Raw genomic sequence first — 57,671 nt, 5'->3', positions numbered from 1 at the left:
CTCTGCCCCTGCACCAACTGCGGCATGGCGCCTTTATCACGCCAAGTCGCCCTCGGCAAACTGAAAGCGTTGAGTGCAGGTGCAGAAATTGTGCGTCAGGAACTCGCAGGTTTGTAGGTTGGGTCGCGCCGCACAGGCAGCCATGCCCAACATCTTGGAATCAAACTATATTGTTGGGCATGGCTGCCCAACCTGCTTTATACGCACTATTAATCAGCCCAGTAGTTAAAATGCTTGTGCACCGCTTTTTACAGGAGCTCGATTAAATCGCAAGTCACCACCAAACGTTTGGGTTGTTGGATGGACGGCGCTGGTGAGCGGTGAATAATGCCTCGCCCCTCATTACCCTCCCACAACTCGCCTTTGAATAAAGCCACATCACCCGCTGCCATGCGTTGGATGTGCTTTTCGCTTGTGGTGATTGCACCGGGTGTATTGATTTGGCTGGCAAACGCAGTGCCCAGGGCTGTGCGATTGGATAATTGATCGGGCAGCCATTCAGTGGCCAAACCGTAATAGGTGGTGATTAAGCGAATGGCGACATTATCGGTATGGAAACGCGGACACATAGCGTGTTCGAGCGTATTGATACGCAGGCCGAGAATTTTTGCATCAAACAAACAGCAACACATATCCAGCACTTGATGGATATCTGCATAAAACGCAGCAGCACTGACACGGGAATTTTGCTCGTTAATCAGTGCCGGCGGAAATACGCGCTGAATTTCTTCCATCAGCTGCTCGGGCGAGCCCGATAATTTCAGCGCAATGGTTTTGGATTTGCGCAGCAACTCATCCACATAACACTCAACCTCTTGTTGCAATTGGCGCTGCCAAATCGCAATGCTGATGGCGTCTTCATAGATGCGCGCGAGTACAGCGGGATCTTGATCGATTGCCCAATCGGTAGTGTTCATGGTGGTGTTTACGAATGCAGTCATCGCCCACTCCTGTGTTCATTCAGGCTATAAATATTTTATCCAGCTATAGTTTGAACGGCGCTTGTATGTTGCAAACACCGATGTTGGACAATACAACAGTAGCGTCAACACCACGCCGATTAACCAAATACTGTAAATAGAATCCACACCAAAATAACTACCCTGATTTGCACCAAACCAGGCAAACAACAGGCTGTAAATAATCAGCAACACATACAAATGCAGCAGGTAGAAAAACAAGGGGGCCGCGCCAAATTGGGATAGTACACTGACAAAACCAGCCGCGTTAAATCGCTCCAACCACACCAAAGCCAAGGCCATAACGCCCAGCGTAAGCAATAAGAAATCTAACGAGGGTGGATACTTGGTGAAATTAAAAAACGACATGAGCGAGTGCACAGGCGATGCAAATGTTTGCCATGGCAAGGTTTCACCATAGAGATTGAAACCACGCAAAACCAGGAGTAATAGCAAACTGCAAATCCCTGCGCTTATCAACCAGGTTGTGCGCTGCGCAGCAGGCATTTGCTTGTCAAACATTGGGCCCACACAATAACCTAGCAGAATCACACCAATCCAAGGCAATAACGGGTAGCTGACTTTTATGGCAATCCAATCGGTTTGTATCCAATAGTTGCGGTCATGCAAAATGGTCCACAGTGAATAGCCCCATTCATCCACTGAAAATTGAATGGGCGTGAGCAGATTGTGTAGCGCGATTATGCCAACAGCGAGAAGCCACTGGGCGATGCGCGGCATTTTTACCAGAAGCGCCAAGGCCAACATACTTAAACCAATTGCCCAGATCACTTGCAAATAAATCGTGTTGAAATTTCCCATCCAGGAAAAGGTGACTAGCGTGAATTCCAGCACGATCAATAACAGCCCGCGCTTAAGCAAAAAAATACTAACGCTTTCTGCACGCGCCGATTGTTGATACAACCAAGCCGACAAGCCAGTGAGAAAAACAAATATAGGCGCGCAAAAATGCGCGGCCAAACGGCTAGCAAATAATGCAGGTTCTGTGGATTCCACATCCATGGGATCACTCACCTGACGATGCAAAAAAAATCGCTCGCGCACATGGTCAAGCAACATGATCAACATCACCAGACCGCGCAGCGCATCAATGCTTTTAATGCGCTGCGAATCAGCGGTTTTTAATTCAATAACCGGCGTTGTCATCGCGATTAAAACTCAAACTTGACGCTTGCACGCACCGCGCGCGGCTCGCCCGGCAAAGTCCACAGCGGTGAGTAGGAGTTATACACATAGACTTCATCGAACAGGTTATCCACCACTAACTCGGCACTCACACCGCGTGTGATATCCATATCACCAAAGAGCGACACCAGCGTGTAAGACGGCAAACGGTAATCCGGATTCACTGTATCGCCCAAACGTGAGCTGATGTAACGCGTGCGAACACCCACGGATGCATTGCGTTGCGCAATTGAAAAAGATTGTTTGAGCGAGAGCATCAAGCTGTGATCAGGCACATTCACCAGCGGGCTGCCCTCTGGCACCAGTACACCCCAATCAATATTAACGCTGTCGGTAAGCGAGCGAGTATCCAAATACGCATAAGAAAGAATCATGCTCAGATCATCGGTAATATTTCCGGTCGCATCCAATTCGAAACCGGTCGAGCCCGCTTTGCCAAGTGCAGCAGAAAATCCGGCATTGACCGGATCGGTCGTTAGCATATTGGTTTTTTCTGCATCAAAAACCGCAGCGGTAATTTGCCAATCTTGCCAAAAAAGTTTTGCTCCCAACTCAACCGACTTGCTCTCTTCCGGATCAAAAGCGCTGCCATAGGCATCGGTTCCACTTTGCGGCACAAAGCCTTCTGAATAGCTTGTGTAGATATTCAGCCAGGGTGCCGCTAAAAATACCAACCCCGCACGCGGTGATACACGCGAATCCTTAGCGGTATTAAATTTGTCGGCGATTTGTTCATGAATTTTTTGTTCGTAATCATCCACCCTCGCACCGAGCAAAGCGCGCCAGCGAGTTGATAACTCCACCTGATCTTGTAGATAAATACCCACTGCCTTTTGTGTTTCCTGATTAGCATACAGTGGGTTCACAGTACCCGGCTGTGCAACACCATATTGCGGGTTATAGATATCCAATGCATAGCTGCCTTTAGGTCCACGATAGCGGCCAAGGAGCGTAAATAAATCATAATCATAAGCATCGACACCCAACATCAGATTGTGCGTGAGCAAACCTGTGGCAAGGCTGCCGCTCACTTCAGCGCGCACACTTAAATCCTCCGAGTCGTAATCGCGATAGCGGCGTTGGCGAGTGAGCAGGCCAGTGCCGTCATACAATGATTGGCGCCCGCGCGCCAATTCTGCATCGGATGAAAAACCATTTAATTCCGATTCGCGATAGCCAATACCCGATGTAAATGTCCAATCATTCGCAAGGGTTTGTTGATAAGTGAGTTGATGGCCGTTGGCCGAAATGCGTGTAAGCCCATCGCCCGGTTCACCCAGGTAGCGACTGCGCGGCACGGTTTCAAAATCATTATTCAATACAACATAACCGCGATCAAATAATTGATCTTGTTTGAGATACTCGGCCTCATACAACAGTGATGCGTTGTTATCAAACAGGTATTTGAGCGAAGGTGTGACTACTTGTTTATCGCTTTCCACATAATCGCGATAACTTTTAAAATCCTGCACGGCGCCATTAATACGCAACGCGAGTTTGTCGCTCACACCATTGGTGTAATCGCCCTCCAAACGGTATTGATCAAAACTACCGCCGGTCATTTTTACATAACCTTCTTGAGTAAACTCTGGCTTGCGCGTGATGATATTAATGGTTCCGCCGGGTTCACTGCGCCCATAAAGTGCGGAACCGGGGCCTTTTAATATTTCCACTTGTTCGATATTAGAGGTATCGCGATGACCACTGAAACCGCGCCCGGCGTTAAAGCCATTAATTAAATAATTCGAGGGCATATTTTCGTTGCCGGGAAAACCGCGCAGCGAAAAACTGTCCCACAATCCACCACCATCATTCTGGCGCGAGATGCTGGCGGAATAATCGAGCACATCCTGAAAACGGTTAATCGCTCTATCGGCAAACACAGATTGATCGATCACCTGAATGGCTTGCGGTAATTCAGCTGATGGCACATTACCGCGATAGGCCTGGTGACTGGTTACCAAAACCTCTTCAATTTCTTCGGGCGCGGCGGCAAACAATGCTTGCGACATAAAAAGCATTGGCGCAGAGATGCCGCAGGCAAGGGCAATAAGTGACTGTTTAGCAAAAATCGGACGAACAAATAACAACATCAACGTGATTCCACAATAATCAAAAGTTAGCCAAGGGGCGTAAATTCAGTTCTGCTTCCAGTACATGTGTCAGTGCGCGTGACCTTGCGTCCAGGTAGGAAATGGATCGGGTAATGTTTTCCAATACTCCTGGCCTTTTAATACTTCATCTTCGCTGAGCAAACATTTATCAAGCTGCGCGGTAACAAATTCTTTATCCAGATTTTGACCGATAAATACCAGCTCCTGACGCATATCGCCGAAGGGTTCTACCCATTTATCCATAATATAATTCACATGTTCTTCATCCTCTGGCCAACGCTCTTTGGGAATGGCCTTCCAGAACATGCCGGCGGCGCCGTGTTGCGCAATGCCGCCTGCCTGGCTCCACTGACCAGCCCACTGGGGGCGCGATGCCAACCAAAAAAATCCTTTTGAACGAAGTAACTTCCCTTTTACGGCTGGACTTGAGAAAAACGCATAAATTTTTTCCGGATGAAACGGGCGGCGCGCATGGTAAGAAAAACTGCTGATACCGTACTCTTCAGTTTCAGGTGTATGCTCGCCGCGCATTTCTTTTAACCACCCGGGCGCTTGCTGGGCTTTTTCAAAATTAAATTTTCCGGTGTTGAGCACCTTGTCGAGCGGTACATTGCCTCGCTCAACGGGAATAATTTCAGCATCGGGATTCAGTTTGGTTAAAATTGCATAGAGCTCTGCAAGTTTTTCTTTTGAAATTAAATCGGTTTTGCTGATTAACAATACATCGCAAAATTCAATTTGATCGACAAGTAAATCTGCCACGTTGCGTTCGTCATCTTCACCGAGGCTTTCGCCGGTTTCTTGCAGAGAGAGCGCATCGTAATAATCATTCAGAAAATTCACGGCATCGACAACGGTAACCATGGTGTCCAAGCGTGCGACTTGCGAGAGGCTCTGGCCGTCTTCATCTTCAAAGGTAAAGGTTTCTGCAATCGGCAAGGGCTCGGAAATACCGGTGGATTCAATCACTAAATAATCAAAACGCCCTTCTTTTGCCATGCGGTTTACTTCGACCAGCAAATCTTCACGCAATGTGCAGCAGATGCAGCCATTGCTCATCTCCACCAGTTTTTCTTCCGCACGATTTAATTCCACCTGATTTTGGATCAACGATGAGTCGATATTCACTTCGCTCATATCGTTCACGATAACCGCAACACGGCGGTTTTCGCGATTATTCAGAATGTGGTTTAACAGTGTGGTTTTACCGGCACCCAAAAAACCGGATAAGACGGTAACGGGCAGAAGAGTAGAGAAAAGTGGATTCATGACGGTTGCCTGATGTTTTTCAGTGTTGATTACGTTTGTTGTTAATTTGATGGATTGTTAATTAACTACGCTGCTTGGAAAAATTGCGTTCCAACTCTTCCTGGCGCGTTTTTTCTTCGGTGCTGTACTCAGTGGTCGGGCGAGCGAGTAAGCGCTCCAATCCGATCTCAACGCCCGAGGCTTCGCAGTAGCCGTAATCCTTACGTTCAATGCGATCCAGTGCTTTATCGATTTTGCGTAACAAAAAATATTCACGCTCTGCAATGCGCATCCGCTGACGGTTTTCCTCTTCCAACAATGCACGATCCAGCTCATCCGCCTCGGTCGATGGCGCCGCAATCTCTTGCTTGATGGTCTCTATGTGTTCGCTGGTTGCCTGTTTTAGCTCCAGTAATACCTGCCGAAAGAACGCCAGCTGCACATCATTCATGTAGTCAGCGGCAGGCATTTGCAGCAACTCGGCGGCGGTATGCGGCACGATGGGCGTAGAAGTCTTGGGTTTAGCCATAAATATCCTCTGGAACAGACACATTGAGATGTTATAATGTAACACAATAGACCACAAGGACAATTCTTAAATCGATAAAAACCAGCAGGAGCTAGGCCAAATGCAAGACGACCACTCCACAGCCGACTGGCAAAGCAAGGCGAGCCAAGCCGGCTCTGGCGCCGATATTTCTATGACGCCGAAACGGCTGGAGGTCTATACCACACTGCTTAGGGCTGGGCAGGCGCTATCGGCCTATGAACTTATTGACCAGGTTAACTTGAATTTTTCGCGGCAGCTTACGCCCATATCGATTTACCGGATGCTGGAGTTTTTAGAGCAGAAACATTTGGTGCGGAAACTGAAGTCAGCGGGGAAATATATAGCGATCAACCAGACCACTCAGGCCACCGACCAGCAAGTGTTACAGTTTTTGATTTGCCGCGAGTGCGGCAATGTGAAGGAGCTGGGGATAGACCAGCGCATATTGGTTGAGCTGAAGGCCTGCATCGACTCGTCCGGCTTTCAATTAAAAAATTGGGAGCTGGAGTTGGATTGTGTCTGCACCAACTGTTCAACACATGGTGGTGCAGACACACGCAAATAAATCACTTCAACACACGGCTCGAACTTGCGGGGTGCCAAGGCTCGGGCACATAGCGCGTACGCGCGAGAGCTTTGTAATAATCCAGATCGTGTTTCGGTTTTTCGTATCCCGCAGGAATTGGTTTGCCCGAAAAGGTTTGAAAATAAAGCACACAGGAATCGCGCCAAATAACCGCGTCGCGTTCCTGCACTTGTAATAGTGCTTTGACTTGAGCAAATCGCTCTGCATCCACATAGCCTTCCAACTTATCCCACTCGCGTTGCATGTGGCGCACTTGTTCAACACCTTCATAATATTTGTGCACCAGCTCGTCCCATAAAATGCGGCCAGATTTCATTTTGTGATCCCAACTCACATGATGGAACCACAGCATCATATCTTCCGGCACTGCATTTATATCACCATACATTTTCGCCAACGGTGCGGGGTATTGTGCAATAGCATTGGAGCCGGTTTTAGTGCGATCAAAACCAATGCCGTCTTTTGCGGCGCGGTGATAATAAATTGCGGTCCAATCAGGACGCTCTAGATTTGAAGTCCAAGGCGCTGGGCCGTAGTGGTCGCCTTGCGAATACAAATGCGTAAGCCCTAACGGCGAGCGATAATTCACTCCTGCTTCACGCGAGATCATCATCATATCTTTAACAGGATCGATAAATTTTTGCTCGTTAGAAAAGGTCATGCGCAACCATTCTTCTGCGGCAGCTTCGGCGGAGATGTCGTGATCCCAAGCCATACGCCCAAAGGCATACCAGCTGGATTGCACAAACGGATGCCCCGTCCAATTGCGGTCAGTACCGGGGTTAATTACTGCCGCCATACCGGTGCGCTTGGTGTTAAATACTTTTCCTTCCAAAATATTGCCGATGGTTGAGCCTTCACCTTTTACATAGGTTTCGGTGCGCAACGATTCTTCAAACAATGGGCCTTGATAAGCAAGGTGTGTGGCAAAACCAAAATATTCTTGTGTGACCTGGAATTCCATCATCATGTTGGTTTTTTCCATCGCGGAAAATAATGCGGAATAAGGTTCGCGCGGTTGGAAATCGATGGGGCCATTTTTGACTTGCAGGATGACGTTATCCGCAAATTTTCCATCGAGCGGTTTAAATTCATCGTAAGACCCGCGAAAGCGGTCGCCGATATCCGGGCTGTAAACAAACGCACGCCAAAACACTACACCGCCATAAGGTTTCAATGCAGCGGCGAGCATATTTGCACCGTCGGCGTGATTGCGGCCGTAATCCTGCGGGCCTGGCTGACCTTCGGAATTGGCTTTTACCAAATAGCCGCCAAAATCCGGAATATATTCATAAACTTTTTTGGTGCGGTCTTTCCACCATTGTTGCACGCGTGGATCGAGCGGGTCCGCTAAATCCAAATCGCCAAAGGCGCGCGGCGAATTGTAATTGATCGATAAATAAACCTTGATGCCGTAAGGGCGAAATACGTCAGCAAGCGCCGCAATTTTTTGCAAAAACTGGTCGCTCAATACACGCGGATCCGCATTTACATTATTGAGTACTGTGCCATTGATCCCGAGCGATGCATTGATGCGCGCATAATCAATATAACGCTGGGATTTATGCTCAGGCAACGTGCCCCAATCCCATAGCGACAACCCAGCGTAACCGCGCTCAACTACACGGTTTAAATTATCCCAATGATTGATGACGCGATGCTGTAATTTGGGAGCGCTGGCGATGGAAATGTTAGCGAGCGATTGCTGGGTTTGAATCAAACGCAGCAAATGAAAACTGCCGTAAAGCACACCCACATCCGAATTTGCGGCGATAACGGTGACCGGGCGTTTATTGATGCGCGTCTGCTCAATTAAATAGCCTTCATCACCCAATACAGCCAAACGATCACCTAACTGCAGCGACGCAATAAGCGGAGAAGTGGCAGGCGTACCCACTACCAATGACTGTTTGGACAATTTTTTATTAGTGATGGCGACAGGTTTATCCAACAAACCACTTAAACCGCGTTGTAGCTCGGCGGCTGCTACACTCAAACCGGGTGTAACACCTTCAACCAGAATCTGGTTGAACTGCTGCTGATAGGTTTTGCGCAATGTATTGTCTGCCACTTGCTGATAACGCAACCACATGTCATAGCCATCTTCAGCATTGCTGACTTGCGCAGCTCCGGCAAGAAAAAACACCCACAAAATGAATAGATTGGTAAAGAATCGTCTGGACACCTGTATCTCCACATGGATTATTCTTAAATAACTGCTATCTTATAGTCACAACAAATATAACACTGGTATACAAGAACACAACTTAATAAATGTAAAGGATCGCCCCAGTGCAATAACACTAAAATCATCCTTAACACTCTTTATTTCGGTCAAAAAATGATAAAAATTATTTCTTTATGCCTTATTTTTCTGGCTAGTATCCATGCCTTTGCAGCTGAGCAAACCATCCGCGTAAACGATTTCAGTGACCCCAACGCCGCTTATGCCATCAAAATGCTCAAGCTGGCGATTGATCATAGTGATAACCCCAACTACAAAATAGAAGTGATCAAAGAAGATTTCACCCAGGCACGCGTTAATGAAGAAGTGCGCTCCGGTGGCTTGCTGGATTTGTGTTGGGCATCGTCTGATGCAGAAATTGAATCACAGCTGCGTCCAATTCGCATCCCACTCTTTAAAGGTCTCTTGGGTTACCGCATTTTTATTATCAATAAAAATAATCAAGCCAAATTTGATCAAGTCAAAACCCTGGATGATTTAAAAAAACTCACTATTGGCCAAGGCCGTACCTGGGCGGACGGTCGCATACTGGAGGCCAATGGTTTTAACGTTATCAAAACCAATAAATACCCCAGTCTATTTTACATGGTTGAAGGCGGCCGCTTTGATGGATTCCCGCGCGGTGTACACGAACCTTTTGGTGAGCTTGAAGCGCGCCCCACCATGGACTTGACCGTTGAAAAAAATTTGATGGTCTACTACCAAATGCCATTTTATTTATTTGTATCGCCCAGCAACCAAACACTGGCCAAAGATTTGGAGACTGGTTTTGAGCGTGCGATTGCCAATGGCGAGTTCGATAAAGTCTTTTACGGCGATAAATCCATTCAGGATGTGCTGCAAAAAGCCAATATGAAAAATCGCAAACTATTTAAATTGGAAAATCCACTCCTATCGAAAGAGACACCCATTGAACGCAAAGAGCTCTGGTTTGATCCGCAATCGATACCCGATAACACCAGTCAGACTTCAAACAACAACGCTAATACCAATCGAATTACCAGCATCGAATAATCAACTGATATAAGAGGAAAAGATATGAATATTTCACGCAGAGGGCTGCTAGCCATGAGCGGTGCTACAGCAGCACTGATTGCCAGCGCTAAATTACAGGCAGCGGAAAAAGCAGCGGCGGCAACAGGTTTGAAAGAAGCCTACAAAGACGACTTTTTAATTGGCGCAGCATTGAGCGCATCGATTATTAAAAAACAAGATCCAAAATTAGTCGCGCTGATTACCAAGGAATTTAATTCAATCACGCCCGAAAACTGCCAAAAGTGGGGCGAGATCCGCAACGAAGATGGCAGTTGGAAATGGGAAGACAGCGATGCAATTATCAATTTTGGCAGCAAACATAATATGCACATGGTTGGCCATACATTAGGCTGGCACAGCCAAATTCCTGAAAGCGTATTTAAAAATAAAGATGGCAGTTATATTTCCAAAGAAGCCTTGGCAAAAAAACAACAGGAACATATCACCACCCTAGTTGACCGCTACAAAGGCAAGATTGCCGCATGGGATGTTGTCAATGAAGCCATGGGCGATGACAACAAAATGCGCACCAGCCACTGGTACAACATTATGGGCGATGATTTTCTCGTCAACGCATTTAATCTTGCCCACGAAACTGATCCCAAAGCGCACTTGATGTACAACGATTACAACAATGAGCAAGAGGGAAAACGCAACGCCACTATTGAGATGCTAAAACGTTTGCAAAAACGCAATGCACCTATTCACGGTTTGGGCATGCAAGCGCACGTCGGCCTTGCATCAGATATGAAAAATTTTGAAGACAGCATTATTGCCTATTCAGAATTAGGCTTGCGTATTCACCTGACTGAATTGGATATCGATGTATTGCCGTCAGTGTGGAATTTGCCCGTTGCAGAAATTTCTACCCGCTTTGAATACAAACCAGAACGCGACCCTTACATCAAAGGTTTACCAAAAGAGATTGATGAACAATTGGCAAAAGCCTACGAAACCCTGTTCAAGATTTTAATCAAACACAAAGATAAAGTAGATCGTGTGACCTTTTGGGGTGTGAGTGATGACGCCAGCTGGTTAAATGGCTTCCCTATTCCTGGCCGCACCAACTATCCACTGCTGTTTGATCGCAACCAGCAACCCAAAAGTGCTTACTTCCGCTTGCTCGATCTTAAGAAATAACTGACTGTCTCGTGCGGATTGTTGTAACCAGCGTTGTGCTGTAGGCTTGCGCCAACACCACCAAGGCTTACAACAATCCGCATGAATAAAACACCCCACGCCAAACATCTCCCCCCGGTTTTTCGCTGGTCATTTTTAGGCCCGCGCTACTGGCCCACGTGGATACTGTTAGGATTTTTGCAGTTGATCGCCCATCTCCCGATGCAGATTAATGTTGCACTGGGGCGCGGTTTGGGCTGGCTACTCTTTCATCTTGTCCCCAGCCGTAAACGCATCGCCGATACCAATCTTAGCCTCTGTCTTCCTGAATTGAATCACGCCGAACGCGAACAGATGGTGCGCCGTATTATTCAATCCTGCGGCATCAGTTTTTTTGAAAGTGCGATGTCATTGTGGGGACCAGCAAAGCGTTTGTGTTCATCTCACAGCATTAAGGGATTGGAATATTTGCAAGCGGCACAAGCAGCGGGCAAAGGGGTTTTGCTTGTTGGTTGCCATATGACGACTATAGATATCTGCGGCCGCATGCTCGCATCGCATATAAAATTTGACATTCTTTATCGTCAAGATCCCAATCCCCTGCTCGCCTATATGCTGGTGAAAGCCAGAGAAAGTTTTAATGGCGAATCCATTATCAGTGTGGAAACGCGCAAGCTGGTGCGCAACCTGCGCGCGGGTCATATTGTGTGGTATGCACCGGATCAGGATTACGGAATCAAGCACAGTATTTTTGCGCCGTTTTTTGGAATTCCCGCTGCGACAGTTCCCGGTACAGGCCGTTTCGCAAAATTAGGGGATGCTCAGGTTATGGCATTTATGCACTACCGCGAAGCTAATGGTCACTACCGCATTGAGATAAGCGCACCGCTGGAAAACTTCCCGAGTGGTGATGATTTGGTTGATAGCACACGCGTGAACCAGATGATTGAGAATATGATCCGCAAACAACCGGATCAGTATTTATGGGTGCATAGACGGTTTAAAACGCGACCGGAGGGAGAGAAAAGCGTTTACGCAAAACAGAAAAAATAAGGTTATGCCCAAGCCCTGCCTGAGCATAACTTTATCGAACATCCTCTTACCAATTCATTTTTTGCTTGATAAACGCCGTCAACTTTTCTGCATTGGCTTTGTGTTGTGCAATGCGTGGGTGGCCACCAAAACCCGTGTAATCAAAGAAAATGGTATCCAGTTTTGTGTCTTTATTTTCTTTTCTCATCCGCTCAACAGCAGCATTAACATAACCTGGCCATTTTGGATTAGCGGTGGCATCCATACTACCAAGCGCACAAATAATGGGGACGTTCGGATATTTAGCGCGAATGCTGCGGACAAAGTCGATATAGGCCTGCACCCGCTGAGCATCGCTTGGAATAGGTTGCAAACGTTTTTCGCGATCGATCAACCAGCTGTCGTTTTGCAATAAATTGATCACCACCACATCCGGTGTCCACTGCGTAAAATCCCACTGGGTTTTGTTATCACCCACCGCGCTTAATTGGTCGTAAAACTGCGGCATGATAAACGGAAACCAGCTGATCATAATGCCGATGCCGCTTTGCGATATAGTGTGTAATTCCGCGTTGAGGTTGCGCGCGGTGATTGCACCGTAAGCCCAATAATTATTTTTTTCATTTAGCAGATGATCAACACCATTGTCGGCACCTTCATTGCCTGCACCAGAGGTAATCGAATCGCCATAAATCTCAATACGGCGTGTTGGGCGCGCAGGTGGTGCCAGCAGTTTTGCACCAGCATCCAGCACCAACCCTTTAAATGCTGTAGCGCCCTCTTCACCCTCTGTACGCTTGTAAATTTCCACGCTGTGATTACCCGGTTTTAACGCCGTAGAGATCACATACATCTGCTCACCTTGTTTGGCCTCCAACACATAAGGGTGCTGGGTTTCACCATCAATAAAAACATTGAAATAGTTTTTGCCGAACTGGTCATCCAATTTCACCGCAAGTGAAGTACCGGTGAAATTAGCTTTAATGCTAGTGCCTGCCCAGGAAATCGATGGGGATTTTTTGTCGGCAAAGTCGATCCGGCCAGTATACAAATACTGCTGGTTATCGGCGCTAATCGTCTGTACTGGCTCTGCCCACGCAAAGCTGGAACAGCACAGGGCACCAAGCAGAAAGCTGTGAAATAATTTCATGGGATATCTCGCGTCAGGATTTGAGTTTGATCTGGCTGTAATTCTTGCTATGGCTGACCATAATAATCGGCACCAGTCGCAAATGCTACCAAGGCGATACAAAGAAGCGTAAATCCACAGACAGATGCAGCACCACAATTTATTTATGAAAACCAACCTGCGCTAAGCAGAAAACTATGCTATTGATATTTTTAACAATGAAATCAAAGCAGTCAGATTCAACCGCCTTAAAGCAGTGCAGTTGTTAGATGGGTTGGATATTGAGTTGGTGGATTAGTTTTCCTCTGTTAATTATTCAGTGTCAAATCTTTCTCATTATTTATTCTCACATTTTCTTATATATTGATAGGAGCATCAACATCAGTCCAAAGGAAGGGGATTAAGTTTATCGTTTATATTTCAGCTACTTTTGGGCAATTTCCGTAAAACAATACGCGACCAAAAAACATTTTCTTTAAAGCTATAAATACTGGGTTGATTTTGCGTGCAGAAAATACATTCAAAGCCAAAGTGCTTGAACTGTTCAATGGTTTGCAGTGCATCGGTAGGGAAAACTCTGATACCCATACCAGCAGGCCCGTTTCGCAGAGAAATTGCACATAGCCCCTGTTGTTTAGTCAATACCGAAAGCCGGGCAATCGCGGCAGCTCTTTCCGACTCATCAAGATGATGCCAAACACCTTCTACAAGAATGAAATCAAATTGCACCTTTTCATCTAATGTAACCAAGTGCGGCAGGCTGTCATCTCGCCACTCAATAGGATGCTGTGAGTAAGTTGCACGTGCTGCTGCTAAAAAATCCGGCATAGGTTCAATTGCCTTAACTCTATACCCAAGCCGTGCCAGCGCCGCAGAATTTTGCCCTGCACCAGCCCCCACATCCAAAATGTCAGCTGGTTCTTTAGGTAAAAAACTTAAGTAGTCTTTGCAACTCTGATAAAAATCGAGTGACTGACTGGCTTCGATAAATATTGAAATAAAATGCTCGTAACCTTGTGTTCCGTTAGTCATGGATAAATACTTTAAATATCATTATTTTTCTACCGTGGAAAGATCGGATTTTGTAATAATCTTATTCTCATCCGAAAGTTCATCACAAGTGAACGAGCTGCACCCCGCCAACATCATCAGAATGCTAACTACTTGTATAAAATTGGATAACCCTTTGAGTAACATAAAATTTCCAATCAGCTTTTAAAAAAACCCAAATCCAAATCATTAAATCGCGCTAAATTCGGAAATACATCGGCAAAATTTCCCGCAGGCAGACCATACCAACTGGCGAGGGTTGCGGCGTATTGATCCATGCTGTTGGTGGGGATAATACGACCTTCGCCGATATCGTCTTTACCGCCAATAATTAATTCAGGAAATTGGCCGTACACATTACCGCCATTCACCGCGCCGCCCATTACCATTTGATGGCTGCCCCAACCGTGGTCGGTGCCATCACCATTGCTGGTGAGAGTGCGGCCAAAATCAGAGGTGGTAAACGTAGTAACTTGGTCGGCGATACCTAGTTCAATCGTGGCTTTGTAAAATGCATCCAGCGCTGCACTTAATTGCGCGAGTAAAATATCGTGGCGGCGCAATTGATCTCCGTGGGTATCAAAATCGCCCATGCCGATAAAAAAGGTTTGGCGGGTGACTTGCAAGCTGCTGCGCGCCGAGAGCATTTGCGCCACCATTTTTAAATTGGCGGCAAGTGGATTGCCTGTGGGGAAAACAGTTTGCAAGGGTGCCTGTGCATCCAGTGCTGTTTTGACATCACCCGCCAGATCCCAAGCGAGGGTTTGGGTGCGGGCGTATTCGCGCTGGAAAATATTTTCTTGCTGTTGCGCTAATAACGCTTGATAAATTTGGATGCGGCTTAGCTCGCGGGCATCGCTGGTTTTTTTATTGAAATTCTCCAGCTCTTTAATACCTGCCGCATCGATGGAATAAGGCACTACGTTGTTGCCGCTCTGCCAGATATTGGAGCCGCTGAGTGAAATATTCATCGAAAGTTTTTTATTGATATTCATCGACTGCATGGCATCGGCCGCGCGCCCTGCCCAACCGTTGCGGCGGGTACTGGATTGTAAACTCTGCAAAAAGGTTTGCTGGTCATTGTGCGAAAACAATTGTGGCGGCAATAGGGATTTATTACCTTGATAATTAGCTTTGCTGACCGGCTCAACCAAGGCGCCCACGTTGGTTAACAGTGCCAACTTGCCTGAGTTAAATAATTGTTGTGCATGGGACATATTAGGGTGAAAACCCAGTGCTACGCCTGCACCATTCTGATTGGACAATGGTAATAAGGTATTTTTTTCTATCGCCAGCGTTTGGCGCGAGGTCTTATAGGCAGCGTATTCTGCATCACTCGTCGGGACCAGCATATTAAACGCGTCGTTACCGCCAAACAGAAAAATACATACCAACGCTTTGTACGAATCGTTGGGTTGCACTAATGCATTGGCGAGCTGAAAACCTGCAGTCGTTGTGTAAGCGGCACTGGTACCGAGTGCGATACCGGCAGCTTGCTTTAAAAAATGACGACGATTGTGCGTAATATTTTTCATAGGATTATCTCTGCGCCGCGTATTCAGGTGAGGCCACAACCAGGAACATAGCTTCGTAAACCAGCATGTCGCGCGCCCACATTTGCCCGGTCTCATCCCACGTGGGATCGACCTTATTGGCATTGAGATGATTCAAAATAAGCTCGTACATCTGCTCGCTCATTTGCCCCGCCATCAAAATCAAATTTAAATGATCCAACAGTTCCGCCGGATTTTTACTGAGTTCACGCTCACGATCCAAATGCAGGCGCGGCGAAAACACATCCCAGTTGCCATCAATGGTTGGCTCTAACCAATCGTGGGGCGTGTCGCGCCAGAAGATAGCACTGCTCAAGGTGGAGGCCTTGGACATAATCATACTTTCGGTGAGAATCTGGAATTCGGGTGAATTCATATTGGCATTTTTTAGTTCACCCGGGTGTTGGTATTCCGGGCGATAAAAATTGAATACCGAGAATGATCCGTAAGGACGCTGCCCCATTAAACGGCCTGAACCATAAAAGCGAAGGCGCGGTGGCGTCACCGTATTATTTTCCAATTTGGTGGGTGTACCTGTGCCTTTAAAAGCGCGCCACAAGTGTGTGGTTTTTAATAAAGGTTCGCGCAACTTCCCAAAAGTTGACGGGGAATTTTTATAACCATTTTGCGCCTCGTCATCCAATATAATCGCGCGCACTACGGCTTTCATATCGCCTTTGACACCCTGCCCATTATCGTTAAAAACAGTGGCAACACGGGTCACATACGCGGGTGATGGATTACTGGTTACCAACCGCTGGATTAATTGCTTGCCAATAAAAGGGGCTACGTTGGGATGGGTAAAAATAATATCCAGCGCGGCATCTATATCCTGCTCCGGCGTTTTGTCCGCAGGGATAGGTTTATCACCAAACAACATCTTTGCATTAAAATCGTGATAATTATCGAATGATTTCATCGGCAGGATTTCGCTAGCGCCGCTCTCGGTCCACTCCCACCAATTTTTTATCGTCGCCATATTCCAACCGGTAAACACGCGCGCCAACTCTTTCACCGTGGTTTGATCGTAGGTGGGAATGGGGTTGCCTTGTGCATCTAACTTGACGCTGCCATCGAGATTCAAGTGCACCAAGCCAATCGTGAATAATTGCATCAATTCACGCGCGTAATTTTCGTCGGGGCGAATATTGCGGTTGGAATCCGCTTTTTCATTGCGCACCATGCTCAGGTATTCACCCATCATGGGATTGAGCGTAACGGCTTTTAGCAGATCGCGATAATTCCCGAATGCGTGCTGGGCGAGAATATCCTGATAATTTGCGATTCCGCGCGTATCGTTGTACAACACATCAGACACATTGGAAATAACTAAAATCTGGCTGAGTGAATAGGCGATACGCTGGCGCAATTGGTCCTCACCCCAGAGTGCAACTTCCCACCAGATATCGCTGCGCTGCAAATCGCGCAGATAACCTTCATCGCTATCATCTTGTTCCGGCTGTACAACAAAACCAATTTGTTCAAAGCGCTGATCAAGTAATAGCAGGTGTTTGGTCTGGGGTTTACTAAATTGTTCATCCAACCACGCGGTTTTGCCAATGCGAACGATACGATCAATATCTTTGGCAGTCGGTCCAAAAGTAGTCTGCGCCAAAAAGCGCGCAGCCTCTTTAGCACTGGTGTAATTTGGACTGTCTTTGATTGGCAAAGCGGGATCAGGTGTTAAATCCGGCGTTGGAATTTTTGCGATTGCTGCGCTTGATGCTATTGATGAGCGACTGGATGCGATTGATGCAAGGCTGGATGCCGGGGCGAGACTGGAAGCGGATGTGCTGGACGCAATAGCAACAGCCGATGAACCAGTAGGATTCATAGTTCCCCCACCCCCACCACCACCACCACAGGCAATCATTAACACTGATGCACTGATCACTACAGTGCGCAGCAAACCGAGCATAACTACTTCGGAACGTTTTTTCATAACAGCCCTATATCGAATAAGAATTATTGGATCGACATCTTTGGGAAAACTGCATTGCAACTACGGATGTTTATTCTGCGCCTGAAATGCAAGCAACTGATCCGGTTTATCAGTGAATACTGCATCAACACCGAGCGCCATCATGGCTTTCCAATCATCTTCATGGTTGACGGTGTATACCCAATTTTTTAAACCGCGTTTTTGGGCATCCTGAATTAATTCCGGGGTGAGAAAACTCAAATGGGTATTAAACGAATAGGCGTTGAGTGGTGCGCAGCAAGCAGCGTAATCCAGCGGGATGCCCTCAATTAATACGCCACGTTTTATTTGCGGCATCTGCTGAAGACATTCAAATAATTGCTGATGATCAAAACTCGAAATGGTGTACTGCTCGTAATTACCTTGCTTCGAAGTTACATACTCATCCAACACGCGTTTTAATGTCGGCACCGAATTGGCGCCTTTGATTTCGATGTTGAGCAAGGCTCTATCGCCCACGAGCTCCAACACCTGTTGCAAGGTGGGAATAGGTTCACCGTTCTCGAGCCGTTGCTCGCGCAGATAAGCCAAAGGCTGTTCAGTAATTATCCCCTGCCCCGACACCACGCGCCCCAAGCGACGGTCGTGGGTGACGAGCAACTCACCTTCAATCTGGAATATATCGATTTCAACCGCATAGACACCGAGTTCCAGCGCGCGCGTAATAGCAGCCAAGCTGTTTTCAGGCAGTGTGGATTGGATAAATTGGGGGCCGCCGCGATGGGCGATGCACAACAAAGGTTTCATAAAGCGCTCGTTCAGTCTTTCAGCCGGTATAATGCCGCGCAATTATCATTGTGAAATGCGGCGATCGCTGAAGTATGGCAGTCGCCCCTTGAATCATCAACGCAGGTGCCAATGTGGATAGCTTTCCCCGTATAGAAGAGATTATGACCCACTCAGTGTTTTCAAAATTACTGATCGTGTTCGGTTGTTTAGTGGCGTTTTATCTCGCCACCAAATTGCTGGACAAGATTATTCACGATGTCAGTGTGCGCCGGGCCTTGGGCGATTTACGTGTTCTCTACATCACCCGACTGATGAAAATCGGCATGGTGTTTTGCTGTCTCGTTGTCATGTGTTTGATTTTGGGGCTGGGTTACAGCGAGATCTCGGTATTTTTATCGTCCATCTTCGCTGTTGTCGGCATCGCACTATTTGCCCAGTGGTCGATTTTAAGTAACGTCACTGCCAGCATGATCATCTTTTTCGGCTTCCCCTACAAAGTAAATGATCGCATCAAAATTCTCGATAAAGACGACGATATGAGCGGTATCATCGTGGAAATCAGTATGTTCCATGTGATTTTGCAGCGCCCCGATGGCAACCTGATCACCTACCCGAACACGCTTATCCTGCAAAAAGCAGTACTGAAGCTCGATTATCCGCTGGTTGAACCTATCGCCGAAAATGCCGAAGACCTGACAGCCTTGCCGCTGGAGCAAATGCGGATGGAGAACGAACCCAAAACCCAGCAGCAGCGCTAACCCCTACTGTTATAACCACCAGCCTGATGATTTAACACCCTTAGGGCTGGTATCGATCATCCATTAGCGGATACATATCCTACCCAGCACGCGAGCATGAGAGTTTTTGTGCTATCTGTGTTAGCGCAATCACCAATCATTTACCGCCGTCAGTCCCGCCTATATAGTCGCGTGCACTGATTTAGGCGACGTCAATAAAAATAGCCAAATCACCCATAAAGATAGCGCTTTCAAAGAGCATCTTTTAAAGCTTGTTACATTCGCGATCATAATATTCCCACGATAACAAAAACGGAGAATTTGAATAATCATGCAATCCCTGATCAAGACCTGCGCCCTACCTGTTGTGCTCATCAGCTTAACCGCCTGCGGCGGTGGAGGTGGCGGAGGCAGTAAACCCGCACCATCCCCCGTGCCCAGCTCGACCGCAGCCAGTTCAGTAGCACCCAGCTCTGTAGCCCCAAGCTCCACTCCAGCCAGCTCATTGGCAGCAAGTTCAATCGCACCGGCCAGTTCAGCGGATGCGTCCAGTAGCGCAGCTTCAAGTTCAGTGGCAGGAACCGAAAGCACCCAAACCGCGACTGTCTACGCCAACTACTCAGTTGCAGCAATTGATAACTGCGGTGTCGGCATCGGCGCTGCCAATAAAACCTTTGCGATTTTTGCTGACTACGATAGCGGTGTACAAAACCAAAGTCTGTCCAGTTTGAACTTTAGCGGATGGAACCATGCCACTAATGGCAGCACCACCGAGTGGACCAATTTGAAATTGGCGGGCAGCAATTACAACTTCAACAACAACGCCAAAGTAAACAGCAGCTGTAACAGTGTTGATACGCTTGATATGTTACTTGTGAAAAAAATCAATGATTGGGATCACCAGCACTCCAACGGTTTTGAACGTAATATCCTTGCATACGGATACAAATTCGGTGACATCGAAAGCTTGACAGTTGATGTAAAAATCAACAACGCCAAAACCAGCATTCCCAGCGTAGCGAGTTTAAAAACCATCTATACAAGCTACTTAGATCCCAAAAAACCTGATGCGGTCGAGAACCTGGAAGACGGCAAGGTCAATATAGGCATTGTTATTTACGACGGTAAAACAGCCTCTACATGGATGGCAAAGAAAATTATCCAGTTGGACCAATCGGCGCTCGGGGATAAATGGATTAGAGTCACTATTCCGATGAGCGGAATGAAGCATTGCCTGGAAGCTAACTACAATTGCGCTGACAGACCCTTCTCAGAACTGAGCAGTAAGACTATTGCAGGCATCCAATTTGTTGGTGAGACTAAAAGCGGTGCAGTACTGCGAGGTGACATTAGCTCTTGGAGCACAAGCATTCCGGAAACCTTCAAAGAAGCTGATTTAAGCTTTAAGAAAATTGAATTCCAATTGAAATAATTTTCACGAGGAGTAAAAAAGGGGCGATGAATTTTTCATCGCCCCTTTTTGTTTTTACACTAATAATTATTTCAAATCAAACCGATCTGCATTCATCACTTTCACCCAGGTTTTCACAAAGTCTTTCACAAACTTCTCGCGGTTATCATCTTGTGCGTAAACTTCAGCGTAAGAACGCAAAACGGAGTTGGAACCAAACACCAAATCCACGCGCGTTGCAGTCCATTTCACATTGCCGGTGTTGCGCTCGACAATGTTGTAGCTGTTTTTACCCGTGGGCTTCCACTGGTAGTTCATGTCAGTAAGATTGACGAAAAAGTCATTGCTCAACACGCCAACTTTCTCTGTAAACACGCCGTGTTTACTATCGCCGTGATTGGTTCCCAATACACGTAGACCGCCAATTAACACCGTCATTTCCGGTGCCGTTAAGCCCATCAGCTGGGCGCGATCCAATAGCAGCTCTTCTGGTTGCACGACATAATCTTTTTGCACCCAGTTGCGGAAACCATCGTGAATTGGCTCCAGTGGTGCAAAAGATTCTGCATCGGTTTGCGCTTCGGTAGCGTCACCGCGACCGGGAGCAAAGGGCACTGCAATATCGAAACCCGCATCTTTCGCCGCTTTTTCAATCGCTGCAGATCCACCAAGTACAATCAAATCAGCGATGCTGACTTTTTTGCCTGATTCGGATTGGATTCCCGCCAGTACACCCAGTACTTTTTGCAAACGCGCAGGCTCATTACCTTCCCAGTCTTTTTGCGGTGCTAAACGAATGCGTGCACCGTTAGCTCCACCGCGGAAATCCGAACCGCGGAAAGTGCGGGCACTGTCCCATGCAGTGGCAACCAACTCAGACACACTCAAACCGCTGGCAAGAATTTTAGCTTTCAGTTCAGAAACTTCAGCACTGCTCAGGATGTAATCCACTGAGGGAACCGGATCTTGCCAAATCAAATCTTCCACCGGCACATCGGCACCCAGGTAACGTACTTTTGGCCCCAAATCGCGGTGGGTTAATTTAAACCATGCGCGCGCAAAGACTTCTGAAAAGTAGGCCTGATCTTTAGCAAAGCGCTCGGAAATTTTGCGATATTCCGGGTCCACTTTCATCGCCATATCCGCATCCGTCATCAGCGGCATGCAGCGAATCGACGAGTCTTCTACATCGACGGGTTTATCTTCTTCTTTGATATTGATCGGTTTCCACTGCCATGCACCTGCCGGGCTCTTGGTCAGCTCCCATTCTTGGTTTAACAGCATTTCAAAGTAACCGTTATCCCATTGGGTAGGATTGGTAGTCCATGCACCTTCGATACCGCTGGTCACTGTATCGCGGCCAATACCACGGGTTTTGTGGTTATTCCAACCCAAGCCCTGCTCTTCCACATCAGCGGCCTCCGGCTCTGGCCCTAGGTTCGCAGCGCTGCCATTACCGTGCGCTTTACCGACGGTGTGGCCGCCAGCGGTGAGGGCGACAGTTTCTTCATCGTTCATTGCCATGCGTGCGAAGGTGATGCGAATATCGTTGGCGGTTTTTTGTGGATCGGGATTGCCATCTACACCTTCCGGATTCACATAAATCAAACCCATCATCACCGCTGCGAGCGGGTTTTCAAGATCGCGTTCACCGGAGTAACGTGTACCTTCACCACCGCTTTTTGCTAACCATTCTTTCTCGGCGCCCCAGTAAATATCTTTTTCAGGATGCCAAATATCTTCGCGGCCGCCCGCAAAACCAAAGGTTTTCAAACCCATCGATTCATAGGCCATATTGCCCGCAAGGATCATCAAATCCGCCCAGGACAGCTTGTTGCCGTATTTCTTTTTGATCGGCCACAAGAGGCGGCGGGCTTTATCCAAATTGCCATTGTCCGGCCAGCTGTTGAGTGGGGCAAAACGTTGGTTGCCAGTACCTGCACCGCCACGGCCGTCGGCTATGCGGTAACTACCGGCGGAGTGCCAGGCCAAACGAATCATTAAACCGCCGTAGTGACCCCAATCCGCAGGCCACCAAGCCTGGCTGTCAGTCATCAGAGCTTTGAGATCGTTTTTAACGGCTTGTAGGTCGAGCTTTTTAAATTCTTCGGCGTAGTTGAACTCATCGCCAAGCGGGTTGGTCTTGCGGTCGTGTTGATGCAGGATGTCGAGGTTCAAGGCATTCGGCCACCAGGCCGTATTGGACTTGCTCGACGTAGTATTACCGCCGTGCATCACCGGGCATTTACCTGCTGATTGGTTGTTATCCATAATTTTCTCCTGATTTATGCTGGTTTTATCGCAAGGGTTGATTCGATTAGGGGGGAAAACAAAACCCTGCACTGGCAGCGGCTGTTTAACCTCTTTCGCGGACAAGACAACCTTAGTTCAAAACGATTGAATTAGTTAAATTTATATTAGATAAGCATTCGATAGTCATAACCTATAAAAAGAAAAGGCCGCATATTTGCGGCCTTTCTAAAAGAATTTATAAGGTGTAATTGTTACATCCCGGTTTTTAATTTAAAAAAAATCATTCAAATCTGTACCCGTGTACCCAATTCAATCACCGCGTTATCGGGCAAACGGAAGAACTCCACTACGCCGCCGGCATTGCGCGTCATAGCGGCAAACAAGCGCTCGCGCCAAGGCGCCATACCACCACCGGGTGTGGAGACAATCGACTCGCGGCTTAAGAAGTAACTGGTTTGGAAATGCGGGATGGTTAACCCGTAGCGCTCACAGAGTTTCAACGCGCGCGGCACATCGGGTGCATCCATAAAGCCAAAGTTGACGGTCACGCGCCAGAAACTATTACCCAACTCCTCCAGTTGGATGCGCTCATCCTCGCCCACCCATGGCACATCTTTAAATTGTACGGTTAATATTAAATTGCGTTCATGCAGTACCTGATTGTGCTTCAGGTTATGCAGCAATGCCTGGGGAACGGTAGATGCATCGGCCACCATATACACAGCTACCCGTGCGGCGCGCTGAATTTCTTCTGGCCGCAAGGTGGGAAGAAAAGCGCCTAATTCCAAACCGTCGCGATGGATACATTGCATCACAATCGTCCGGCCGCGCTGCCAGGTGCTCATGATTAAAAACAACACTGCTGCGACTAATAGCGAAAACCAACCGCCGTCTAAAAACTTAAGCGCGCAACCTGCAACCAGAAAAATATCGACCGCCAAAAAGAACAGCGTTGCACCGATTGCGATTGGCAGCGGTAATTTCCAGCGGCCGCGCACCACAAAAAAAGTCAGGCAAGTTGTTGTTGCCATAGTGACCGTCACTGCAATACCGTAAGCACCCGCCAATCCGGATGAGCTACCAAAAAATAACACTACCGCAATCACACCGACCAACAACATCCAATTTACCGCAGGCATATAAATCTGGCCGGATTCCCGCGCCGACGTATGTTGCACTGTCATGCGCGGTAAAAATCCCAACTGGATTGCTTGCCTTGTCATTGAGTAAGCACCGGAAATTACCGCTTGCGATGCAATAATCGCAGCCATAGTCGCAATAATCAGCGCAGGCCAAATCAGGGTTTGCGGGAAGAGTTTATAAAAAGGATTAGCGATAGCCGTTGGATCAGCCAATAAGAGTGCGCCCTGCCCCATGTAATTCAGTGCGAGCGATGGCAATACCAGATAGGTCCAGGCGATCTGGATCGGCTTGCGCCCGAAGTGACCCATATCAGCGTAGAGCGCCTCAGCACCGGTCAGTGCCAACACGATTGCACCAATCGCGGCAAATACATACCAGCCGCGCCCCGCGAGAAAATTCCAAGCCTCCAGTGGGTTAAGCGCAGCAAGAATTGCAGGCTGAGCGATAATATGGGCAATGCCCGATACCGCCAGCATCAAAAACCAAATAGTCACTATGGGACCAAACACTTTACCCATGGCGCCCGTACCAAAGCGCTGCACCAGAAATAAACTGATCAGAATCGCCAAGGTAATCGGGACAACCAACGGTTTTAGCGCCGGAGTCGCCACCTCCAATCCTTCCATCGCACCCAGAACAGAAATCGCTGGCGTGATAATGCTATCGCCATAAAACAGCGTGGCTCCGAACAGTCCAATCATCAGGATGATACGGCGCAATTGTGGATTGGTGCTGGCAGTTTTGGCAGCAAGCGCCGTCAGCGCAAGTGAGCCGCCTTCGCCGCGATTGTCTGCCCGCAAAATCAGGATCACGTATTTCAGCGTTACCACTAGCATCAACGCCCAAAAGATGGTGGATACGGCGCCGACAATATGAGTCGCATCCAAAGGTACTCCAGTCGCCGGAGCAAAAATTTCTTTTACCGTGTACAGCGGGCTGGTGCCAATATCACCATAGACAACACCGATGGCAGCCAAAGTCAGCGCGGCCATACCTTGACGTGCGGGCGTTGAGGGGGATGAAGAATTGGGTTCGATGGGTAATGAAGAGGAGACAGTCATGGGAAAAACCTATGCAATGAAAACATTGCCAGTGTTCCCAATCGCGCATCAGGATCGCATAAGTATTACCGAAACCGAATCAGCTTTCGGTATCCAGCAGGCGATACCCCACTCCCGGCTCAGTCAGCAATAACTGCGGCTCTGCCGGATTATCTTCCAGTTTGGCGCGCAGCTGTCCCATATAGAGCCGCAGATAATGGGTGTGCTCCAGATATTCCTGCCCCCACACATCCACCAATAACTGGCGATGGGTTACTACCTGCCCCGCGCTGCGCACCAGCCGCGCCAGCAAATTAAATTCGGTGGGGGTTAGATGGACGGCATCACCCTTGCGGCTAACGCGATGATTGGCGAGATCAATCACCAGATCACCCTGCTCATAGCGAGTGACCGCCGCACGCACCTGATTGCCGCGATGACGCAGCGCCACCCGCATACGCGCGAGCAATTCGCCGATGCTAAAAGGTTTCACCAGATAATCATCGGCACCTTCATCCAAAAGGTGGATTTTCTGCCCCTCGGCTTCGCGGGCGGAGATGATAATCACCGGCGTCGATTGTTTGCGCCTGAGCTTCACCAACAAATCGCCGCCATCGCCATCCGGTAAACCTAAATCCAGCAGGATCAAATCAAACGCCGGTGTGCTCGCTTCCTCCAATTGCGTTTGGCCGTACATCGCAATCGCTTCGGCCAAACTCGCCGCCGTGAGCACTTGGTAACCCTCAACCAACAGTGCTTCGCGCAGGGTTGCGCGCAGTTCGCGGTCGTCTTCCACCAATAACAAACGCAAACTCATAAATGGCTTTCCGGATTAGCGGGTTGGGCGCGCAGCGGCAAATGGCATTCAAAACTGGCACCGGTAGCTGTGGCATGGAACTCCAGTTCACCACCGTGGGCGCGGGCTATAGCGCGGCACAGCGCCAAGCCAATTCCCGTTCCGCCGGCACCGCCAGGTTTACGGTGGTCGCCACGCTGGAAAACCTCAAATATCTGCTCATAATCCGCTGCGGCAATACCGGTACCCTGATCGCGCACAGCCAAGACCAAATGGTGTTTGTCTAAATGAGCAGACACATTTATCGGCGATTCCGGCGGGCTGTATTTGAGCGCATTGTCGATCAGGTTTTCCAGCAGTTGCGATAGCAGTAACGAGTCGCCCCACAAGAGTGGTAAATCAGGTGCAAGTTTTGCACTCAGACGTTGCTGCGGATCATGGCTGCGCATACGGCGCATTACACTGCCGATGATTTCCTCGGCCGATTCCCAATCGCCTTGAATGTTGCCACCAATCGCATCCAGCCGCGCCAGTTGTAATACGTTGCTGGTCAAACGGCGCAGGCGATCGGCTTCCTCCACAATGCTGTGCGCTAACTGTTGGCGTTGCGTTTCGGAAAGGCGTTCGCTTTGCTGATCAAGGGAAGATGCGGCACCCATGATGGTTGCGAGCGGCGTGCGGTAATCGTGGGAGATAGCAGCCAATAAAGTGTTGCGCACCGTTTGCGCCTGAGCTTGGTCGCGCGCTTGCCGCTCTTGCTGTTGGATATGATGCCGCTCCAAGGCCGCACCCATTTGGTCGCACAGCGCCTGGGCTTGGGTCAGTGCCGGAAACTCATCGGCACTGGTGATGCCGGAAATCAAGGCCGCACCCGAGGTCATACTGCGCCCGCGCAGTGGTAGATAAAGTGCATCCAACTCCTGATAGTGCCCAGTGCCCGGCCCTAACGGTTGGCCAGTGCGCAAGCAGTGCCAAAGTGCTTCTTCATGTTCAGGATTAACGCTACCTATGCGTTGTAAAGCGGAGGGCTGATTAGTAGGCGGAAGCTGGTTATTCAAGGCGACCAACGCCACCGGATGATTGTTTGCTTTTCCCACAGACAATGGCTCCAACGCCTGATGCAATTCCTCCAGCAGCGAACCGGGTTCACTGGCATCGCGCAGCTTATCGCCCCAAATACGCAGCTCTTCGGCCGCATGGGCGTAAGCCTGGGCGCGGCGCGACTGTTCACGCAAAAACACCATCAAACCCGCGATGATGATATTCACCAACATCATGGCAACCAGCAAGACTGTGTGTTGATGAAGGTCTATCGCGAAGGTTCCGCGCGGTGGGACAAAGCTCCAGTTAAACGCCATCAAGCCAACCACACTCGCCAGCAAGGTCATACTGAGCGGCAACCAAAGCGCTGCAAGCGCAGAGGTCAGCACCAAAATCAGACTGAGATTAACGGGATCGAAATGAGCATCAAAAAACAGCAACAGGCACCAGCCAAGCAACCAAATCGCCAAGCCGATGCTATATCGCAGAAGTTGTTGTGAAGAAGTGAGTGCGTTCATAGGCGAGAGCTTAGCAGCATCGCCATTAGGAGCGCATAAGGATTAAAGAATTGAATTTCAACTGAAGCAATTTTATGCCGTTAAATAAACAGGGCGGAAATTTTCCACCCTGTTTATTTAAGATTAAACGCCGCTTATTGACGACTTATTTAAATAACGAGAAAGGACTTAGAAATTGACACGGAGGCTTACGCCATACCCCATAACATCGTCTGCCGTGGAAATTTCCGCACCAACATCCACGCTTTCTTTGGCTTTGTAAAACGCCTCAATAAAATAACTATTGTCGGCTGAGTCAAATACATCTACACGGCTTACGCCGCCGCCAAGCTCAAATTTCTCACCCAATTGTTGACGCAAACCCAGCGTATACGCAGTACCGTTGTCATCAATACTCCATTCACCATCTTCGATATCAACGCGGGCATAACCTGCCTCAGCATAAATATTCGTACTGCTACCCAAAGGCGCATGCACACCAAGCCCAAGCCCTGTGGTGGTCTGGGTGGATTCTTCAATCTTCGCCCGGCCAATATCGGCGGTAACGTAAAAAATATTCCCCAGCGCAACTGACAGCCCCAAGCCCAGAACCTCACCATCGTATTCTTCGCCATCGCTATCTATTTCAACTTTCCCCAAGCCAATATCAAAATGGCTATATGAGAAGTCTGCCGCATGGACATTTATTGCACACAAAAGTGCTGCGGCAGTGATTGCTTTTTTAAACATATTCCGTTCCCTAAAGTAAATCGCCCTCAAAAAAATCATGAAAAGCGGAGGGCTTTACACTTGTCATGATAAATACTCTTACTTCACAACACCGACACTATCGCCTTAGCCACATAATCCATTTTCTCTTTGCTCAAACCCGCCACACTGATGCGGCTAGTATCGGTCATATAAATGCTGTATTCGCTTTTTAGTTTATGCACTTGTTCCACACTCAACCCCAAAAATGAAAACATACCGCGCTCTTGGGCGATAAAACTGAAATCGCGCCCCTGCTGCAAACCATTCAGCGATTGCACCAATTGCACACGCAAACCGGCGATACGCTCGCGCATCAGCGTCAGCTCATCACTCCAGACTTTGGTCAGCTCATCGCTGTGCAAAATAATATCGATCAGCGCGGCGCCGTGCGCAGGCGGCATGGAATACAAGGCGCGGGTTACGCTCAGCAATTGGCTGTTACCGGCGTTAGCTTGTTGCTCATCGGCAAACACCAAACTCAAACTACCCGCGCGCTCGCGATATAAACCAAAGTTTTTGGAAAACGATGTTGCGATCACTACTTCCGGCAAACGCGCCGCCATCAGACGCAAGCCATAAGTATCTTCTTCAAGGCCCTCACCAAAACCTTGGTAAGCCATATCGATAAACGGAATCACACCGCGCGCTTCCAACACATCGGCAACGTGGTCCCACTGCGCGCGCGACAAATCCGCACCGCTTGGGTTGTGGCAGCAGGCGTGGAGCAAAATTAAATCACCGCGCGGGATTTCGTTGATGGTGGCGAGCATAGCCGCAAAATCAATGCTGTGGGTGCTGTAGTCGTAGTAAGGATATTCGCGAAGCTTCAAACCGGCACTGCCCAATAGCGGTACATGGTTCGCCCAGGTAGGGATGCTCACCCATAAACTGGCGCCGGGTTTGGCGCGCTGGATCAACTCTGCCGCCACGCGCAAAGCGCCACAGCCGCCGGGAGTCTGGATGGTACGCACACGTTTGGCGGCTACTGCCGGGTGATCTGCGCCGTAAATCAACTTCATAACAGCCTCGTTGGCACCGGGGTAACCCGCGGGTGGCGTGTACGCCTTGCTGGTCTCGCGGGCGATGCGCAATTTTTCCGCCTCTGCCACAGCCTTCATAATTGGCGTTATCCCTGCATCATTTTTGTACACCCCTACGCCCAGATCGACCTTGTTCGGGTTGGTATCATTCGCGTAGGCAATACTTAATCCCAGGATAGGATCGGCAGGTAACAGAGGAAGGGATTCAAACATGGCAAACTCCAGACGTATTCAGCAAAATCGATGAAAAAACAGGGCGCGATTATACGCCGGGAATTGGGTAACGGCTTAGCAGCGACTTAAAGTCAGGTAAATAAGCCGTCAGAAATGGCCAGATATGATAAGTTGCGCGGCCTCACAAAAGGAAACTGAGCTATGACATTTGATTGGCAAATAGCGCCGCTAAATCGCGACCTGATACCTGAAATACAGGAGCGCATCGACCAAAAAACCAAACCTCTCGGCGCCCTCGGCCAGCTAGAACAGCTCGCCCTGCAGATCGCCTTGGTGCAACAGCGCAAACGCCTCAGCATTGAGCGGCCACTCATGTTGGTATTCGCCGCCGACCACGGCATTGCAGAAGAAGGTGTCAGCATCGCCCCCAGCAGTGTCACCCAACAAATGGTGCGCAATTTTTTAGCGGGCGGCGCCGCAATCAATTGTTTTTGCCGCACCAACCATATCCCGCTCAAAGTGATTGATGCCGGGATTAAAGACGAAATCAAACCTGCACCCTCGGCATTGATCGCCCAGCGCATCGCCGCAGGCACACGCAATTTTGCCCACGAACCGGCGATGACACTGGCGCAAGCCGAGCGCGCGCTGATATTGGGAAAAGAATTTGCGGAAGGCGAAATCGCGGCAGGTTCCAATTTATTAGCCTTTGGTGAAATGGGTATCGGCAATAGCAGTTCTGCTGCGGCCATACTGGCTGCCATCAGTAATGCCCCGGTAGAAACGTGTGTCGGTTTGGGCACCGGTATTAATGACCAACAACTCGCGAAAAAAATTGCGCTAGTGACTCAAGCGGTAGCGCGCATTGAAGATAAATCGCCGCTCACTATTTTGTGTGAAGTGGGTGGTTTTGAAATCGCACAAATCTGCGGTGCTATGCTCGCCACCGCGCAAGCAGGCCGGTTGATTGTGGTGGATGGTTTTATTGTTACTGCTGCTGCACTACTGGCGGTAACCATTAATCCACACGCGCGCGACTACATGATTTTCGCGCATCAATCGGAAGAAGCTGGCCATCAATTAATGTTGCGTTTGTTGGATGCGAAACCGCTGTTGAATTTAGGTTTGCGTCTAGGTGAAGGCACCGGCGCTGCGCTCGCAATGCCGATCATTCAGGCGGCGGTGAGTTTTTACAATCAGATGGCCACCTTTGAAAGTGCCGGTGTGAAAGTGTGAAGCAACAGCTCAATTTATTTTTTCTCGCGCTGGGATTTTTTAGCCGCATCCCCATGCCTGCATGGATCGATTACTCAGCGGAAAACCTCAACCGCGCGAGCCGCTACTTCACGCTAGTCGGTTGGCTGTTGGGCGGATTAGTTGCCCTGGTTTTTCTTGCTGCCGATTATCTCTTTTCCAATTCCATTAGCCTCTGGCTGGCGATGGTTTTTAGTTTGCTACTCACCGGCGCTTTTCATGAAGATGGCCTTGCCGATACCGCCGATGGATTTGGCGGTGCCTTTGTGCGCGAGAAAAAAATCAGCATTATGAAAGACAGCCGCATCGGCACTTACGGTGCAGCGGCGCTGGTGATGGCACTGCTGGGGAAGTATCTTCTGCTGATTGAAAACACCCAAATCGCGCTGGGCATATTTATCGCCTATGCACTATCGCGCGCAGTCGCCGCGAGCTTGGTATTTGATATGCGCTATGTTGCCGATGATGATGGCAGCAAAAGCAAACCGCTGGCAAATAACCAATCCAAAACCGATTTGGTTATTTTATTGGCAACCTGCTTGCCGATATTTTTTCTACTGCATTGGCAAAAAGCGATTTTAATAATCGCCACATTGATTGTGGTTCGATACGCCGCAAAATCCTATTTTCAAAAACAGATTGGCGGTTATACCGGCGATTGTTTGGGCGCAGCGCAACAGATTAGTGAAATGGTAATTTATGCAGTACTGCTAATTCATCTTGGTCAACTGAATATTACTTGGTGATGTGATACTGCTTTTCGCCAGTTTCTTCATCGTAATTCTGACCATCCCGTTTTGCTTTTTTCTCTATATACACTTCAGGCTGTTTAAGCGGTTCCAGGTCCATTGTTTTATGGGTAACACCTTCAAAAATCGTAGCCCACAGCTCTTTATTAGGTCGCTTTCTGCGTAAATGCGCAATAAACTTTACCGCGATGTATATCGCCAAAAAGAACCCAAAAACCAAACCAAATTGAATATAAATATCGGACATCGCATTTTCCCTCAGCCTTGGTTTAACGGTTATGGTGATGCCTGGTTATTATTCAAGCTCCAACATCCAAAATGACTGGATCCAATATGATTACGTTAGTGTTAGGCGGCGCCCGCTCAGGTAAATCGCGCATTGCACAAGAGCTGGCAAGTGCCGGCGCATTGCCAGTGGTGTATATCGCCACCGCAACCGCGTTAGATGACGAGATGGCGACGCGGATTGAGCACCATCAGCACAATCGCCCGAGTGAATGGCGCCTGCGCGAATGCCCGTTGAATTTAGCCTCCGCACTGCAAGAAGAAACACAGCAGCCGCAAACCATAATGGTGGACTGTTTAACATTGTGGCTTAACAACCAATTATTTGAATATCCCGAACAGGATTTTTCCGCGTTGTTTGATGAACTTGTTAATAGCCTGAGTGCGAACAACGCCAATGTAATTTTTGTCGCGAATGAAGTGGGGCTGGGAATAATTCCGCTGGGTGAAGTGAGCCGGAAATTTGTGGATGAAGCAGGCCGATTAAATCAACAACTCGCACAAATCGCTGACAAAGTATTGTTTGTCGCCGCCGGTTTACCTTTAGCATTAAAAGACAACACCAAATGACTTCTACAATCATCACACTAGTGAGGCACGGAAAAGTCGCAGGCCCCGCCGCGCTTTACGGCCGCACAGATATCGCACTCAGTGCAGCAGGCCATAACGATTTAACGCACGCGTTAAATAATCTGCACATGCAAACGCCCATCCACCATCTAATCAGTTCACCACGTTTGCGCTGCTTCCAAGTCGCACAAGAATTTTCCGCGCAATATAAAATTCCGTTGCACACTGAAGACAATCTACAAGAAATGGATTTCGGTATCTGGGATGGAATCCCGTTTGATGAGCTGGGCGATGAATGGAAAAACATCGAAGCCTTCTGGGAATCACCTCATTCCATGCAACCACCGGAAGGTGAGTCGCTAACGGATTTCGCAGCGCGGGTTATCGGTAGCTGGGAATCACTAATCAACAACAATAAATCTGGGCATCACGCAATAATTTGTCACGGCGGCGTTATCCGAATTATTATCGCTCACATACTAAAACTGGATTGGCGCAACCCTGCCCTATTCAAACAATTGCAGATTGATTACACGAGTTGCACACGAATTGAGATTGGCAATTATGAGAAGGCCGTGCCGGTTATTAAGTGGATTGGATTTTGTGATCTCAACACTCGTCCATAGCTAATCAACTCATTACACTTTAGTTCACACCTCACTCACCAAATTCCGCTAAAATTCTCCTGTTTATTATTAGATGTAAACTGCAACACAACCCCAACACCAACGGACACGCTGTGGAACCTTTAAATACCGATCAACTCCAAACCCTACCGGATCACAACCAAAGTCTGGTTGCGCGCACCCTGCACGAGTGGAAACAACTGGCGGTGCTCGGCGCGCCTATTTTGATTGCACAGTTGGCGCAGATGGCGAATGGGGTTATCGATACCGTGATGGCAGGCCATGCAAGCGCAGAAGATTTGGCGGGTGTGGCGATTGGTGCGAGCTTATGGGTGCCGGTATTGTTATTTTTTGCAGGTGTATTGAGTGCCTTGCAGCCTACGATCTCCGGGCACCGTGGTGCGGGGGAATTGCAAAAAATTATGCCTACCACCTGGCAGGGAGTTTATATTGCGCTAGTGGCCATGGTGGTGATGGTTTTGTTGCTGGTGAATACTCAACCGGTGCTGCGAATTTTACAACTTGATGTAGTGACAGCGGCGATTGCTGATGGTTATCTGGATGCATTTGCCTGGGGCGTACCTGCACTGCTTTTGTTGACGGCACTGCGCGGCTTGACCGATGGTTTAGGGCATACGCGCGTTATCATGGTGTTTTCTTTAATCAGCACACTGCTAAACCTGCCGCTCAATTATATTTTTATTTACGGATTTGATTTTATTGTTTTTCAAGTACCGGCCATGGGCGGAATCGGTTGCGGTTGGGCGACGAGTATTGCCAACTGGGTTGCCACACTTGCACTGCTTGTTTATTTAAATCGCAGTGCGACCTTCAAAAATTTTCATTTGATTGGTGATTGGGTTGCACCTGCGAAATCAGAAATCGCCCGCCTGCTGAAATTGGGATTGCCGATTGGTTTTACCATGTTTATTGAAGTGAGCATGTTTTGCATGATCGCACTGTTTCTCGCACCATTGGGATCAACAACCGTTGCAGGTCATCAAATCGTACTCAATGTGACCTCGGTATTATTTATGCTGCCGCTGAGTTTGGGCATGGCCTTAACACTGCGTATCAGCTTTTTAGTCGGCGCCGCTGACCATGACGAAGCGCGCTTGCTTGCCCGCAGTTCACTACTGCTGGCGGTGGGCATTAGCTGCATTAATGCGCCGATTTTATTTTTTGGGCGCGAATGGCTTGCCGGTTTATATACATCAGATATGAGTGTTCAACAGGTTGCAACCACATTATTTATGCTCGCCGCCCTATTCCAAATCGTCGATGTTATTCAGGTCACCATGATCAACGTACAGCGCGGCTACAAGGATACCAAAACCCCGATGTTTATCATGCTGCTGTCATTCTGGGGCATTTGTTTACCGCTCGGTTATGTGCTGACTTTCAAAGATTGGCTAACAGCACCCTTGGGTGCTCCCGGCTTTTGGATGGCATTAATTGCCGGATTGACCTGCGCAGCGCTTTTATTAACCGTGCGGATGTTTAGATTTCGGCCTGCAAATTTTTCCACTCGCGAATAAAGTGGCAAAAGCTAAATAACTCGTCATACCTGCGAACGCAGGTATCCAGACAATTGATGTTCATGGATACCCGCGTTCGCGGGCATGACGAAGGTGTATTATCAGAAATCGCCTTAATGCAAGTAGCAGCGATTAATTGATGGCTTCCCACAAAAGCAGAATTGAAAGCTGCTTAAATACTGGAGTTACTATGAAAAACCTACGGAGTTTATTTCCCGTTATTTGTGGCATGAGCCTTGTTGCCTGCGCCCAGGTTGCAGAACCCAACAAAATTGATGCACAGAGCACACCGCAAAAAAATCAAAGTGTGCAAACAACAACTAGCGCCAACACCACAATTAATACCAACACCGTGCAGGCTCCGGTGGCTGCACCTATGCTGACGCAAAAAGAATTTGCTGCTTGTTTGATTGCATTTTCGGCAAAAGCAAAAGCGGCGGGCATTTCACAAAATACAATTAATAGCAGCCTTGCCAAAGCAGAACTTAACACTCAAGTATTGGAACTGGATCGCAAGCAGCCTGAATTCACCACCAGCTTTGCCGATTATTTTAATCGCCGCGTCACTGAGCAGCGTGTTGCACAAGGCCGCGCACTCTTGATTAAACATAAGGATTTATTCGCGCGCGTTGAACAGGAATACGGTGTGCCTGCTGCTTATTTGGTTTCGTTTTGGGGATTGGAAACCAATTTCGGCAGTTACTTCGGCAATATTCCGGTTGTCGATTCCCTCGCCACACTTGCCTGCGATGCGCGCCGCAGTACTTTTTTTACCATCGAATTAATAAACGCGCTGCGCATTTTGGATGAGGGTGCAATCGCACCGAATAAAATGAAGGGCTCCTGGGCGGGCGCCATGGGACATGTGCAATTCATGCCATCATCCTTCTTAAAAAATGCCGTGGATTTTGATGGCGACCACAAGCGCGATTTATGGAATAGCACACCGGATGCCATGGCATCTGCGGCAAATTTTTTGAAAAATCTTGGCTGGCAAACTGAAGGACGTTGGGGACGCGAAGTTAAATTACCAAAAGATTTCCCCTTCCTTGAAGCAGGTTTAAAAAACAATAAATCGATTGCAGAATGGACCAAGCTCGGCGTTACACGCGCCGACAACTCTCCACTACCGCAAGCGGATATGAACGCGTCACTGCTAGTACCGTCCGGCCACGAAGGTCCGGCATTTTTGGTGTACGACAATTTCAACGTGATTATGCGTTGGAATCGCTCTGAATTTTACGCGATTGCCGTTGGCCAACTCGCCGACCAGATCGCTGGCGGTGGAAAATTATTACAACCGCCCCCAATAGATGCTCCGCGTTTGCACCGCGACCAGGTTATCGCACTGCAACAAAAACTTAACAACAAAGGCTTCAACCTCGGCACACCCGACGGCATCCTAGGCCCAGCAACGCGCCGCGCCATAGGTGAATTCCAACACCAGCAAGGCATGATCGCCGATGGCTTCCCCGGCACCCAAGTGCTCGGTTTACTCGGAATAAAAGTGATAAAACACTAACTTGCGCGGATAAATAAAATGATCAGCTGCAACCAACACGACTATATCGAAATCGTCTGCATGTACCACTACCCGATTAAGCTCACGCTAAAATCGGGCGATATTATTCATGGAATTGCGCAGGATACACAGCGCAATGACAATCGCGATGAATGTATAAAAATTGATATAGATGGCGTGGAGCAGTTGGTGGTTTTGGAGGAAATTAAAATGTTGGAAGTTATGATGGAGAATACGCACCTGCAGAAAGTTACATTTTAATAAGAAAATTGTTTTAGCATTCAAAAAAAACGGCTGACAAATTATCAGCCGTTTTTAGTTTGACTCAACGTTTTTTACCAACCACACGCCTGCCCTTGATTTTCTTTTTCCAACCACTGCATCAACGGTGCGAAATAATCGATGATGGCGGAAGCATCCATTTGGCGTGTGCCTATGGCTTCCTCCAAAACATCTTGCCAGGGTTTGCTAGCACCAGCCGCGAGCATGGTTTGCAATTTGGCACCGGCTTCTTTGCTGTTGTAGATAGAGCATTCATGCAAAGGGCCTTTAAATCCAGCGGCATCGCACAGGGCTTTGTGAAATTGGAATTGTAAAATGTGTGCAATGAAATAGCGGGTATAAGGAACATTCGCCGCTATATGATATTTTGCGCCCGCGTCAAAATCTTGCTCGGTGCGCTCAACGGGAGCGCTAATACCTTGATATTTTGTGCGTAGTTCCCACCAGGTTTTGTTGTAATCTTCCGGTTTAATTTCACCGGAAAATACTTTCCAACGCCATTGATCAATTAATTTCCCGAACGGCAAAAATGCAATTTTTCCGAGCGCCAATTTCATTTGTTGGTTGATAACGGTTTGCTCGCTGCTTTCTGTACTTTCAATTAAGCCGATTGCATTTAAATAACCGGGCGTTATGGATAACACAATCGTATCACCAATTGCTTCATGGAAGCCGTCGTTAGCGCCGTTTTGAAACAGCATAGGTTTGTCGTTATACGCCAGATCATAATAAATATGGCCCAACTCGTGGTGGATAGTTTCAAATTCTTCGTCCGTGGGTTCTATACACTGCTTAATACGGACATCTTCTTTTGCATCCATCGTCCAAGCGCTTGCATGACACACCACTTCGCGGTCGCGCGGTTTGGTGAGCATGGAGTTTTTCCAGAAGCTGTCTGGCAGTGAGCGCAAACCTAAAGAAGTAAAAAAGTTTTCTGCAATTTTGGTAATCGCGATAGCGTCTTTATTTTGTTTTACCAATGCAGCGGTGATATCAAGATCGCCAACGCCGGGATAAGGTTCTACCAAATCATAAATACTGTCCCACTGTTGGCTCCACATGTTCCCAAGCAAATGAGCAGGAATGGGCTTATCCAGTGGTACTTTGTCTGCACCGTATTGCTTGGAAAGATCGGTACGCACCTTACAATGTAATGCTTTATACAGCGGCTCTACTTGTTGCCACAAACGCTCCACATCCGCTTCGAATTCATTAGCGGGCATATCGTAGCCAGATTTCCATGACGCGCCCAAATCACTAAACCCATAAGCGCGTGCACCACTATTGGCGATCTCCACATAGCGCTGATAATCGCCGCGATAGGCACGCGCAATACCGTGCCATCCAGTCCAGGCATCCACCAATTCGTTGTAATCGCGGCTTTTGGCGAGCACATCGGACAACTGATTTAAATCGCGGCAATTTTCTGTGCCGCTTTCAGGCTTACAATATTTTCCCGCACCATAGACACCTTCCATGTGCGTACCAATGCGCGCAAGTTCAGCGCGTGCTTCAGGAGTATCGGGCGGCAATAAGGTTTTGCCTTGGGTCATGTTGATATAGGCTTTTTTTGTTTCCGCCGACATAGGTGCATCTTTATAAACACGCGCTTCTGACAACAATTCTTTTTCCATCGCCATCCATTTTTCATTGGCTTTGGTGGCCAGCATCGCAGAATCATCATTCAGATAAGTGACATAAACCCACTGTGCAGCGTTGTATTCGTAATAATTATCGAGATAGGTTTTGTTTGCACCAGCAATAAATTCATCTACCGATTTAGTTGGCTTAGCAGGCTCCGCAGTAGCTTGATCGCTATTGGAAGGCGCCTTGCTGCAAGCAATTAAACCGCCAAACGCAATACTGGAAAGTGCAACACAAGAAAATAAAAGAGTGCGCAAGTTAACTTTGTTACTCATAAAATTTCCCATAAATAATTAATTAATTCCGCCCATACCGCGCTTCAGCAGTGGTGAAATTACCAACAAAAATAATCCGAACCCAACACCAACTAAGGCAAGATATTCAAATAGGCCAGTGTAAGTAACAAGCATGGCGGCGACATCTGATTTTTCTGCGGTGTCGATTGAAGCCAATTTGGACAAACGAGTTGCGAGAGTTTCTGAAAGCGCTGTAGCCACAAACCAAGTACCCATGCTCACACCCACAACACGAGGAATAGACAATTTAGTGACTGCTGATAATCCAATCGGCGATAAACATAATTCGCCAGTGCTATGACAAAAATACGCAAGCACAAACCACAGCGTCGCGACCTTGCCTAAATCATTTGGAAACTGCGCACCCAATACCAACGCACCAAAACCCAAGCCAGCAAAAATAGTACCTATCGCAAATTTTACGGGAGTGGACGGATTAAGGCCGCGCGCTGCCAACCAAGGCCAGAGCAGCGCAAAGGGAACCGCTAACAACATAATAAATGCAGGATTAAGTGCAGCAAATTGACTAGCGCCGATGGTTGTACCAAATACATCCCGATCGAGAACGCGATCTGCAAACAATGTCATTGATGCAGCAGATTGCTCAAACAGCGACCAAAAAACAATCGTTGATACAATCAATACCATCAAGACCAGCGTGCGCGTAAATTCAACACTGCGATGACGGGCAAAGCCGTAAAAAATAAATACCAGTAATGAAAGTAATGCAGCGTACAACCAATATTCCGTTGCATTATCAGAAACCTGGAACACATGATTTTGTGTAAGCACACTACCGATACCGACAAAAATAACGAGTGCGGTCAGAGTGAAGACTGATTTTTTAGATTGCCAAGGATTGGAGTGAAGCATGGCGTAAGCGAGTATGCCCACAACACCTAACAGCAAGAAAATATTTTGGGTGATATGTACAACCGGTTCACTTTGCACCAACCACCAGATCAATGGCAGTGCACCAATACTGGCGATATAAATCCACCACTCTTGTTTAATACCCACAAGTTTTGTGGCCAACCATTCCGGATTGGGAGATTCCGCATAACCTTTTAAATAGCGTTGGCCAAATAAAAACGTGATCAACCCAAGAATCATACCTACGCCGGCCAAACCAAATCCATATTTCCAGCCATAGGTTTCACCCAACCATCCGCACACGAGTGTCGCTACCAAGGCTCCGACATTAATGCCCATATAAAAGAGTGTGAAACCGGAATCGCGGCGCGGATCGTTTTCGGGATAAAGCTGACCGACGATTACCGAAATGTTGGGCTTTAAAAAACCCACGCCGATAACGATAAATGCAATTGCCGTATAAAACACATTGAGCGCAGCGGTATCCTGCTTGGTAACTTCATTGGCGAGCACGGTTCCCGCCGCTAACACTTCACCCGTTGCCAGCGTCAACGAATCCGTCAACACAGTACCAGCTGCGTAATACACAGCCTGCTGACCTTCGAATGCCATTAAAAAATGACCGATGGCTAATAAAATGCCACCAAATAAAACGGCACGACGCGACCCCAGATAACGATCCGCGATTAGCCCACCAATTACCGGCAAGGCATAAACCAATCCGGCGTATGCTCCCAGAATATCCAAACCCTGGTTATCAGAAAATAAATGGTATTTAGTGAGATATAACAGCAGGATAAATTTCATGCCGTAGAAAGAGAAGCGCTCCCACATTTCGGTCGCAAAACAAACGTACAGGCCTTTTGGATGGCCGAGAAAATCACCGCTAGTGTTGTTCATATTGGACATCTTTACTTATTGGTTTGTCGGTAGTGCAACTCTAGCCGTTCAGGAATAAAAAAACCACGCGCATTATCACTGCGCGTGGCCCCTATCGCACGGCTCAAAAGGTCGCACTTATTAAAAATCAAACTGCTTAAAAACGCGCATTAACTCCAATAAAGCCGGAACGCCCTATCGCATCATAAGTTGCCGGATAAGTATTACCGCTATTTTCTGCTGTACCACCGTACTCATTACCCACAATCGGAGGTTCTTTATCCATAAGATTATTAATGCCGGCCCGCAATTCAATCTGTTCAGTTAACGCATAGCTCGCAAACAAATCGAAATAATTATACGAAGGGATGGTAACCAACGCATATTCGCTCGCGTCCGCAGCGCCTAATGCAACCGCATCCTGTTTCAGACTATCAAGATATTGCCAGCGCAAGCTGATTGTTAATGCATCCATCGACCAACTCAATGTTTGCGTGATGCGCCATTCTGGATCGGGACGCAAGCATGATTTACCCACCAACCCAACACAGTCTACTGAAGGGAAAAGCGCAGCGTCCTGCTGGATATTTTCCATTACGTGAACCGCATTCAATCGATAATCCAACGCCCCGAGGGATGCCAGATCAAAACTGTAATCCGCGGTGATATCCACACCCTTGGTGCTGCGTTTGCCTGCATTAACGACTGAGGCATCAACCCCCGTTTCTGTGCCCGATAATAAAGTACCCGTCAATGGGCTACGATAAATTCTCGAACAGAACAAACCATCTGCATCCTTATCCAGCAAATAGCAGCCATCCATAATATTCTGTTCAGACAGCGCGAGAATAACGTTCTCGATTTCAATATCGTAATAATCCAATGACAGATTAAATGGAATTGATTCTGCACTGTACACCAGACCAATTGTAAGTGTATCCGCTTCTTCCGGGGTTAAGTCCGGATTGCCGCCGATATAGTTATTGGTCTGTCCAGCCTGAATACTATTGAACCCACCCACTTTACCCGCAGGCACGCCGGTTTGCTCGCAGAGCGTCACCAAGGCTGGATCACTAAGCGCATCATCCTCTGCACAATAATCAATATTAAGGTCACCCGTTGAGGGTGTACGCGGCAACCCAATTTCGGCGAGGTTTGGCGCACGCACGGCATGCTGGAATAAAGAACGGAAACGCAGCGCATCATTCACCGCCCATTCGCCACCAAATTTATAACTGGTATTGTCAAATTGGTTGGTAGTTGTATCACCAATAACTACCTCATTTTCGTAATCCGCAACGCGCACGGCTGCTTCTAATGCAATCGTTTCAGCGAAGGATACATTTTCCACCAGCGGCACGCGTACCTCGGCGAATAACTCATTAACTTTTAAACCGGCATCTACCGCCGAACTACCACCAAAGCCAACTGAGTTGGCCGAGGCGAGATTTTGGTCGGGCAAATTTTCTGCATCCTCTTCACGGTATTCTATACCCGCCGCAAATTCGATTGGACTCACGGCTGATGGGAAAGTAATTCCAGTTGCCCCCGAGACCGAGCCGCCCGCGATAAATTGATCAGTCTTATTATTTTCATTCAAATTAAAGCGAATAAAATTGGCCATTTCAGGCGTGATGGTATCAGGACCAAAATAATCTATAGGTACACAACCACCACTGGGATCCTGGCAGACGATATCGCCGGTATCAGGATCTGTCACCGCCAGCATGCCCTGTTGCGATTTATTGTAATCCACATCATTACGGAAATTTTGGGCGCGCGATGTGCGGCCTTTTTGTGCAAACACTTCCCAATCATAATCGTCGAATAACTTACCGCGCAAACCTGCCACAAATTGCATGGAGGTGTTTTCATAAAGTGAATCGCGTGTGCCCAACTCGTTTAAACGACGACCGAAAGCGATATCCACCAACCCATCGTTTTGTGCAGCACCCTCTTCAACTGCATCTAATTCTGCAAAAATGGCCTGATCTTGTGCACTTAAAAAGGGGTTGTCGATATTGAGTGAATAGGGGAAAAAGAAGGTGCCTGTGGGTGCGATAATCGTATCAATACGGCTATTTGCAAACGAAAAACGCGAGAAAAACTCTGTATCATCACTAATCGCGTAAGTGCCAATAACAGAGGCCGTGTATTTTTCCTGCGGGGTAACTAAAAGGTTGTAAGGGTTAAAGTTGAAAGGGCTTACATCGCTAGTGAGGTTGCCGTTATCGTCAAACTGCACTCCTGTATCAACACCTACACCAAACGCGGGAATATCAACGGCGGTATAAATAGTCCCATTGGGATGGGTCTCACTACCGCCAGGCTCCAACATATTGTCAAGCGAAAACTCTGAAAACCCTCGTTCACCTTGGTAGAGCGCGTCTTGTTTACTGTAAGACAAACTGGCAACCACATTGCCTTTGCCGTCATCCAAATTTCCACCAAAGGTTAAGCTGAAATCATCGCGCTGCGCATCACTTTCAAAACTGGACGAAGTCGCCACATCAAGTTCTACACCGCTAAAATCTTTTTTCATAACAAAGTTAACAACACCGCCGATCGCATCTGACCCATAGACCGCAGATGCACCGCCGGTCACCACTTCAACACGCTCGATCAAGGCAGTGGGAATCATCGCCAAATCAACAAAGCCGTTGTAATCATAAGGGACAAAACGCTTGCCATCGACCAACACCAGCGTGCGCTCTTCACCGAGGTTGCGCAAATCAACAGTTGCACCACCCTCATTACCATTGTTGGTATTGTTGCCGATAGCCGCAACAAAACGCGGATCATCGCGCAAAAATTCTTCCGGGTTAATAGTGTTAGTCATCCTCAGCTCTGCTGCATCAACAATAGCGATAGCACTGTTTGATGTTAAATCAGGTCGCTTGATACGCGAGCCAGTAACGAGGGTTTCTTCAATGTTGTCTTCTGCTGTTGGCGATTGCGCATAAACCGGCGCTGTCACGCCCATCAACATGCCCGCAACACCCAATGTAATGAACTGAATACTTAATGATAACTGATGTTTTTTATTCATTTACTCGCTCCCAAGAATAGTCCATTGAAAAATTACTACTTGATACACACGAAAAATGGCAGGAAATTCCTGACTAAAAGTCGCAATTAGAAAGTGGTAGCGAATCGTCTGACATAGCGGTTTCTTTACTGCACGATCACAGAACGATCCAGATAAACTTCACTTAAAAAATCCTTTTTGTAATTGCGGTTTTCATGCCAATTAGCTGCTATTTAACGAGCATTGCTAATTGCTACTGAATTTTGTGTAGGAATCTAGGTTTTTTTGGGAGTAATAGTTCAGCCAACATTCCAGATTTATTTATAATTTTTTACTGACATTGCTGTTTAGCTTAGTAGAAATTTTTTGGATGCACCATAACGCATCAAATAAATGCACAAAAAAAATCATCTATGGATTAAAAATGTGCACAGGACAACATTTGGAAAAGGCTAATTAATAAGAAGAAAGGAAAACTGAGGCGACACACTGAAAGATTTTCTCGTACAAAAAACCTGATCATTTAAGCGATTGCAGTCAACAATTCAGCAACCGAGCCTATAACGTAATCAGGCTTGATATCTGACTGCTCAAAATACACCTGACGAAACTTTCCAGTTTTAACTAAACAACCTTTTATTCCGATTAATTGCGCACCGCCCACATCGCTATCGATATCATCGCCGACCATCAATGCATTCTCTGCCTTTACCTTTGTAGAATCCAACACCAGCCGATAAAAATCGCGGTTGGGTTTACCCATAATACGGGCGGTTTTGCTGCTGACATATTCAAGGCCGGCAACAAAAAATCCTATATCGGCTTTCAATCCTTCACTGGTTTGCCAGAAGCGGCCTTTGTGCAGTGCAATTAATTCAGCACCACTGTGCATCACATTAAATAAACGATTGATCAGATGTAAATCCCAGCGGTCACCTATATCGCCCAGCACAATGTAATCCGGCTTTTTTTCATCCCATATAAATTCGGTGAAATCGGTTTTTATCGCATCTGCAACCAACGGCCAAATGCGCAGTGGCCGGGCGGCTTGCTGCTGTAAATTGCGCAATTCCAGGGTTGCGGCAACAGCAGCACTGATCAATTCATCGGCATGGAGTTGAAAACCCATCACCCGCAATTGCGCAACCAGTTCGTCTTGTGATTTTGTTGTGGTGTTGGTGATAAAACGCAGCGCGATACCGCGCTCGCGCAACTGCGCAAGGGCAGCAATAGCGCCAGGGATGGGTTGATTGCCGATATACAGAGTTCCATCCAAATCGAGCAGAATCAATTGCGGAAGATGCGACATTGGTTATCTCCTTCACCAGACACGGGTTCAACTGGAATGGATCAACTATAGACCGACTAAACTGCCCATTCAAAACATCATTCAAATACGCAACAAATGCACCAACTTGCATGGAAAAAATATAATCACTTTTTCTCAGTGCAAATTTTTATTCACCACGCGCAATATTTCTTCTGACCATTTTGGGTCATCCACTGCGCGTGCAATCACTTGGGCACCGACCAAAGTGGCCAGTGTTAATAACGCCTGTTCGCGTTTAGCCGCTTCAGTTTTGGTGGCGGGCAATAAATTCATCACTGCGTTGAGCAGGCGATTAAAACTTTGGGTGAATGCTTGTTTAATTGCGGGCGATTGACGCGCAGCATCTATTCCCAATGCAGCCATCAAACAACCGCTACCGGGATTATCGCGATGCCCGGTCGATAAGTAGCGCGCGATAAACGCTTTGTATTTCGACCCTTTCGTTGTTGCGTGCGCCGCTTCACCTTGCTCCAAAAGCTCATCTACGGCATATGCACAGGTCTGCGCCATCAAATCCTCTTTGGATGCAAAATGGCCATAAAAACCGCCATGGGTTAAACCCACTTTTTTCATTAGATCGGCTATACCAATGCCATCAAAACCTTTTTCGCGAAATAATTGCGCAGCTGTATGCAAAATTTTTCCGCGATTTTCTGCTGCTTGCTCTCTAGTTACTCTCATCGTTATTTCCGCTCACTGATAAAAAGGCGGCCTGCCTATGACCAAATAGTGTTTGACAGTATACATGACGACCATCATATAATTATAAATGACGACTGTCATGTATAAATTAACCGAGGAATATTCCATGAACCAGCAACCCCGCATTGTGATTACCGGAATGGGTGTAACCTCACCGCTCGGTTGCGGTATTGAGCCAGTGTGGCAGAGGTTGCTCGCGGGGAAATCAGGCCTGCGCAGCCTGCCCGATGACATGGTTAATGAGCTGCCCGCTAAAGTCGGCGGTGTAGTTCCCTCTATTGATGAAGATGCTGAAGCGGGCTTGAATCCGGATGCCATTGTCACCCCCAAAGACCAGCGCAAGATGGATCGCTTTATTTTGCTCGCGCTCGCCGCCACCGATGAAGCCCTGCAACAGGCGCAGTGGCAACCGACAACCACAGAGCAGCAGGAGCGCACAGCAACCATTATCGCCTCGGGTGTTGGCGGCTTTCCGGCGATCGCGGATGCGGTGCGCACCGCCGATACACGTGGCACGCGCAAGTTATCGCCTTTCACCATTCCCTCATTTCTAGTCAATCTCGCGGCTGGGCATGTCTCGATTAAATATGGCTTTAAAGGGCCATTAGGGGCACCGGTTACGGCATGCGCAGCAGGCGTACAGGCGATTGGCGATGCCGCGCGTATGATCCGTGCGGGCGAAGTAGATGTTGCGATTTGCGGCGGCGCGGAAGCCTGTATACACACTGTAAGCCTCGGCGGTTTTGCAGCAGCGCGGGCATTATCCTCAGGTTTTAATGACGAGCCGACGCGCGCATCGCGACCGTTTGATCGCGACCGCGATGGTTTTGTGATGGGCGAAGGTGCGGGGATTTTGGTGATTGAATCGCTCGACCATGCGCTAGCGCGCGGCGCACAGCCGATTGCGGAAATTGTCGGCTACGGCACCAGTGCCGATGCTTATCATCTGACATCGGGCCCGGAAGATGGCGACGGCGCAAAACGCGCGATGGAACTTGCCATCAAACAAGCTGGCATAAGACCCGAGCAAATCCAGCATCTCAATGCTCATGCGACCTCCACCCCGGTTGGCGACAAAGGCGAACTTGCTGCAGTAAAACGTGTATTTGGTGACGAGGAGAAGATAGCCGTGACTTCAACCAAATCAGCAACCGGCCATTTGCTCGGCGCCGCTGGTGGGATTGAAACTATTTTTACTGCGCTGGCTTTGCGCGACCAAATGATCCCGCCCACTTTGAATCTCGAACATAAGGATGATGCAGCTGTAGGTGTTGATATAGTTCACGGCAGCGCGCGCGCAGCGGTAATCGACTACGCCATCTCCAATGGCTTTGGTTTTGGTGGAGTCAACGCCAGTATTTTGTTAAAACGCTGGGTGTGAGCCGCGCGCCTCAACGCGTATACTGCGCACTCTTTTTTTGCTGCAACAGTTGAGGAGCAAGCATGTCGAAGTTTTGGAGTCAGGTGGTGCGCGAATTGGAGCCCTATGTGCCCGGTGAGCAGCCGCAAATTGAGGGCTTGATCAAGTTGAACACTAACGAGAGCCCCTACCCGCCCTCGCCCAAAGTGATCGATCTGATGACCCATGACGCCATCGACCGTTTGCGCCTCTATCCCGATCCCAATTCAAAAAAGTTGAAAAATACTATCGCCGGATATTATGGCGTGACAGCAGACCAAGTCTTTGTCGGCAATGGTTCGGATGAAGTGCTCGCGCTATTATTTATGGCATTTTTCCAGCAGGACAAGCCGCTGTTGTTCCCGGATATCAGCTACAGCTTTTATCCTGTGTACTGCAAATTATTTGGTATAGATGCGCAAACCATTCCATTGCGCGATGACTACACCATTAATTTCTCCGACTACGCCATCGCCAACGGCGGAATTATTTTCCCCAATCCCAATGCGCCTACCGCGATTGGTAAACCTCTGGCAGAAATCGAAGCGCTGCTGCAACGCAATACTGAATCGGTTGTCGTTGTCGATGAAGCCTACGTGGATTTTGGTGCGCAGACGGCGATTACATTAGTGGATAAATACCCCAATTTGCTTGTCGTACAAACGCTTTCCAAATCACGTTCACTCGCTGGAATGCGTGTGGGTTTAGCGATTGGACACAAAGATTTAATTGACGCACTTGATCGCGTTAAAAATTCATTCAACTCTTATCCGCTTGATCGTTTGGCAGAAGCCGCAACCGTAGTGGCATTTGAAGATGATGCCTACTTCAAAAGCTGCCGCGATAAAATTATCGCCACCCGCAATTGGACAGTTAAAGAGTTGGATAAGCTCGGCTTCAAGACACTGCCATCGCAAGCCAACTTTGTGTTCACCGAACCGGTCAGCAAAAACGCTGCGGATGTTGCGCAGTATTTGCGCGACCACAAAATCCTGGTGCGCTACTTTAACAAGCCCCGTATCAGCCAGTTCCTGCGTATCACCATCGGAACAGATGCAGAAATGCAAGCGCTGATCGATGTATTAAAAATGCTGTAATTTTTCTAAAAAAACGATGCCGTAAAAAAGCCCGAACGAATCGGGCTTTTTTATTGAATTTGAACACACAACGGTTTATTTGATTTCGGAAATCTGCGTATTTTCAATAGCAAAATATTTATCCATACCAGTCCAGTGCAACAACTGTGCTACCTCTTTATTACAATTGCATAGCTTGATTGAATCGCGCGCCGAACCTTTGCGCTCTTTAAATAACAGCAGCATCCCCAATCCGGTTAGACTTAATGCCGGTGTTTCATTGAGATTAAACTCAAATTCTTTTACATCGGCTGATTCAGAATCGTTTAGCAACCGACTCCACTCTTTGCGCAAATCATTATCAATATTGCCGTGAATGCTCACCCGCAAACCACGCCCGTTATTAATGCGCACCCAGTCCATACTGGCCGAATCAGAGAACGTAATAGGACCTGATGCGCTGGTAGCCTTTGAAGTCGCCACTTTTTTAGCTGGTACAGCAGCAGTGGTCTTGCGGTTCGCCTTAATCGGAACATGACCTCTGGGCATAGAAACCGATGCATTGGCAGCAGGCTTGGTCGGTTTGGGCTGGGATTTATCCACCCAATCATCGGGAACTACATCATCCCAACTACTTTCTACTTTGCCATCACCCACCACATCATCAATCACTTTGCCACTAGTGCGTTTAAGGCGCGCCTGCTCGTCATCGGCGCGAACAATTTTGCGTTCACCCACGAAGGGAACATGATGGCGCATGCAGTACTCCCGAAATGCCGTTAGTAGTTAACCTAATTTTAGTGCACGAATAGGCAAAAGCGAGTCAGTAGCGGCACCCCTTCGTTAGTTGCACAGGTATTTTTGCAGGCGCTTTTCCTGTTGGGTTTACCGATGCGCGCTTTTACCCTTTCTTATGAAAACATATTATTGGCACACTTTTCATCTTTTGCACAAAATGCGCCCCCGTTTGGGAACTTTGGAAACACTGTTGTACTGATTTCAGCCGAGGTTTTATTCGTGTGGTAAATTCCTGATTTATTTATCATAAAAAAAATCTCCGATAAGCTTTTTTGTTGTAAAGTGCTGATTCGATATAGAAATTTGGGAAATGCAGGCCCCGGAAGAGCGGCCAGAGGTTAGGTTTTTAGTGATAGTGGTCCGCCGCCTGTAACGGGGATGACTCCAAGGCGAGATGCACTAAATGGCGCGACGATTACCCAAATTGAGCAACTATGCAAAACAGTGAAGCAGGGCAGTCAAAGAATACTGCTATAGAATTAATTAAAAAGTTCCAGCAACTTTTTACCGATTTAAATCATAAACAAATCGCCGAGCGCCTGGTTAAATTGGTAATTGCCAAGGAAACCATTAGCCGAGCGGTATTAATTGTTGAACGCGACAGCCATCTGTATGTTGAGGCAATTGCCTCCGCTGGCACCGACGAACCTTTCGTCAACGGCGTTGCTACCTCCCTCAGCCGCTTAAATTATTTACCCCATCAATATATCCATCAGGTGTTTGATTCCGGCCGCGCCTGCGCACTGGATCAGCAGACCATCAGCAAACTCGGCGCACTCTTTATCCAGAAAGGCACTCATTCCTGTTTTTTACATCCCATCCAGGAAAAAAATAAAACCATCGCCGTGTTTTATATGGAGTCTGCCCACGAGTTGCCCCAACTGCAAAAAGCGGTAAATGAGCTGGATACTGTCTGGACCTTCAGTTCGCTGCTGGTGCGGCAAGTGATCGACATGTGGCATCACGAGGAGCAAGCCGAGCGCTTCCGCCTCGCTGAACAGGCACTCTGGGCGAGCGAAACCTATCTGAATGCAATTCTGCGCTATTCACCGGCGCTAATTTCAGTCAAGGATCTGGACGGCAATGTCGTGCTCGCCAGCGAACACTACAAACAGATGGCCAATATCGACGAGACCGGTTTCGTCGGCAAAAACGTATTTGATGTCTACCCCAAAGATGTAGCCCAATCTATGTGGGAAATAGACGCAGCAACCAAGACGAAGCAGCAGACCTATGAGGTTGAGCTGGATTTAATGCATAAAGATGGCAGCCAGCACACCTATTTGATGGTGAAGTTTCCGCTGCGCAACAAAGAGAACAATGTGTTTGGTGTTTGCACAATCGGTACCGATATCTCCGAGCGCAAGCTGGCTGAAAACGCCCTGCGCGAGCAACAGTCGCGCCTCAACTATATGGCGTTCCACGACTCGCTCACCTCCCTGCCCAACCGCTCACTGTTTTATGACCGCATTTATCATGGCCTGGCGCGCGCGCGCCGCAGCGAATCCAAAGTCGCGCTCATGCTGCTCGATATCGACCGTTTCAAAAATATCAATGATAGTCTCGGTCACGATGCCGGCGACATTCTGCTGAAAGCCATCGCTATGCGCCTGAATGAAGGTGTGCGCGACATGGATACAGTCGCGCGCCTCGGCGGCGACGAATTTGTGGTGGTTCTGGAAGGTATTCACGATCTTGAAGATGTGGTGTTTGTGGCCAACAAACTGCTCACCACCTTATCGCGTCCGCTGGAAATCAGCGGCCACAGTATTTCCACTACTGTCAGTATCGGCGTTAGCCTTTTCCCGGATGATGGTATGGATACCGACGAGCTGCTGAAAAACGCCGATGTCGCGATGTACAAGGCAAAGGAAGCTGGTAAAAACAATTGCCAGTTTTATACCAAGGGCATGAATGCCACAGCAGTCAATTATTTGTTGCTAGAGAACGATCTACGCCGCGCAGTAGACCAACAACAATTGGTGCTTTATTACCAACCGCAAGTCGATTTAAAAACAGGCGAGATGATGGGTGTAGAGGCGCTGGTACGCTGGCAACATCCTGACCGAGGCCTGATCTCGCCCGCACATTTTATCCCGCTCGCGGAAGAGACGGGATTAATTGTGCCGATTGGTGAGTGGGTGCTGCGCGAGGCTTGCCGCCAACAAAAAATCTGGCTGGATGCAGGTAAGTTCGTAGGCAAGATTGCCGTGAATTTATCGCCGCGCCAGTTCCGTCAAAAAAACTTTCCTGGCAAAGTCGAGGCGATTCTCACCGACATCGGCTTGGAAGCAAAACATCTGGAACTGGAGATCACCGAAAGCTGCGCCATGGAACATGCAGGTGAGACGATCAACCAGCTCAACCAATTGAACCAGATGGGCATGTTCCTCGCGATTGATGACTTCGGTACTGGCTACTCATCGCTTGCCTATTTGCAGCGCTTCCCAATCCAGAAACTCAAGATTGACCGCAGCTTTATCAACGACATCCACGACGACGACAACGATGCCGCTATCGCCAAATCGATCATCGGTCTTGCGCACAATATGCAGATGCGCGTAGTCGCAGAAGGTGTTGAGAACGAACGCCAAGCTGAATGGCTGCGCGACAAAGGCTGCGACCAGGCGCAGGGCTTCCTCTACGCCAAACCCATGACCGCCAAACAATTGGAAAACCATTTTCACAATGGCCGATTTTATTTCGACGGCACCATCGTTCACTTGGAGCCGCATTTGAAATTGGGGGCGTAACCCCCCAATGCTTATTTTGCGCCCTTAACCCTTACCCCGCGTTTTATTAGCATTCGGGCGCGCATTCTCCTCCACAAACATCACAATCGCCTCAGCGATATCTTTTTGCGTTGCACCTTCAATTCCCTCCAATCCAGGTGATGAATTCACTTCCATCACCAGGGGCCCACGGCTCGAACGAAGTAAATCTACTCCCGCGATGTGCAGCCCCATGGTCTGCGCTGCCTTAATTGCTGTGCGTCGCTCGGTCGGGGTGAGTTTGGTAACTTTGGCGGTGCCGCCGCGATGTAAATTGGAGCGAAATTCTCCCTCTTGCGCGGTACGTTCCATCGAAGCGACAACCTTATCCCCGATCACAAAACAGCGCACATCGCTGCCATTGGCTTCTTTGATAAATTCCTGTACCAGAAACTCGGCACGCAGTTCGCGGAAAGCTTCAATCACACTCTCCGCTGCTTTCTGGGTTTCCGCGAGCACTATGCCGCGCCCTTGAGTGCCCTCGCAGAGCTTGAGCACCAGTGGTGTGCCACCAACCAGTTTGATAAGCTCCTTGGCGTCATGCACGTTGTAAGCGAAACTGGTCTTGGGTAGACCAATCCCCTTACGCGACAGCAACTGCAGTGCACGTAACTTATCGCGCGAGCGCCCCAGGGCGATGGACTCAGTCAGACAGTAAACCCCCATCATTTCAAACTGGCGAATCACCGCCAGACCATAGTGGGTAACCGATGCCCCGATACGCGGGATCACCGCATCAAAATCTTCCAACTGCTCACCCATGTACCAGATGGCCGGACTGTCAGACGCAATATCGATGTAGCATTTAAGGATGTCGATGACCCGCACTTCATGGCCGCGTTGCGTGCAGGCCTCCACCAAACGACGGGTGGAATAGAGGCGGCGGTTGCGCGACAAAATAGCAATTTTCATAAAAGACCTGATTGAATAAAAAAGAAAGTGGCTACCGCTAGAGCGATGCCATCGCTGGCTGGTTTTTATTGCCACCCAGTAAAAAGGACTTGCTGCTATCAACCCAAAAACCCTGCTTAAGGGCGCTGCGCCCGAGCAACATTCGGAAGCGCATATTCTCACGATCGGTCAGCGTGACCTCAATAGTCATACTGATACCATTGATCTGCAGGCAGGTGTCAATGACCACCCGCTGCTCACTGTGCCCCCCCGAGTCGGTCACCATGCGCACATCTTTAACGGGCGCCTCACACTCGATGCAAGTGAGGCTGTCTTTTTGCAGCGGATGCAGGCCAAACCTCACCCACGGCTTGCCATCTTTATCAAAAGGCGTAACGTAGTAAGCATGTAAAGCGCTGGTTCGCGCGCCAGTGTCGACCTTGGCCTTTATGGCGGGAATACCCAACTCGGGTAACCCTACCCACTCGCGCCAGCCAATTACTTCAGGTTGTTTTTTGGTCACTGCCAGGAGTCCTCGGTTTGCTGGTCGATTAAGAAGATGGGGATGGCCGGTCTTGATGCAAGCATCTGCGCGACCAACATAACAGGCGCGCTTTGTACCCCAGTTCAGAGCCAAGGTACAAAGAAAAATTTTATTGCCATCGCGCGATTTTTCTTTTGTTTTTTAATAGGCTATGGTAAATAGCGCGGGTCAAATTTTCCCTACCGGGAAGCAGACGCCACCACCCCCTCTCTATCAATGTTGGAGTAGTCTTATGTCAGTTGATGTAGAGTCACCAGATGCCGATCTGATGAGTGATGTTACCATCGAAACCGATGATGAAGAGGCAACACCAAAGCTTACAGGCAAAGAAGCCAGCCAGCACACTTTGGAAATGCGCCGCAAAATCGAAGACCGTTTGGAGCGTCGCCGTATTAAAGATCAATTGGGTTACGACGATATTTCCGATCTGGACTTTTAATCTAAGTATTCGGGTAATTTAAAAACCTAACACATTAATTCCAAGCGTCGCATCTGGCAACAAACCTGAAATTCAGGTATTCGGTCAATACCCATAACAACATTGTCAGCCGCCAGCTCACTGGCGGCTGGTCTTTATGCGCTTTTGCCCACCGTTTCATAACTTTACCCATCGCGGTGAGCTGCGCTATTGCCGTGCAAACGATTAACTTCTATCATCGGCTTATAGTCAGTTTGGATGCATATCTGAATAAGGATAGCGTTCAGGCGATCTCTCCAAGGCGGGTTTGATCGACACTACACCCAAAAAAAATCGCATTTCCAAACACAGCGAAAATAAGAATAGTTGATGGATGCTTCAACGCATCCGCCGCTGGAGCCCAGACTGTATGCAACACTCACCCCCACACCGTTTGTACTTTGAAATCATCCTTGGCCTGCTGGTCATAGTCACTATTTTTGCTATCACAGGCGAGGAGCAAATACTCGAAGAGCGCTTGGTTATCGATAACACCAGCGGTATGGCACTCAATGTGTACGACGATAGGGAAAACGGCGGCAACTCCAGCATTCACCTCGAAGATAAAAAAAATATGCAATGGCATTGCATACTGCGCGAGAGCTACTCTTATCCGCATTGCGGATTTGAAATCCTGTTTGATAAAGAGCGCACCAATGGCGTTGACCTGCGCCATTACAACAAAATCCGCCTCTGGCTGGATTACAATGGCCCCAGCCAAACCGTGCGTATTTCGCTGCGCAATTTTGACCCGCTTTACAGCAAAAAAGAAATTCTGCAGAGCACCAAATACAATCAAATTGAATTCAACGTTGGCCTACTCAATGGTGTTGCAGAATTTTCCCTCAAGGATTTTTTTGTTGCCAACTGGTGGGTACTGGAAAATAAAATCCCGCCGCAATTGAGCCATCCACAATTCGATAACGTCACCATTTTTGAAGTGCAAACCGGCTCAGGGCGACCACTGGGAAAGCATCAATTCCATTTACATAAAGTAGAATTTATTGGGCAGGCATTAACCACTGCTGATTGGTATCTCGCGATTATGATGTTTTGGCTAGGGATTATTTTATCCTTTCTGGCCTATCGTATTATCAAATTAAAAGATGAAGTGGTTATTCAGCGCAAACGCGAATCGGAATTGCTGGAAATTAATGAAGTGCTCGACATGCGCAGTAAAGCGTTGGAGATAAAAGCCAAAACCGATCCTCTCACCGGCGCTTTTAATCGCCTCGGCATTGAAGAAGCGATCAGCCTGGGCTTGCAGGAGTGGCATAAATACCGCAAACCACTCTCGCTGGTGATGATCGATATAGACCACTTCAAACAGGTCAATGATCGGCATGGACACGATACTGGCGATCTGGTGTTAAGCCATTTATCCAGTATTGTGCAACAACATACACGCACCCAGGATTTGTTTGCCCGCTGGGGCGGTGAGGAGTTTGTATTGGTCTGCCGCGATACGGATATTGAAAGTGCCTGCGCTATTGCCGACAAACTGCGCGAGCTCATTGCGAACCAAACCCTGCACAAAGACATTCATATCACCGCGAGTTTCGGTGTCGCTACTTTAAAAACCAATGAAAATTTGGAGCAGCTGTTTAAAGCGGCAGACACCGCACTCTATAGGGCGAAAGCGGCGGGGCGTAACCGGGTAATTACTGCAGCCTGATATTGTCCCAATAAAATTCGCGTGATGTCGGTAATTGCAGTGCAAATACGGTAAAACCGGTAATTTTATCCATCTGCATATCGCGGCCAGCAGGTGCACTGCGGAGTTCATTGAGATCAATACGCACATGATTCCAACCTGTCATTAATACAACGGGATAATTAAATCTGTCACCATGCAAATTTCTACCGGAATCGTGCTGATAATCAGAAATTTTTATCACCAGCTCCAGCCGTTCAGCTTCAGGATTATAAAAATCCATTGTTAAAAATTGATAGCCACTCCAATCGCCATAAGGACCTAACAAACTGATCCCGGCATATTTTTCAGTGCTTAAGATCACAGATAATGACCTATGGCCGTGGCGCACAACGCTGTCTGATTGCCGCACGGTTGCACGCGCTGCACCCGCCTGTACCTGCTGCATTTCATGGCGTGACTCAAAACTATTTACCAGCGGGAATTGTTGCCGCATTACAACATCTCCCCACGCCGCATCCAGCACTGACCATAATGATGGCAGGACACACATCACGCTAATAAAACGCAGCAACCAAACCCGCCACGTTGGTTTTTGCCCCCAAAACAACCCCAACCACACACCAAATACATTATGCAAAACATCATCCACACTGGTGTTTCGTCCTACAAAATGCTGGACTAACTCAATCGCACCGCCAATTACAATTGCAACAATTGTCACTAAAAACCATTGCCGCCAATGCGCCAAAGGTTTAAACGCTTGAACTAACAACATCAATACCGCAAAAAAAATGATATGGCCAAAATTCCATACATTTTTTAGTAAGAGCGACGAAAATGAATCAGGCCCACCCACAAAAAAGAACGGTACGACAAGCAGGATAAATAATCCCGACAACCAGGAAGGCAGGCTCGCTTTCAAAATAACTCCATCATAAGTTAATTCACAAAAGAACAATTCATTACAAATGACTGGCGCGCAGTTTGGCAATCAGTAATGACTAAAAGTGAGTAAGGTTTAGTATAAAGCCGGCATGGGCTGGTAAAGCCGTGTATAAATCCTATGCCGTGTGCATAGGGAAAACAGTTCAATCTAATAACAGGACTTACTATTATGAACACCATCATTTCCTTCATTGCTCGAGCTGTAGCACATAGCGCCGGTTTGGTAGCACTTTGCGCTGCTGTTTTTAGTCTTGGCACTCACGCTCAAACCATTATTAGCCCCGAACCAACAGGCACGACTTATATTGTTAAACCGGACTACCGCAAATGCGCATTCCCCATGTGTGGAGGCTGGTTTTTAACGCCAGTAAACCAGTATTCACTCCAATTACAAACGGAAGATGAAGCCTATGAAAGCGCTGCATTATTGCCTAACAGCATTTATGTTGCCTACATTAATTACAAACGTTTGGGTTTAACTGAAAAACAAATTGCCGAATTGAACAGTGCAATACACAGCGAACAAGCGCTGCTGCGAGGCGCGGTGATTAATTCACCTATTTCAGGCCGGGTAGTAACCCGCACTAAAACCCTGGTGGCTAACGGTGCTTGGGTAGGCGCCAATAAAAACCCACCCGTCGGCCCCTATCTGAAGATTTCCAGCACCGGTATAGTCTGTATCACCACCCCCTGCCCTTACTTTAGAGCAGGATTAATTAACAGCGATTACAGCAGCGAATTTCATGATTTGTCATTGGAAAAAGCAGCACTGGATCGCGAGCAAGAAGCTCAAGCATGGCAGGCGATATCGACCGACGGATTGGTCATTACCGGTACAACTTATGTGAGCACTGGCTTTGATGAAACCGGCGCAGAACCGGGCAAAGGAATAGGCATAGCGGCTACCAAAGTATTTTTTGCATTTCCTGCGAAAAAATAATTGGTGCAAATAAATAATCCCCGGATCATTCATGCCGGGGATTATTTGTCCTACTTATCACCTACGATTAAGCAGGTTGAATCAACGACCGTTTGCACCAAGCTGCGCTCTGAGTCTAAGATACACTTCGACTCATTTACCACAGCACACCTAATGCCCATTATTAAAATAACAGTAACCTTTAGACTTTGCCTGATCCTAAGCACGATCATGCTCTGCCTCACTGCACTTGCAAATCCGCTCTTCCCTCTACTTAATCTCGAAGCTACAAAAGTCTCTACTGGCGAATTCTGGCGTTTGCTCACCGCTAATCTGGTGCACTTTGGATGGGCGCATACGCTGATGAATGTGGCCGCACTGCTGTTATGCGCGCTGGCTTTTTTTACGGAGTACTCACTAAAAAAATTCTCGCTATTATTGCTCTGGTGCTGCGCGATTGTTGGTGTTGGGATTTATTGTTTTAACCCTGAGTATTCACCCTATGCAGGCTTGTCCGGTGCGATACACGGATTAATTGTCGCTGGATTATTACAAACACGCGCTTATCCTCAGTGGATTCGTGTAATTGCCCTGGGTTTGGTGGTGGCGAAATTAGTTCAGGAGAATAGTGCTGATTATGAAGCAACTGATTTGCAGGCGCTGTTGCCGGTGGTGGTGGCAGTGGAATCCCATTTATATGGCGCAATTGCTGGATTGGCATTCTCGGCTATTGACTGGTTATTACAACGATTAAAAAGGAAAGCGTAGATGCAAGGTTCTCCTGGTGTTGCTATCGATTATTTTTTGGCAGGTGCGCGATTGATTGTAAAACCTGGCTTCCGCCGTTTCATTTTGATTCCGCTGCTCATTAATCTGGTTATTTTTGTTGGCGTGACTATCGCGCTCTTTCACGCCTTTGGCGATTTTTTTGCGCAGGTGTTGGAGTGGTCACCCAGCTGGCTGGATTGGTTTGCCTGGATACTCTGGCCACTGGTGGCATTTGTGTTTTTAGTTATCTACGGTTACAGCTTTAATATTATTACCAATTTTATCGCAGCACCGTTTTTTGGATTGCTGGCGGAAAAAATAGAGACTCATTTAACCGGTGTTGCACCACCCGATGAGCCATGGGGTCAATTGATTCCGCGCACCTTGCAACGCGAGGCGGTGAAGCTTTGGTATTTTGTGAGTCGCGGC

At 48.0% G+C, this 57,671-nt stretch carries 49 protein-coding genes (2 of these 49 cut by a window edge); 22 read left to right on the top strand and 27 right to left on the bottom strand.

All coding sequences use genetic code 11. The features are described 5' to 3' along the window. On the top strand, positions 1–117 hold the end of the coding sequence (locus J2X05_RS19350; RefSeq protein ID WP_310075695.1) for a methionine synthase. The gene continues 915 nt to the left of window position 1, outside the view; the window shows 117 of its 1,032 coding nt (coding positions 916–1,032); its start codon lies off the left edge, out of view; its stop codon occupies positions 115–117. A 131-nt stretch (positions 118–248) separates the two neighbouring features. On the opposite strand, the gene J2X05_RS19345 is transcribed toward J2X05_RS19350, so the two are convergent. From J2X05_RS19345 to J2X05_RS19325, 5 genes are all read right to left on the bottom strand, one after another. After that, positions 249–941 (bottom strand): DUF1826 domain-containing protein, encoded by a 693-nt coding sequence (locus J2X05_RS19345; protein ID WP_310075694.1) that lies wholly within the window; start codon positions 939–941, stop codon positions 249–251. 24 nt (positions 942–965) lie between these two features. Continuing rightward, positions 966–2,126: an acetyltransferase domain-containing protein gene (locus J2X05_RS19340; protein WP_310075693.1), complete on the bottom strand. Its 1,161-nt coding sequence runs from the start codon at positions 2,124–2,126 to the stop codon at positions 966–968. A 5-nt stretch (positions 2,127–2,131) separates the two neighbouring features. Further along, positions 2,132–4,258, bottom strand: a complete 2,127-nt coding sequence (locus J2X05_RS19335) for a TonB-dependent siderophore receptor (protein WP_310075692.1) — start codon at positions 4,256–4,258, stop codon at positions 2,132–2,134. A gap of 69 nt (positions 4,259–4,327) precedes the next feature. Beyond that, a complete protein-coding gene (gene zigA / locus J2X05_RS19330; protein ID WP_310075689.1) occupies positions 4,328–5,548 on the bottom strand; it encodes a zinc metallochaperone GTPase ZigA in 1,221 nt (406 codons plus the stop codon). A gap of 61 nt (positions 5,549–5,609) precedes the next feature. Next, a complete protein-coding gene (locus J2X05_RS19325; RefSeq protein ID WP_310075688.1) occupies positions 5,610–6,056 on the bottom strand; it encodes a TraR/DksA family transcriptional regulator in 447 nt (148 codons plus the stop codon). Between the two features lie 100 nt (positions 6,057–6,156). On the opposite strand from J2X05_RS19325, the gene J2X05_RS19320 reads away from it, so the two are divergent. Beyond that, complete coding sequence (locus tag J2X05_RS19320) at positions 6,157–6,642, top strand: Fur family transcriptional regulator (protein ID WP_310075686.1); 486 nt, start codon at positions 6,157–6,159, stop codon at positions 6,640–6,642. Position 6,643: 1 nt separating this feature from the next. Here the strand turns inward: J2X05_RS19320 and J2X05_RS19315 are convergent, their stop codons facing one another. Further along, entirely contained in the window at positions 6,644–8,848 is a 2,205-nt protein-coding gene (locus J2X05_RS19315) for an alpha-glucuronidase family glycosyl hydrolase (RefSeq protein WP_310075684.1), read from the bottom strand. 156 nt (positions 8,849–9,004) lie between these two features. Here J2X05_RS19315 and J2X05_RS19310 point away from each other — a divergent pair, with 156 nt between their 5' ends. From J2X05_RS19310 to lpxL, 3 genes are all read left to right on the top strand, one after another. Continuing rightward, positions 9,005–9,922, top strand: coding sequence for a transporter substrate-binding domain-containing protein (locus tag J2X05_RS19310; RefSeq protein WP_310075682.1), 918 nt, complete (start codon positions 9,005–9,007; stop codon positions 9,920–9,922). A 24-nt stretch (positions 9,923–9,946) separates the two neighbouring features. Beyond that, on the top strand, positions 9,947–11,083 hold the full coding sequence (locus J2X05_RS19305) for an endo-1,4-beta-xylanase (protein ID WP_310075681.1): 1,137 nt from the start codon (positions 9,947–9,949) through the stop codon (positions 11,081–11,083). An 81-nt stretch (positions 11,084–11,164) separates the two neighbouring features. After that, entirely contained in the window at positions 11,165–12,115 is a 951-nt protein-coding gene (gene lpxL / locus J2X05_RS19300; RefSeq protein WP_310075680.1) for an LpxL/LpxP family Kdo(2)-lipid IV(A) lauroyl/palmitoleoyl acyltransferase, read from the top strand. Positions 12,116–12,161: 46 nt separating this feature from the next. Here the strand turns inward: lpxL and J2X05_RS19295 are convergent, their stop codons facing one another. The 5 genes from J2X05_RS19295 to J2X05_RS19275 form a co-directional block, all read right to left on the bottom strand. Continuing rightward, positions 12,162–13,244: an SGNH/GDSL hydrolase family protein gene (locus tag J2X05_RS19295; RefSeq protein ID WP_310075678.1), complete on the bottom strand. Its 1,083-nt coding sequence runs from the start codon at positions 13,242–13,244 to the stop codon at positions 12,162–12,164. Positions 13,245–13,643: 399 nt separating this feature from the next. Further along, entirely contained in the window at positions 13,644–14,255 is a 612-nt protein-coding gene (locus tag J2X05_RS19290; protein ID WP_310075676.1) for a class I SAM-dependent methyltransferase, read from the bottom strand. 176 nt (positions 14,256–14,431) lie between these two features. Further along, positions 14,432–15,808, bottom strand: coding sequence for a DUF1501 domain-containing protein (locus tag J2X05_RS19285; protein ID WP_310075674.1), 1,377 nt, complete (start codon positions 15,806–15,808; stop codon positions 14,432–14,434). A 4-nt stretch (positions 15,809–15,812) separates the two neighbouring features. Continuing rightward, complete coding sequence (locus tag J2X05_RS19280; protein WP_310075673.1) at positions 15,813–17,768, bottom strand: DUF1800 domain-containing protein; 1,956 nt, start codon at positions 17,766–17,768, stop codon at positions 15,813–15,815. A 60-nt stretch (positions 17,769–17,828) separates the two neighbouring features. Beyond that, positions 17,829–18,554: a glycerophosphodiester phosphodiesterase gene (locus tag J2X05_RS19275; protein ID WP_310075671.1), complete on the bottom strand. Its 726-nt coding sequence runs from the start codon at positions 18,552–18,554 to the stop codon at positions 17,829–17,831. Between the two features lie 113 nt (positions 18,555–18,667). Between J2X05_RS19275 and J2X05_RS19270 the strand changes: the two genes are divergently transcribed. Further along, positions 18,668–19,294 carry a mechanosensitive ion channel domain-containing protein gene (locus J2X05_RS19270; RefSeq protein ID WP_310075669.1) on the top strand — a complete coding sequence of 209 codons (627 nt, stop codon included), beginning with the start codon at positions 18,668–18,670 and terminating at the stop codon, positions 19,292–19,294. Positions 19,295–19,604: 310 nt separating this feature from the next. Next, positions 19,605–20,705 (top strand): hypothetical protein, encoded by a 1,101-nt coding sequence (locus J2X05_RS19265; RefSeq protein WP_310075668.1) that lies wholly within the window; start codon positions 19,605–19,607, stop codon positions 20,703–20,705. A gap of 66 nt (positions 20,706–20,771) precedes the next feature. Here the strand turns inward: J2X05_RS19265 and katG are convergent, their stop codons facing one another. The 6 genes from katG to J2X05_RS19235 form a co-directional block, all read right to left on the bottom strand. Next, the gene (gene katG, locus J2X05_RS19260) at positions 20,772–22,955 is read right to left on the bottom strand and encodes a catalase/peroxidase HPI (protein ID WP_374725286.1); all 2,184 of its coding nucleotides are present in this window, start codon (positions 22,953–22,955) and stop codon (positions 20,772–20,774) included. A gap of 266 nt (positions 22,956–23,221) precedes the next feature. Beyond that, positions 23,222–25,141 carry a potassium transporter Kup gene (locus tag J2X05_RS19255; protein WP_310075667.1) on the bottom strand — a complete coding sequence of 640 codons (1,920 nt, stop codon included), beginning with the start codon at positions 25,139–25,141 and terminating at the stop codon, positions 23,222–23,224. 79 nt (positions 25,142–25,220) lie between these two features. Continuing rightward, positions 25,221–25,937 (bottom strand): response regulator, encoded by a 717-nt coding sequence (locus J2X05_RS19250; protein ID WP_310075666.1) that lies wholly within the window; start codon positions 25,935–25,937, stop codon positions 25,221–25,223. Then, entirely contained in the window at positions 25,934–27,475 is a 1,542-nt protein-coding gene (locus J2X05_RS19245; RefSeq protein WP_310075664.1) for an ATP-binding protein, read from the bottom strand. The genes J2X05_RS19250 and J2X05_RS19245 overlap by 4 nt, the downstream gene beginning before the upstream one ends. Before the next feature lie 168 nt (positions 27,476–27,643). After that, positions 27,644–28,204 (bottom strand): outer membrane beta-barrel protein, encoded by a 561-nt coding sequence (locus tag J2X05_RS19240; protein ID WP_310075663.1) that lies wholly within the window; start codon positions 28,202–28,204, stop codon positions 27,644–27,646. Between the two features lie 83 nt (positions 28,205–28,287). Further along, a complete protein-coding gene (locus J2X05_RS19235; protein WP_310075661.1) occupies positions 28,288–29,478 on the bottom strand; it encodes an amino acid aminotransferase in 1,191 nt (396 codons plus the stop codon). Between the two features lie 162 nt (positions 29,479–29,640). Here J2X05_RS19235 and cobT point away from each other — a divergent pair, with 162 nt between their 5' ends. Next, positions 29,641–30,675, top strand: a complete 1,035-nt coding sequence (cobT, locus tag J2X05_RS19230; RefSeq protein ID WP_310075660.1) for a nicotinate-nucleotide--dimethylbenzimidazole phosphoribosyltransferase — start codon at positions 29,641–29,643, stop codon at positions 30,673–30,675. Continuing rightward, positions 30,672–31,439 (top strand): adenosylcobinamide-GDP ribazoletransferase, encoded by a 768-nt coding sequence (locus J2X05_RS19225; RefSeq protein ID WP_310075658.1) that lies wholly within the window; start codon positions 30,672–30,674, stop codon positions 31,437–31,439. Before cobT ends, J2X05_RS19225 begins: the two co-directional genes overlap by 4 nt. Here J2X05_RS19225 and J2X05_RS19220 read toward each other — a convergent pair. Then, entirely contained in the window at positions 31,429–31,689 is a 261-nt protein-coding gene (locus J2X05_RS19220; RefSeq protein ID WP_310075657.1) for a hypothetical protein, read from the bottom strand. The two genes, J2X05_RS19225 and J2X05_RS19220, sit on opposite strands and share 11 nt — an antisense overlap. A gap of 86 nt (positions 31,690–31,775) precedes the next feature. Between J2X05_RS19220 and cobU the strand changes: the two genes are divergently transcribed. The 5 genes from cobU (at position 31,776) to J2X05_RS19195 (ending at position 36,244) form a co-directional block, all read left to right on the top strand. Next, positions 31,776–32,297 (top strand): bifunctional adenosylcobinamide kinase/adenosylcobinamide-phosphate guanylyltransferase, encoded by a 522-nt coding sequence (cobU, locus tag J2X05_RS19215; protein ID WP_310075656.1) that lies wholly within the window; start codon positions 31,776–31,778, stop codon positions 32,295–32,297. After that, complete coding sequence (locus J2X05_RS19210; protein WP_310075655.1) at positions 32,294–32,923, top strand: histidine phosphatase family protein; 630 nt, start codon at positions 32,294–32,296, stop codon at positions 32,921–32,923. Before cobU ends, J2X05_RS19210 begins: the two co-directional genes overlap by 4 nt. 113 nt (positions 32,924–33,036) lie before the next feature. Beyond that, complete coding sequence (locus J2X05_RS19205; RefSeq protein WP_310075651.1) at positions 33,037–34,461, top strand: MATE family efflux transporter; 1,425 nt, start codon at positions 33,037–33,039, stop codon at positions 34,459–34,461. A gap of 190 nt (positions 34,462–34,651) precedes the next feature. Beyond that, positions 34,652–35,983, top strand: coding sequence for a lytic murein transglycosylase (locus tag J2X05_RS19200; RefSeq protein WP_310075649.1), 1,332 nt, complete (start codon positions 34,652–34,654; stop codon positions 35,981–35,983). Between the two features lie 18 nt (positions 35,984–36,001). Next, entirely contained in the window at positions 36,002–36,244 is a 243-nt protein-coding gene (locus tag J2X05_RS19195; protein WP_310075647.1) for a Rho-binding antiterminator, read from the top strand. A 74-nt stretch (positions 36,245–36,318) separates the two neighbouring features. Here the strand turns inward: J2X05_RS19195 and J2X05_RS19190 are convergent, their stop codons facing one another. The 5 genes from J2X05_RS19190 to J2X05_RS19170 form a co-directional block, all read right to left on the bottom strand. Then, a complete protein-coding gene (locus J2X05_RS19190) occupies positions 36,319–38,184 on the bottom strand; it encodes a M2 family metallopeptidase (protein ID WP_310075646.1) in 1,866 nt (621 codons plus the stop codon). Between the two features lie 18 nt (positions 38,185–38,202). Continuing rightward, on the bottom strand, positions 38,203–39,978 hold the full coding sequence (locus tag J2X05_RS19185; RefSeq protein ID WP_310075644.1) for a peptide MFS transporter: 1,776 nt from the start codon (positions 39,976–39,978) through the stop codon (positions 38,203–38,205). 136 nt (positions 39,979–40,114) lie between these two features. Then, positions 40,115–43,006 (bottom strand): TonB-dependent receptor domain-containing protein, encoded by a 2,892-nt coding sequence (locus tag J2X05_RS19180; protein WP_310075642.1) that lies wholly within the window; start codon positions 43,004–43,006, stop codon positions 40,115–40,117. A gap of 502 nt (positions 43,007–43,508) precedes the next feature. Beyond that, positions 43,509–44,294: a TIGR01458 family HAD-type hydrolase gene (locus J2X05_RS19175; RefSeq protein WP_310075641.1), complete on the bottom strand. Its 786-nt coding sequence runs from the start codon at positions 44,292–44,294 to the stop codon at positions 43,509–43,511. Between the two features lie 135 nt (positions 44,295–44,429). Continuing rightward, positions 44,430–44,996, bottom strand: coding sequence for a TetR/AcrR family transcriptional regulator (locus J2X05_RS19170; RefSeq protein WP_310075638.1), 567 nt, complete (start codon positions 44,994–44,996; stop codon positions 44,430–44,432). Between the two features lie 127 nt (positions 44,997–45,123). Between J2X05_RS19170 and fabF the strand changes: the two genes are divergently transcribed. Further along, positions 45,124–46,398: a beta-ketoacyl-ACP synthase II gene (gene fabF / locus J2X05_RS19165; RefSeq protein ID WP_310075636.1), complete on the top strand. Its 1,275-nt coding sequence runs from the start codon at positions 45,124–45,126 to the stop codon at positions 46,396–46,398. A gap of 62 nt (positions 46,399–46,460) precedes the next feature. Beyond that, a complete protein-coding gene (gene hisC / locus J2X05_RS19160) occupies positions 46,461–47,513 on the top strand; it encodes a histidinol-phosphate transaminase (protein ID WP_310075635.1) in 1,053 nt (350 codons plus the stop codon). A 75-nt stretch (positions 47,514–47,588) separates the two neighbouring features. Here hisC and J2X05_RS19155 read toward each other — a convergent pair whose 3' ends face one another. Beyond that, positions 47,589–48,251 (bottom strand): STAS domain-containing protein, encoded by a 663-nt coding sequence (locus J2X05_RS19155; RefSeq protein ID WP_310075634.1) that lies wholly within the window; start codon positions 48,249–48,251, stop codon positions 47,589–47,591. A gap of 473 nt (positions 48,252–48,724) precedes the next feature. On the opposite strand from J2X05_RS19155, the gene J2X05_RS19150 reads away from it, so the two are divergent. After that, positions 48,725–51,043, top strand: coding sequence for a putative bifunctional diguanylate cyclase/phosphodiesterase (locus J2X05_RS19150; RefSeq protein ID WP_310075632.1), 2,319 nt, complete (start codon positions 48,725–48,727; stop codon positions 51,041–51,043). Between the two features lie 24 nt (positions 51,044–51,067). Here J2X05_RS19150 and rimK read toward each other — a convergent pair whose 3' ends face one another. Next, complete coding sequence (gene rimK, locus J2X05_RS19145) at positions 51,068–51,973, bottom strand: 30S ribosomal protein S6--L-glutamate ligase (RefSeq protein ID WP_310075629.1); 906 nt, start codon at positions 51,971–51,973, stop codon at positions 51,068–51,070. Between the two features lie 37 nt (positions 51,974–52,010). Continuing rightward, positions 52,011–52,475: an ATP-dependent zinc protease family protein gene (locus J2X05_RS19140; protein WP_310075627.1), complete on the bottom strand. Its 465-nt coding sequence runs from the start codon at positions 52,473–52,475 to the stop codon at positions 52,011–52,013. Positions 52,476–52,728: 253 nt separating this feature from the next. On the opposite strand from J2X05_RS19140, the gene J2X05_RS19135 reads away from it, so the two are divergent. Together J2X05_RS19135 and J2X05_RS19130 are read left to right on the top strand one after the other, a co-directional pair. After that, entirely contained in the window at positions 52,729–52,935 is a 207-nt protein-coding gene (locus J2X05_RS19135; RefSeq protein WP_310075626.1) for a PA3496 family putative envelope integrity protein, read from the top strand. 388 nt (positions 52,936–53,323) lie between these two features. Then, a complete protein-coding gene (locus J2X05_RS19130; protein WP_310075623.1) occupies positions 53,324–54,628 on the top strand; it encodes a GGDEF domain-containing protein in 1,305 nt (434 codons plus the stop codon). Here J2X05_RS19130 and J2X05_RS19125 read toward each other — a convergent pair. Continuing rightward, on the bottom strand, positions 54,615–55,532 hold the full coding sequence (locus J2X05_RS19125; RefSeq protein WP_310075622.1) for a VanZ family protein: 918 nt from the start codon (positions 55,530–55,532) through the stop codon (positions 54,615–54,617). The two genes, J2X05_RS19130 and J2X05_RS19125, sit on opposite strands and share 14 nt — an antisense overlap. Before the next feature lie 192 nt (positions 55,533–55,724). Here J2X05_RS19125 and J2X05_RS19120 point away from each other — a divergent pair, with 192 nt between their 5' ends. The 3 genes in view from J2X05_RS19120 to cysZ are tightly spaced (at most 3 nt apart) and all read left to right on the top strand, a layout consistent with a single transcriptional unit that may run on beyond the window. Continuing rightward, positions 55,725–56,495 carry a DUF6748 domain-containing protein gene (locus tag J2X05_RS19120; protein ID WP_310075619.1) on the top strand — a complete coding sequence of 257 codons (771 nt, stop codon included), beginning with the start codon at positions 55,725–55,727 and terminating at the stop codon, positions 56,493–56,495. Between the two features lie 3 nt (positions 56,496–56,498). Beyond that, entirely contained in the window at positions 56,499–57,242 is a 744-nt protein-coding gene (gene rrtA / locus J2X05_RS19115; protein WP_310075616.1) for a rhombosortase, read from the top strand. Further along, positions 57,243–57,671, top strand: partial view of a sulfate transporter CysZ gene (cysZ, locus tag J2X05_RS19110; protein WP_310075614.1) — the 5' portion only. It continues 309 nt past the right edge of the window; only the first 429 of its 738 coding nucleotides appear in the window; its start codon is at positions 57,243–57,245; its stop codon lies off the right edge, out of view. It abuts the gene before it with no gap.

The organism is Cellvibrio fibrivorans, from assembly GCF_031457055.1.
Classification (GTDB): Bacteria; Pseudomonadota; Gammaproteobacteria; order Pseudomonadales; family Cellvibrionaceae; genus Cellvibrio; species Cellvibrio fibrivorans.
This window is presented reverse-complemented; position numbering and strand designations above follow the sequence as displayed.

What these genes read in the sequence shown, in the direction of transcription:
- J2X05_RS19310 (WP_310075682.1), top strand. Translation starts at nt 9,005, where the DNA reads ATGATAAAAATTATTTCTTTATGCCTTATTTTTCTGGCTAGTATCCAT.
- J2X05_RS19155 (WP_310075634.1), bottom strand. Translation starts at nt 48,251, where the DNA reads ATGCGCCATCATGTTCCCTTCGTGGGTGAACGCAAAATTGTTCGCGCC.
- J2X05_RS19120 (WP_310075619.1), top strand. Translation starts at nt 55,725, where the DNA reads ATGAACACCATCATTTCCTTCATTGCTCGAGCTGTAGCACATAGCGCC.
- J2X05_RS19290 (WP_310075676.1), bottom strand. Translation starts at nt 14,255, where the DNA reads ATGACTAACGGAACACAAGGTTACGAGCATTTTATTTCAATATTTATC.
- katG (WP_374725286.1), bottom strand. Translation starts at nt 22,955, where the DNA reads ATGGATAACAACCAATCAGCAGGTAAATGCCCGGTGATGCACGGCGGT.
- J2X05_RS19180 (WP_310075642.1), bottom strand. Translation starts at nt 43,006, where the DNA reads ATGAATAAAAAACATCAGTTATCATTAAGTATTCAGTTCATTACATTG.
- fabF (WP_310075636.1), top strand. Translation starts at nt 45,124, where the DNA reads ATGAACCAGCAACCCCGCATTGTGATTACCGGAATGGGTGTAACCTCA.
- J2X05_RS19135 (WP_310075626.1), top strand. Translation starts at nt 52,729, where the DNA reads ATGTCAGTTGATGTAGAGTCACCAGATGCCGATCTGATGAGTGATGTT.
- J2X05_RS19245 (WP_310075664.1), bottom strand. Translation starts at nt 27,475, where the DNA reads ATGAACGCACTCACTTCTTCACAACAACTTCTGCGATATAGCATCGGC.
- rimK (WP_310075629.1), bottom strand. Translation starts at nt 51,973, where the DNA reads ATGAAAATTGCTATTTTGTCGCGCAACCGCCGCCTCTATTCCACCCGT.
- J2X05_RS19175 (WP_310075641.1), bottom strand. Translation starts at nt 44,294, where the DNA reads ATGTCGCATCTTCCGCAATTGATTCTGCTCGATTTGGATGGAACTCTG.
- J2X05_RS19285 (WP_310075674.1), bottom strand. Translation starts at nt 15,808, where the DNA reads ATGAAAAATATTACGCACAATCGTCGTCATTTTTTAAAGCAAGCTGCC.
- J2X05_RS19240 (WP_310075663.1), bottom strand. Translation starts at nt 28,204, where the DNA reads ATGTTTAAAAAAGCAATCACTGCCGCAGCACTTTTGTGTGCAATAAAT.
- J2X05_RS19255 (WP_310075667.1), bottom strand. Translation starts at nt 25,141, where the DNA reads ATGACTGTCTCCTCTTCATTACCCATCGAACCCAATTCTTCATCCCCC.
- J2X05_RS19130 (WP_310075623.1), top strand. Translation starts at nt 53,324, where the DNA reads ATGCAACACTCACCCCCACACCGTTTGTACTTTGAAATCATCCTTGGC.
- J2X05_RS19345 (WP_310075694.1), bottom strand. Translation starts at nt 941, where the DNA reads ATGACTGCATTCGTAAACACCACCATGAACACTACCGATTGGGCAATC.
- J2X05_RS19150 (WP_310075632.1), top strand. Translation starts at nt 48,725, where the DNA reads ATGCAAAACAGTGAAGCAGGGCAGTCAAAGAATACTGCTATAGAATTA.
- J2X05_RS19220 (WP_310075657.1), bottom strand. Translation starts at nt 31,689, where the DNA reads ATGTCCGATATTTATATTCAATTTGGTTTGGTTTTTGGGTTCTTTTTG.
- J2X05_RS19335 (WP_310075692.1), bottom strand. Translation starts at nt 4,258, where the DNA reads ATGTTGTTATTTGTTCGTCCGATTTTTGCTAAACAGTCACTTATTGCC.
- J2X05_RS19340 (WP_310075693.1), bottom strand. Translation starts at nt 2,126, where the DNA reads ATGACAACGCCGGTTATTGAATTAAAAACCGCTGATTCGCAGCGCATT.
- J2X05_RS19320 (WP_310075686.1), top strand. Translation starts at nt 6,157, where the DNA reads ATGCAAGACGACCACTCCACAGCCGACTGGCAAAGCAAGGCGAGCCAA.
- J2X05_RS19280 (WP_310075673.1), bottom strand. Translation starts at nt 17,768, where the DNA reads ATGAAAAAACGTTCCGAAGTAGTTATGCTCGGTTTGCTGCGCACTGTA.
- J2X05_RS19275 (WP_310075671.1), bottom strand. Translation starts at nt 18,554, where the DNA reads ATGAAACCTTTGTTGTGCATCGCCCATCGCGGCGGCCCCCAATTTATC.
- J2X05_RS19235 (WP_310075661.1), bottom strand. Translation starts at nt 29,478, where the DNA reads ATGTTTGAATCCCTTCCTCTGTTACCTGCCGATCCTATCCTGGGATTA.
- J2X05_RS19185 (WP_310075644.1), bottom strand. Translation starts at nt 39,978, where the DNA reads ATGAACAACACTAGCGGTGATTTTCTCGGCCATCCAAAAGGCCTGTAC.
- J2X05_RS19305 (WP_310075681.1), top strand. Translation starts at nt 9,947, where the DNA reads ATGAATATTTCACGCAGAGGGCTGCTAGCCATGAGCGGTGCTACAGCA.
- J2X05_RS19190 (WP_310075646.1), bottom strand. Translation starts at nt 38,184, where the DNA reads ATGAGTAACAAAGTTAACTTGCGCACTCTTTTATTTTCTTGTGTTGCA.
- cobU (WP_310075656.1), top strand. Translation starts at nt 31,776, where the DNA reads ATGATTACGTTAGTGTTAGGCGGCGCCCGCTCAGGTAAATCGCGCATT.
- J2X05_RS19250 (WP_310075666.1), bottom strand. Translation starts at nt 25,937, where the DNA reads ATGAGTTTGCGTTTGTTATTGGTGGAAGACGACCGCGAACTGCGCGCA.
- hisC (WP_310075635.1), top strand. Translation starts at nt 46,461, where the DNA reads ATGTCGAAGTTTTGGAGTCAGGTGGTGCGCGAATTGGAGCCCTATGTG.
- J2X05_RS19295 (WP_310075678.1), bottom strand. Translation starts at nt 13,244, where the DNA reads ATGAAATTATTTCACAGCTTTCTGCTTGGTGCCCTGTGCTGTTCCAGC.
- lpxL (WP_310075680.1), top strand. Translation starts at nt 11,165, where the DNA reads ATGAATAAAACACCCCACGCCAAACATCTCCCCCCGGTTTTTCGCTGG.
- J2X05_RS19210 (WP_310075655.1), top strand. Translation starts at nt 32,294, where the DNA reads ATGACTTCTACAATCATCACACTAGTGAGGCACGGAAAAGTCGCAGGC.
- zigA (WP_310075689.1), bottom strand. Translation starts at nt 5,548, where the DNA reads ATGAATCCACTTTTCTCTACTCTTCTGCCCGTTACCGTCTTATCCGGT.
- J2X05_RS19200 (WP_310075649.1), top strand. Translation starts at nt 34,652, where the DNA reads ATGAAAAACCTACGGAGTTTATTTCCCGTTATTTGTGGCATGAGCCTT.
- J2X05_RS19265 (WP_310075668.1), top strand. Translation starts at nt 19,605, where the DNA reads ATGCAATCCCTGATCAAGACCTGCGCCCTACCTGTTGTGCTCATCAGC.
- J2X05_RS19325 (WP_310075688.1), bottom strand. Translation starts at nt 6,056, where the DNA reads ATGGCTAAACCCAAGACTTCTACGCCCATCGTGCCGCATACCGCCGCC.
- J2X05_RS19170 (WP_310075638.1), bottom strand. Translation starts at nt 44,996, where the DNA reads ATGAGAGTAACTAGAGAGCAAGCAGCAGAAAATCGCGGAAAAATTTTG.
- cobT (WP_310075660.1), top strand. Translation starts at nt 29,641, where the DNA reads ATGACATTTGATTGGCAAATAGCGCCGCTAAATCGCGACCTGATACCT.
- J2X05_RS19195 (WP_310075647.1), top strand. Translation starts at nt 36,002, where the DNA reads ATGATCAGCTGCAACCAACACGACTATATCGAAATCGTCTGCATGTAC.